At 67.7% G+C, this 57,671-nt stretch carries 43 protein-coding genes, 1 tRNA gene and 1 riboswitch (2 of these 45 cut by a window edge); of the genes, 15 read left to right on the top strand and 29 right to left on the bottom strand.

The features are described from left to right. Positions 1-1,100 carry the 5' portion of an ammonium transporter gene (locus H6A23_RS00535; protein WP_204830253.1) on the bottom strand. Its footprint begins 178 nt before the window's first position, so 1,100 of the gene's 1,278 nt are visible here — the first part of the coding sequence; the start codon lies at positions 1,098-1,100; its stop codon lies beyond the left edge, outside the window. 592 nt (positions 1,101-1,692) lie between these two features. Here H6A23_RS00535 and H6A23_RS00530 point away from each other — a divergent pair. Continuing rightward, positions 1,693-3,459 carry an LPXTG cell wall anchor domain-containing protein gene (locus tag H6A23_RS00530; RefSeq protein WP_204830252.1) on the top strand — a complete coding sequence of 589 codons (1,767 nt, stop codon included), beginning with the start codon at positions 1,693-1,695 and terminating at the stop codon, positions 3,457-3,459. A gap of 216 nt (positions 3,460-3,675) precedes the next feature. Continuing rightward, a tRNA-Met gene (locus H6A23_RS00525) sits at positions 3,676-3,752 on the top strand. A gap of 437 nt (positions 3,753-4,189) precedes the next feature. Here the strand turns inward: H6A23_RS00525 and H6A23_RS00520 are convergent. From H6A23_RS00520 to H6A23_RS00435, 18 genes are all read right to left on the bottom strand, one after another. Further along, positions 4,190-4,903: an SIS domain-containing protein gene (locus H6A23_RS00520; RefSeq protein WP_286165699.1), complete on the bottom strand. Its 714-nt coding sequence runs from the start codon at positions 4,901-4,903 to the stop codon at positions 4,190-4,192. A 137-nt stretch (positions 4,904-5,040) separates the two neighbouring features. Beyond that, positions 5,041-6,207 carry an N-acetylglucosamine-6-phosphate deacetylase gene (nagA, locus tag H6A23_RS00515; protein WP_204830250.1) on the bottom strand — a complete coding sequence of 389 codons (1,167 nt, stop codon included), beginning with the start codon at positions 6,205-6,207 and terminating at the stop codon, positions 5,041-5,043. A 155-nt stretch (positions 6,208-6,362) separates the two neighbouring features. Then, positions 6,363-7,529, bottom strand: coding sequence for an SIS domain-containing protein (gene agaS / locus H6A23_RS00510; RefSeq protein WP_204830249.1), 1,167 nt, complete (start codon positions 7,527-7,529; stop codon positions 6,363-6,365). A gap of 56 nt (positions 7,530-7,585) precedes the next feature. Beyond that, a complete protein-coding gene (locus H6A23_RS00505) occupies positions 7,586-8,317 on the bottom strand; it encodes a GntR family transcriptional regulator (RefSeq protein WP_204830248.1) in 732 nt (243 codons plus the stop codon). A 48-nt stretch (positions 8,318-8,365) separates the two neighbouring features. After that, entirely contained in the window at positions 8,366-8,800 is a 435-nt protein-coding gene (locus tag H6A23_RS00500; protein WP_204830247.1) for a PTS sugar transporter subunit IIA, read from the bottom strand. Positions 8,801-8,898: 98 nt separating this feature from the next. Then, positions 8,899-9,516 carry a hypothetical protein gene (locus H6A23_RS00495; RefSeq protein ID WP_204830246.1) on the bottom strand — a complete coding sequence of 206 codons (618 nt, stop codon included), beginning with the start codon at positions 9,514-9,516 and terminating at the stop codon, positions 8,899-8,901. A gap of 156 nt (positions 9,517-9,672) precedes the next feature. Beyond that, a complete protein-coding gene (locus H6A23_RS00490; protein WP_204830245.1) occupies positions 9,673-10,503 on the bottom strand; it encodes a PTS system mannose/fructose/sorbose family transporter subunit IID in 831 nt (276 codons plus the stop codon). Then, complete coding sequence (locus H6A23_RS00485; protein ID WP_204830244.1) at positions 10,484-11,374, bottom strand: PTS mannose/fructose/sorbose/N-acetylgalactosamine transporter subunit IIC; 891 nt, start codon at positions 11,372-11,374, stop codon at positions 10,484-10,486. Before H6A23_RS00485 ends, H6A23_RS00490 begins: the two co-directional genes overlap by 20 nt. A 97-nt stretch (positions 11,375-11,471) precedes the next feature. Next, a complete protein-coding gene (locus tag H6A23_RS00480; protein ID WP_204830243.1) occupies positions 11,472-11,936 on the bottom strand; it encodes a PTS sugar transporter subunit IIB in 465 nt (154 codons plus the stop codon). Between the two features lies 1 nt (position 11,937). Continuing rightward, positions 11,938-13,743 (bottom strand): glycoside hydrolase family 35 protein, encoded by a 1,806-nt coding sequence (locus H6A23_RS00475; protein ID WP_204830242.1) that lies wholly within the window; start codon positions 13,741-13,743, stop codon positions 11,938-11,940. A 369-nt stretch (positions 13,744-14,112) separates the two neighbouring features. Next, positions 14,113-15,225 (bottom strand): ABC transporter substrate-binding protein, encoded by a 1,113-nt coding sequence (locus tag H6A23_RS00470; RefSeq protein WP_204830241.1) that lies wholly within the window; start codon positions 15,223-15,225, stop codon positions 14,113-14,115. A gap of 3 nt (positions 15,226-15,228) precedes the next feature. Further along, a complete protein-coding gene (locus H6A23_RS00465; RefSeq protein ID WP_204830240.1) occupies positions 15,229-16,023 on the bottom strand; it encodes an HAD family hydrolase in 795 nt (264 codons plus the stop codon). A 45-nt stretch (positions 16,024-16,068) separates the two neighbouring features. Continuing rightward, positions 16,069-16,911, bottom strand: coding sequence for an HAD family hydrolase (locus H6A23_RS00460; RefSeq protein WP_204830239.1), 843 nt, complete (start codon positions 16,909-16,911; stop codon positions 16,069-16,071). Between the two features lie 10 nt (positions 16,912-16,921). Beyond that, positions 16,922-17,458 carry a hypothetical protein gene (locus H6A23_RS00455; RefSeq protein WP_204830238.1) on the bottom strand — a complete coding sequence of 179 codons (537 nt, stop codon included), beginning with the start codon at positions 17,456-17,458 and terminating at the stop codon, positions 16,922-16,924. 4 nt (positions 17,459-17,462) lie between these two features. Beyond that, complete coding sequence (pepT, locus tag H6A23_RS00450; RefSeq protein ID WP_204830237.1) at positions 17,463-18,716, bottom strand: peptidase T; 1,254 nt, start codon at positions 18,714-18,716, stop codon at positions 17,463-17,465. A gap of 275 nt (positions 18,717-18,991) precedes the next feature. Next, entirely contained in the window at positions 18,992-19,813 is an 822-nt protein-coding gene (locus H6A23_RS00445; RefSeq protein WP_204830236.1) for an HAD family hydrolase, read from the bottom strand. Between the two features lie 103 nt (positions 19,814-19,916). Then, on the bottom strand, positions 19,917-24,551 hold the full coding sequence (locus H6A23_RS00440; protein ID WP_204830235.1) for a 2-hydroxyacyl-CoA dehydratase: 4,635 nt from the start codon (positions 24,549-24,551) through the stop codon (positions 19,917-19,919). Next, entirely contained in the window at positions 24,551-25,228 is a 678-nt protein-coding gene (locus H6A23_RS00435) for a TetR/AcrR family transcriptional regulator (RefSeq protein WP_204830234.1), read from the bottom strand. Before H6A23_RS00435 ends, H6A23_RS00440 begins: the two co-directional genes overlap by 1 nt. A gap of 533 nt (positions 25,229-25,761) precedes the next feature. On the opposite strand from H6A23_RS00435, the gene H6A23_RS00430 reads away from it, so the two are divergent. Beyond that, on the top strand, positions 25,762-26,781 hold the full coding sequence (locus H6A23_RS00430) for a serine hydrolase (protein ID WP_204830233.1): 1,020 nt from the start codon (positions 25,762-25,764) through the stop codon (positions 26,779-26,781). Between the two features lie 377 nt (positions 26,782-27,158). Here the strand turns inward: H6A23_RS00430 and H6A23_RS00425 are convergent, their stop codons facing one another. After that, entirely contained in the window at positions 27,159-27,959 is an 801-nt protein-coding gene (locus H6A23_RS00425) for a type III pantothenate kinase (RefSeq protein ID WP_204830232.1), read from the bottom strand. Between the two features lie 306 nt (positions 27,960-28,265). On the opposite strand from H6A23_RS00425, the gene H6A23_RS00420 reads away from it, so the two are divergent. After that, complete coding sequence (locus tag H6A23_RS00420) at positions 28,266-29,933, top strand: OPT/YSL family transporter (protein WP_204830231.1); 1,668 nt, start codon at positions 28,266-28,268, stop codon at positions 29,931-29,933. 272 nt (positions 29,934-30,205) lie between these two features. On the opposite strand, the gene H6A23_RS00415 is transcribed toward H6A23_RS00420, so the two are convergent. From H6A23_RS00415 to H6A23_RS00400, 4 genes are all read right to left on the bottom strand, one after another. After that, the gene (locus H6A23_RS00415) at positions 30,206-31,645 is read right to left on the bottom strand and encodes a family 43 glycosylhydrolase (RefSeq protein ID WP_204830230.1); all 1,440 of its coding nucleotides are present in this window, start codon (positions 31,643-31,645) and stop codon (positions 30,206-30,208) included. 437 nt (positions 31,646-32,082) lie between these two features. Next, complete coding sequence (locus H6A23_RS00410; protein ID WP_204830229.1) at positions 32,083-35,031, bottom strand: glycoside hydrolase family 3 protein; 2,949 nt, start codon at positions 35,029-35,031, stop codon at positions 32,083-32,085. A 233-nt stretch (positions 35,032-35,264) separates the two neighbouring features. Next, complete coding sequence (locus tag H6A23_RS00405; RefSeq protein WP_204830228.1) at positions 35,265-37,703, bottom strand: glycoside hydrolase family 3 N-terminal domain-containing protein; 2,439 nt, start codon at positions 37,701-37,703, stop codon at positions 35,265-35,267. An 86-nt stretch (positions 37,704-37,789) separates the two neighbouring features. After that, a complete protein-coding gene (locus H6A23_RS00400; protein ID WP_204830227.1) occupies positions 37,790-38,251 on the bottom strand; it encodes a hypothetical protein in 462 nt (153 codons plus the stop codon). Positions 38,252-38,526: 275 nt separating this feature from the next. Here H6A23_RS00400 and H6A23_RS00395 point away from each other — a divergent pair, with 275 nt between their 5' ends. From H6A23_RS00395 to H6A23_RS00385, 3 genes are all read left to right on the top strand, one after another. Continuing rightward, positions 38,527-39,237 carry a LytR/AlgR family response regulator transcription factor gene (locus H6A23_RS00395; RefSeq protein ID WP_075279360.1) on the top strand — a complete coding sequence of 237 codons (711 nt, stop codon included), beginning with the start codon at positions 38,527-38,529 and terminating at the stop codon, positions 39,235-39,237. Continuing rightward, positions 39,234-40,553, top strand: coding sequence for a GHKL domain-containing protein (locus tag H6A23_RS11615; protein WP_204830226.1), 1,320 nt, complete (start codon positions 39,234-39,236; stop codon positions 40,551-40,553). The genes H6A23_RS00395 and H6A23_RS11615 overlap by 4 nt, the downstream gene beginning before the upstream one ends. Before the next feature lie 213 nt (positions 40,554-40,766). Then, entirely contained in the window at positions 40,767-42,131 is a 1,365-nt protein-coding gene (locus tag H6A23_RS00385; RefSeq protein WP_204830225.1) for a PFL family protein, read from the top strand. 143 nt (positions 42,132-42,274) lie between these two features. Here H6A23_RS00385 and H6A23_RS00380 read toward each other — a convergent pair whose 3' ends face one another. Further along, the gene (locus H6A23_RS00380) at positions 42,275-43,381 is read right to left on the bottom strand and encodes a hypothetical protein (RefSeq protein WP_204830224.1); all 1,107 of its coding nucleotides are present in this window, start codon (positions 43,379-43,381) and stop codon (positions 42,275-42,277) included. Between the two features lie 128 nt (positions 43,382-43,509). Then, complete coding sequence (gene murB / locus H6A23_RS00375; RefSeq protein WP_204830223.1) at positions 43,510-44,424, bottom strand: UDP-N-acetylmuramate dehydrogenase; 915 nt, start codon at positions 44,422-44,424, stop codon at positions 43,510-43,512. A gap of 95 nt (positions 44,425-44,519) precedes the next feature. After that, positions 44,520-44,663, top strand: a riboswitch (FMN riboswitch). 5 nt (positions 44,664-44,668) lie between these two features. Here murB and H6A23_RS00370 point away from each other — a divergent pair. The 6 genes from H6A23_RS00370 (at position 44,669) to H6A23_RS00345 (ending at position 54,206) form a co-directional block, all read left to right on the top strand. Continuing rightward, the gene (locus tag H6A23_RS00370; protein ID WP_204830222.1) at positions 44,669-45,244 is read left to right on the top strand and encodes an ECF transporter S component; all 576 of its coding nucleotides are present in this window, start codon (positions 44,669-44,671) and stop codon (positions 45,242-45,244) included. Positions 45,245-45,259: 15 nt separating this feature from the next. Then, positions 45,260-47,026, top strand: a complete 1,767-nt coding sequence (locus H6A23_RS11610) for an ABC transporter ATP-binding protein (protein ID WP_204830221.1) — start codon at positions 45,260-45,262, stop codon at positions 47,024-47,026. Then, positions 47,020-47,811, top strand: coding sequence for an energy-coupling factor transporter transmembrane component T family protein (locus H6A23_RS00360; protein ID WP_204830220.1), 792 nt, complete (start codon positions 47,020-47,022; stop codon positions 47,809-47,811). The genes H6A23_RS11610 and H6A23_RS00360 overlap by 7 nt, the downstream gene beginning before the upstream one ends. A gap of 105 nt (positions 47,812-47,916) precedes the next feature. Next, positions 47,917-51,666, top strand: a complete 3,750-nt coding sequence (locus H6A23_RS00355) for a phosphoribosylformylglycinamidine synthase (protein ID WP_204830219.1) — start codon at positions 47,917-47,919, stop codon at positions 51,664-51,666. A 353-nt stretch (positions 51,667-52,019) separates the two neighbouring features. Beyond that, complete coding sequence (locus H6A23_RS00350) at positions 52,020-52,991, top strand: DMT family transporter (protein WP_204830218.1); 972 nt, start codon at positions 52,020-52,022, stop codon at positions 52,989-52,991. Between the two features lie 249 nt (positions 52,992-53,240). Next, a complete protein-coding gene (locus H6A23_RS00345; protein ID WP_204830217.1) occupies positions 53,241-54,206 on the top strand; it encodes a 3-hydroxyacyl-CoA dehydrogenase family protein in 966 nt (321 codons plus the stop codon). Between the two features lie 31 nt (positions 54,207-54,237). On the opposite strand, the gene H6A23_RS00340 is transcribed toward H6A23_RS00345, so the two are convergent. Continuing rightward, positions 54,238-54,414, bottom strand: a complete 177-nt coding sequence (locus H6A23_RS00340; protein WP_204830216.1) for a hypothetical protein — start codon at positions 54,412-54,414, stop codon at positions 54,238-54,240. A 75-nt stretch (positions 54,415-54,489) separates the two neighbouring features. Here H6A23_RS00340 and H6A23_RS00335 point away from each other — a divergent pair, with 75 nt between their 5' ends. Beyond that, entirely contained in the window at positions 54,490-55,041 is a 552-nt protein-coding gene (locus H6A23_RS00335; RefSeq protein ID WP_204830215.1) for an RNA polymerase sigma factor, read from the top strand. Further along, a complete protein-coding gene (locus H6A23_RS00330) occupies positions 55,022-56,050 on the top strand; it encodes a hypothetical protein (protein ID WP_204830214.1) in 1,029 nt (342 codons plus the stop codon). The genes H6A23_RS00335 and H6A23_RS00330 overlap by 20 nt, the downstream gene beginning before the upstream one ends. Before the next feature lie 102 nt (positions 56,051-56,152). Here the strand turns inward: H6A23_RS00330 and H6A23_RS00325 are convergent, their stop codons facing one another. Further along, positions 56,153-57,331 (bottom strand): NAD(P)-dependent malic enzyme, encoded by a 1,179-nt coding sequence (locus H6A23_RS00325; RefSeq protein WP_204830213.1) that lies wholly within the window; start codon positions 57,329-57,331, stop codon positions 56,153-56,155. A 58-nt stretch (positions 57,332-57,389) separates the two neighbouring features. After that, positions 57,390-57,671, bottom strand: partial view of a hypothetical protein gene (locus H6A23_RS00320; RefSeq protein ID WP_204830212.1) — the 3' portion only. The gene runs 264 nt beyond the window's last position; only the last 282 of its 546 coding nucleotides appear in the window; its start codon lies off the right edge, out of view — the gene reads right to left on this strand; the stop codon is at positions 57,390-57,392.

Genomic DNA, 57,671 nt, shown 5'->3' with positions numbered 1-57,671 from the left:
ACCTGGCTCACCAGCAGCGACGCGTCACCGGTGTAAAGCAGGCCGCCCGCCTCGGTCCAGGAGAGCTCCGGCACGCAGAAGAGGCCCGTGAGCACGCCGCCAAGGATGCCGCCCACGCCGTGGCAGCCAAAGGCGTCGAGCGCGTCGTCATAGCCAAAGTGCGCCTTGAGCCTGGAGATGGCCAGGTAGCAGACAGGAGAGACGAGAAGTCCCATCACGACCGCGGCCCACGGCTCCACAAAGCCCGCCCCCGGCGTCACCACCACGAGACCGGCCACCAGGCCCGTGCAGGCGCCCACGAGCGTGGGCTTGCCGGTTGCCACGCGCTCGGTCACGAGCCAGGAGACGAGGCCCGCCGCGCTGGAGACCACGGTGTTGAGAATCGCCAGGGCCGCCACCTCGTCCGCCGCGAACTCGGAGCCGCCGTTGAAGCCAAACCACCCGAGCCAGAGCAGGCCCGCGCCAAGCGCGACGAACGGCACGTTGTGCGGCCGGTAGCTCTTGAGGCCAAAGCCCTTGCGCCCGCCGAGGAACAGGCACAGGATGAGGCCCGTCACGCCGGAGCTGATGTGGACCACGTCGCCGCCGGCAAAGTCCAGCGCCCCGATGACGTCCCCGATGAGCGAGCCCTCGCCGCCCCAGACCATGTGGGCGAGCGGCGCGTACACCACGAGCGACCACGCGGCGATGAAGGCAATGATCGCGCCAAACCTCATGCGCCCGGCCACCGAGCCCGTGACGATGGCGGCCGTGATCATGGCAAAGGCCATCTGGAAGCACACGTCCACGAGCGCGGGATAGACCGCGCCGTCCGGGACGGCGGCCGCCTCGGCGAGCATGCCGGAGACGAGCCCGGCAAGCCCCAGCTGGTCAAACCCGCCAAACCACGAAAGCGAGCCGTCGCCCCCGTAGGCGAAGGACCAGCCGGCCAGAACCCAGGCGATGCCCACGACGCCAATCACGGCAAAGCACATGAGCATCGTGTTGACCACGTTCTTGCGGCGCGCCAGGCCACCATAGAAGAACGCGAGCCCCGGGGTCATAAACAGGACGAGCATGGTGCAGACGAGCATGAAGGCGGTAGATCCCGTGTCATACATGACGACCTCCCCTGTCGTGCGGACACTACGCGGCAGATACTGCCATCCCGCACCGCGCCCGCCGAGAAGGACGCGCCGCCGTTAACGGCATCGCGCCGAGCCGGAAACGTTGGTAGCCGGCGCGAAACCCGCGTTTGCGCCCCAGAAACGTCGCGGAAACCCCGCGGCCCGACGGTTCTTCTCGCCCCTCAGGCCGCGGGGCCGCAAAACTTTTCTCTTTTGTCCTTGACGGGAACGCTGCGTCACGGGGTACCGTGGGTCCCGTCGGACGTGGCCAGATGGGGCTTGCCCCATACGCCCGACATGGCAGAGGCACCTCCGACTCTCCATCGGACACGCGGCAACTCCCCGGCCGTCACGCGTCTCCTCACCCCCACGGGTAGCGCGACGGCAGCCGCCTTGTCCTGGCGCCCCAGCCCATCCGAGTAGCTCCCTCGGAAAAGGGCGCCCCAGCCGCCCCCGCATCGCTCACGTGCGGGGGCGGCGCCTTTTTGCCCGCAGCGCCCCCTTCCGCGCAGGCGGCGCTTGCCGGAGACGCTGCGTCATCCCCTACGCTGTGAGAACTCGTCCTCACACCGTGGAAGGAACACAGATGAAGCGTCTACCGCAGCGCCTTGGGGCCCTTGCCCTGGCCCTCCTGCTCGCATTTGCGGCAGGGGCGTTCGCCCTGCCCACCAACACCCTCGCCGAGACAGCTGAAGAGGAGGAGCCCCTGGAAGAAGAGGAAGAGGAGCCCTCGCTCTCCTGCGAAAACATCGTGGAGCTGCCGCCTGACGACTCCGCGCAGTCGCGCGTAGCCTCGAGCGTCTTTCCCACGGACGCCGACGCGGACCACGTCCTGCGCATCAACCCCAACGACTCCCCCGACGGGAGCCTTGACACGCCGGGCAACACCTACCCGCGTCCCGGGGAGTACGGAGAGGTCGTGATTGTCAAGGGGCAGTCGGTCTCGGACTCAGCCAACCCGCTGCTCACGCACTTCACCAAGCAGAACTATGGCGGCCTGGGCGGCGAGGCGCTGACCAAGACCTACCAGATCACCACCATCTCCATGTCCCCCTACGGGCAGTCCGTGGGGTCGACGTACTACCCGGCGGGGGGCTACCCGGGCTCCGGCTACCTCTTCACCTCCGCGGGCAGCCCCAACTCCCGGGGAATGGCCTCATTCGAGTTTGAGGGCGTAAAGGCGACGCCCGCGGACACGCCGGTCTACGCCTACTTCAAGATCACCATCTCGGGCAGGGCGGACGACGGCGACACCGCCACGACCGTCCTCAACGTGGGCTACAAGGTCACCGTGGTTGACCCGCCGACGCCGCGCTATGAGGCCACGATGCGCTACAACGCCACGGGCGGCACCATCGATGGCCAGCCTAACACCAAGGTGAGCAAGGTGATCGGGCCCGCACATGTCTGGGCCACGGGGACCGTGGACCCTCCCTCCTCCGCCACCTTTGACGTCACCGACACCATCCCCGTCCGCGAGGGCTACGTCTTCCTCTTCTGGAGGGATGCCGAGTTCCTCAACGGGTACCCGCCGCGCAGGATGTATCGCGGTGCGGCGAGCACGCCCTCGGCGGACGAGTCCCCGCTGGGCATGTTTGGCTACTACGAGGACACCTTCGAGGTCTCACAGGCGGATACGGCGACGGGCACCTGCCCTGACAACACGCTCTACGCGGTCTGGGACAAGACCTGCTCGCTCGCCTACGACGCGGCCGGCGGGGACGTCACGCCCGAGACCGAGCGCTCGACCTTTGGCATCAGCTGGCGCACCGGGGCGTCCAACCCCGAGAAGAGCTTCGTGGCCGCCGCGGCGCCCGCGCGCGAGGGCCATGCCTTCAAGGGCTGGAAGGCCTCTGACGGCACCGTCTACCAGCCCGGAGACACGGTAACGCTCACCCCGGCCGCCCCTGACGAGACGCTCGTCGCCCTCTGGGAGGCCGAGTCGAGCACGCACGAGCCCGGCGACGGCGGGACGGGCGAGCCGACGGACCCGAGCGAGCCGGGAGACCCGGACGACCACGGCGGCTCGGACAACCCCGGAGCACCGGACGACCACGGCGGCTCGGGCAGCCCGGATGACCCGGGAACTCACTCCGGGACCCCCGGCACCAACCCTGGAACCCCCAGCGGCTCAGACGGCTCCGGGAACCAGGGCTCCGGCCGCGATTCCGGGTCGGGCGCATCCCCCTCATCGGGCAGCGCGACAAAGAAGGGCGCGCAGGCCTCCGGCAGACGCGCCAAGAAGGCCGCCCTGCCGGCAACCGGCGACGCATCGCTGCTCGCCCCCGCCGTGCTGGGCGGGTCCGGCATCGTCGCCGCAGCCGCGGCCGCGGTGATAAGGCGCCGTCACTAGCCTCCCATCTCTCGAACGCCGGGCGCCCCGCAGCCTCCTTCCGCTGCGGGGCGCCTTCTCGCCGCCAGACATCGGTGCAGACGCGGGCGAGAAGAACGTGCGACCGCGCCCCTCACTGCTTCAAATATGGAGAAGCGTTCACAATTCGAACCCATCCTTGCGCAACAGATGTCCGGTCGATATAGTTGTTTCTTGCACGCACGCAGTGCACCCAATTGCGGGGTGGAGCAGTCTGGTAGCTCGTCGGGCTCATAACCCGAAGGTCGTAGGTTCAAATCCTGCCCCCGCGACCATACACAGTCAGCCCGGAGGTCATGCGACCTTCGGGCTTTTTCGTGCGCACGACCACCCCCGAGTTGCCGCGCACTCACGCACGTCCTTCTCGCGTTTTCCCGGTTGGGGGGGTTCGTCGAGGCCACGCGGGTACGCTCTGCCGCCGCTCTCGACCCGCGGCGGTTGTCCCGCTTCTGAAAATGGGGTTATGGCAGCCAGAGGCTCCTCGGCGTTGCGGCGGTGGGGGTTATGGCAGAAAACCCTCTGCCATAACCCCCAATTCGACAACACGCGCCAGAGAAACGCCAGATGGCGAGAAGGACCTCCTGCCACAACCCCATCTTCGGCAACGCCGCCTGCCGCCAAGCTGCCACGACCCCGTTTTTGAGAACAACGGGCGACGGCCCGGAGCACCCGGAGCCGCCGCCCGCACGCCGCACGTTCTTCTCGCCCGACGCTAGTACTCTGCCAGGCGCTCCTTGAACTGGTCGAGGAGGCGCTGGTTGAACTCGGGGCCTCCGTCCACGTTGGCGCTCATGAAGAGCGGCGGCTGGACGCCACGCTCAAGCAGGATGTCAATCGACTCCATGACCGCACAGTCCAGAAGCAGGCAGCCCGTGTAGAGCGAGGTGCCGCCCACGCGCGTGGAGAGGCCCTCCACCTCCAGCGCCGCGTCGCCGAAGGAGGACTTGTTGTCCAGCACCACGTCGGCGCACTCGAAGAGGCGCTTGCCGGACTTGGCGCGCGAGGTGCCGGCGCGAGAGACCTCAACCGCGGTCACGGCGATAACGGGCACCCCGGCCTCCCGCGCATGCGTCGCCAGCTCCACCGGCAGCGGGTTGCGGCCGGAGTTGGAGATTACCACGAGGCAGTCCTCGGGGCGCAGGTCCAGCTTGAGCCAGAACTGGTCCCCCACGCCGTCGATCATCTCGTAGATGCCCCAGGCGGGCTCGCGCACCACCTTGGTCTGGATGTAGCCGCCGGCGCGCCCGCAGATCTCGAGCGCGTTGGCGTGGCTGTGGCCGGAGCCAAAGGCGCGGATGATGCCGCCGCGCTCGACGGTGTCGGCAAAGATGACCGCAGCCCTATGCAGGGCGTCCTCCTGGCCGTCGAGGACCTCATCCAGGCGGCGCAGGACCTCCGCCTTGAAGCGCGCTGCCGTGTTGCCCATGCTCTCTCCTTTCCCCAGGACCGGCATCGCCGGCATTGCCGTTGAAAAGAGTGCGCCCCCTGCGCGCCCCCGACAACAAAACCGCTGTTGGCGAGAAGAACGTGACGCAGGGGGGCGCACTGTCAGCCGTGACGCCGCTACTTGACCTCGACGCCCCCCACGAAGGTGGTCGCGAGGGTCATGTCGGCGTTGAAGACCGTGAGGTCGGCGTCGCGGCCGGGCAGGATGAGGCCAAAGCGGTCGTCGATGCGCGCGGAGCGGGCGGCGACCTCGGTGGCCATGCGGATGGCCTGCTCGGCGGTCACGATCTGCCAGTCCACCATGTTCTTGACGCCCTCGGCGAGCGTGAGCACGGAGCCGGCGATCGACCCGGTGGTGCCGTCCCCGTTTCTCAGGTAGCAGAGGCCGCCCTTCATGACCACGGGCAGGCCGCCGGACATGTAGTCGCCCTCCGGCATGCCGCCACAGCCCAGGCAGTCCGTGATGAGGACCGTGTGCTCCCAGCCCTTGGCGTCCACGAGCGCCTTGATGGCGGCCGGCACGACGTGGCGGCCGTCGCAGATGATCTCGGCGTAGGTGTTCTTGGTGGTCATGGCGGCGCCCGTCACGCCCGGGTCGCGGTGATGCAGGCCGCGCTGGCCGTTGTAGGTGTGCACGAAGCAGCTCGCGCCCGCGTTCACGGCGGCGAGGGTCTCGTCATAGGTGGCGTCGGAGTGGCCGATGGAGGTCACCACGCCCATGGCGGCAAGCGCGGCGCAGTACGGGCACGCGCCCGCGCGCTCGGCCGCGAGGGCGCTCTTGACGATGCGCCCGCCGGCGACCTCCTGCCAGCGCTCGAAGACCTCGACCGAGGGGTCAATGAGGTAGGCGGGGTTCTGGGCGCCCACGTGGGCCTCCGTGAAGAACGGCCCCTCAAGGTAGATGCCGCCGATGCGCGCACCCACGAAGCCCTCCTCGCGTCCCTCGTCCGCCTGGGCGATGGCGGCGCAGGAGCCCTCGATCTGCTCGACGGACTCGGTGAAGGTGGTGGGCAGCCAGCAGGTGGTGCCGCGGCGAGCGAGCTCGACGCTCGAGGCGTTGATGCCCTCGGCCTCGCGGTCGGTGGTCGCGTGGTTGAAGAAGCCGTGGATGTGCGTGTCAACGAGGCCCGGGCCCACGACGCAGCCCGTGAGGTCGCGGACCTCGCAGTCCGGGGCGTCGGCGGACCACATGCCGAACTTCCCGTCCTCGACGGTGAGGTAGCCGCCCTGCATGGTGGCGCCGGGGAGTACGAAGCGGTCGGCCTTGATAGCAAACGTGCTCATTGATGCAACCTCCTTGATGGCTCGAATGCAACGACTACGAAGACGGCCTTTCCAGGTGCTCGAGATTCTCGCGAAGGCGGAGGCCATAGACCTTAGGGTCATGGCCGAACGCCCGAGCGAGAAGATCGGGTGCCTGGGAAGGCCGGACGGGTTAGTTACCCTGCGAACGGGTGGATGGTGACGCCCTTGACCACGCGGTTGACGGTGCCCGTCGGCGACGGGGTGTCGGGCGTGTTGCCCACGCGCACGGAGTTGAGCAGCGACACCGTCTGCGCGACCATGATGAACGGCAGCGCGAGGTAGCCCTCGGGCAGCGCGTCATAGCCGGCGAAGGTGAAGGACTCGCCCTCGAAGACCGGGCCGCAGTCCTGCTGGACGGCGATGGTCTTCTGCGCGATCTTGTCGCCGCCGATCTCGTTCAGGATATCGAGGTCATACTGGCGGGTGTACTCGTCGTTGTTCATGTAGACGAAGACGAGGGTCTTGTCGTCGACAAAGGACTTGGGCCCGTGGCGATAGCCCATGGAGCTGTCCCAGGAGGTGGCCACGAGGCCGTGCGCGAGCTCGAGGATCTTGAGCTGGCTCTCCTGGGCAAGGCCCACGAAGGAGCCCGATCCGAGGTAGGTCACGCGGTTGAAGTCGCCGGCCAGGAACGCGGCGACCTCGTCCTCGCGGGACACGACCTCCTCGCCCATCTTGGCAATCTGCTCGACCCAGGCGGCCTTCTCGTCGATCGACGCGGTATCGAAGATGAGCGTGGAGAGCAGCGTCATGCAGCTGTAGGAGCCGGTCATGGCAAAGCCCTTGTCGTTGGCGCGCGGGATGAGCAGCGTGAGCGCGCGCGGGTCGTCCGCGGACTCGACGGCGAGCTTGCCCTCGGGGGCGCAGGTGATGTTGAGGAAGCGGACGTTCTTCACGAACTTCCCGGCGATCTCGACGGCCGCCAGGGACTCGGGGCTGTTGCCGGAGCGCGCAAACGAGACGAGCAGCGTGGGCTCGTCGGGGTTCAGGAAGTCGCGCGGAGCGGAGACGATGTCCGTGGTAGCCACGGGCTTGAAGTCGTAGAGCGAGGCGTCGCCCGCATGGCGCAGGTAGGGGGCCGCCGTGTCGCCCACGTAGTCGGAGGTGCCGGCGCCGGTGAAGACGACGGAGAGACGGCCCTCGCCCATAGCGCGCGCCTCCGCGAGGAAGGCCTCGATGGCATCCAGGTTGGTCTTGTAGATGTTGAGGGTGTCCCTCCAGAGCTCGGGCTGCTGCGCGATCTCGGCGGTGGTGATGTCAGCGCCAAGGGAGGCGAGCTCCTCCTTGCTCTTCTCAAACATTGCGTGCTCCTTTCGAATCGACGGGACCGTGCAAAAGCGACTGTCGCTTTTGCACGCTAGGGAAGACGCTGGTGGTAGACCTTGTACTTGAACTGGTCTGCGCGGGCGACGGAGAGCGTGTACTCGATGACCTCGTTACTCGTGTTGTAGGTCGTGCGCACGAGATCGAGCACGGGCGCGCCCTCGGAGATGTCGAGCAGGTGGGCATCGGCGGGACGCGCCACGCTTGCGAAGAATTCCTCCTCGGCCACGCGGATCTTCTCGTGATAGACGTTCTCGATGATCTCGTAGAGCGGCATGCTGTCGAGAAGGGCGCGCTTGAGCGTCATGAACTTGCGCAGCGGCAGGTACGAGAGCTCGACCATCATGGGCGTGGCGTCCGCGGAGCGCAGGCGCTTGAGCTTGAACAGGCGCTCCCCCAGGCGGACGCCCATGCGCTCCGCGAGGTTCTTGTCGGCGTCGGTCTCGGAGAACTCGAGGATCGTGGTCTCGGGGACGCGCCCCAGCGAGCGCATGTGCTCGGTGAAGCTGTAGGACTGCATGAGGTTGGTGGCCTGCGTTGAGCGGTCGGCCACGAAGGTCCCCCTGCCGTGCTGGCGCACCACGAGCCCGAGTCGCTCGAGCTCGCTCAGGGCGAGACGGACCGTGGTGCGCGAGAGGCCGTAGCGCTCCGAGAGCACGCGCTCGGAGGGGAGAAGGTCGCCGGGCCTGAACTCCTGATCGATCTTCTCGGTCAGGATGTCGACCAGCTGGTCGTAGAGCGGCTGCTTCTTTGGCCTTGACACCATCTCTCCCCCTTTCGCATCGTGCGGCTCGGACGCGCCGTGGGCGCGGGCCTAGATCCCCTCGCCGTCCTCATCCTCGTCGTCGGAGCCGGCGGTGAGCGCCATGTGGCAGACGCCCTCCTTGCCCACCTCGACGGCCTCGGAGACCAGATCCTCGATCGTGGAGTCCTCGGTGCGCGACATCACGATGTCGATGAGCATCGGCAGGTTGGTGCCGGCCACGACGGAGATGTTGTCCTGCTCGGCCGTGATCATCATCGACTGGTTGAACGGGGTGCCGCCCATGAGGTCGCAGAAGACGAGGACGCCGTCGGTCTGGGCGCGCATGGCCTTGACGGCCTCGCGGAGCTTGTCGCCGTACTCGCCGGCGCCCGACTCCTCAAAGGGAACGATCTCGAAGGCCTGCTGCGGGCCCGCAATCATGTCGAGCGCGCTCTTGAGGCCGTTGGAGAACTGGCCGTGGCCCGTAAGGATGAATCCGATCATGGTAGCTCCCTTTCTTCCTCTCCCCGGCCCCGCCGAGGACTCGATGTAAACTGGTTTATAACCAGCGTTCCGCTAGTGTATCGTGACCGGCGCGCGTTTTACGACGAACGCCGGGTCGTGGTCAAATTCGTAAGTTCTTCAAACTGTCGCTTGTAGCGCTTGGCGTGGGTCTTGTCGCCCTTGTTGGCGTACTGCTTCCACAGGAGGAAGCAGAGCTTGCCCTTGAGCTCCGGAGAGGCGCTCTCGAGCATCCCCTCCATCTGCTGGATGTAGTCGTAGCGCTTGGAGAAGACGACGTCGTAGGTGAGCTGGCAGTCGGTGACGACGGCCGCCTCGGCGCCCTTGCAGGCCTTGAGTTGGGCGAGCGTCTCCTTGGCGCGGTCCTTGTTGCCGATCTGGGTGAAGTAGTTGAAGGCGATGGCGAGCGTCTGCGCCTGCCGCTTGGCGGAGCTGCGCATGCGGACGAGAAGCTCGATCATGCGCGTTGCCATCTCTTCGTTGCCCTGTGCCTGATAGCACATGAAGCGAAGGGAGTACTGGCGGTACGTCGTCATGGTCACGCGGGCGAGGACCTTGTCGAGCGAGGCGAGCGCCTGATCGTAGTGCCCGGTGTTGAAGAAGCCCTCGAACCTGGCCTCGTAGTAGCGCCTCCCCCCCTCTGTCACGACGAAGTAGGCGATGACGAGGACGAGAAACGCGATGACGTAGGGTTGCACGACGCAGCTGCCTTTCTAGAGAAAACGGGCGCGCATCTCGGGAGATAGGGCGGGAACCCTCCGGTCCCGGGCCGTGAGATGCGCGCCCGCTCAGCTTGTTGTCCAAAGGACGGGCGCAGTGCCCGGACGAGCCGGGCACCGCAGGGAGCTCTGGGGCTAGCCCTTGGCGACCCAGCCGAGGGCGCCGAGGACGATGCCGAGGATCAGGACGATGAAGATCGCCTTGGTCGAGGTCATGCCCTTCTTGCCGAGCAGCCAGTACACGAAGCCAACGAGCGCCGCCGGGACGAGCTTGGGGCAGATGACGTTGGCGATGTGCTGGAGGTCGACGGTGACGCCGCCGAGGTCGATCGGCGCGGTGATGACGATGCCCACGTTGGTGGACACGAGCGCGCCGACCATGAAGACGCCCATGACGGTTGCGGCGTCGGTGATGGCGTTGAGCTGGTCGGACATGGTGGTGACGAGCTTCATGCCCTGGTCGTAGGCGATGTAGGTCTGCTTGCAGCGGAACCAGTCGACCACGATGTTCACGGCAATCCAGATGAAGATGCCGAGCGGGTTGCCCTCCATGGCCATGTTGGCAGCGAGGGCGCCGAAGATCGTCGGGAGCAGCGAGCCGAAGATCGAGTCGCCGATGGAGGCGAGCGGGCCCATGAGGCCGGTCTTGAGGGAGGCGACGGTCTCCATGCCCTCCAGGCCCTCGGTCTCCTCGATGGCGAGGTCGATGCCCGTGATGATGGTGTTGAGGAAGTTCGAGGTGTTGAAGAACGGCGAGCACTGGGTGCGGCAGGCGGTCTTCAGGGCCTCGGTGTTGTCCCCATAGATCTTGCGAAGCTGCGGGAGGATGATCCACAGATAGCCGGAGTGCTGCATGCGCTCGTAGTTCCAGCCAGCCTGGAAGCCGACGAGGTTGCGGCGGTTGATCTGCTGGAAGTCAGCCTTTGTGAGCTTGTAGCCGGTGGTCTTAGAGCTCATCGTCGTCATCTCCCTCCATGCCAGCGGCAACGGCGGGCGCGGACGCCTGAGCCTGGTGCTGCTGGTAGTAGATGTAGGCCAGGGCGAAGCCGATGAGGGCGATCGTCAGCATGGACAGGCTGTTGTAGTCGCCACCGGCAACCTCGGCGCCAGCCGCGCCGGCAACCGTGGCCACGTCGCCAGCAACGCCGGCGATGTTGGTGAAGACGGTGCCGAGAAGGGCAGCAATGACGAAGCCGAGGATGAGGTACGCCACGTGCTTCTTGACGGGCAGGTAGCGGAGCAGGATGGCGAAGCCGACGGCCGGCAGCATGCCACCGGCGACGGTGAGGCCGGTGCCGAGCCAGGCGAGGTCGCCGTTGAGGGCGGCGGTGATGGCGTCAACCAGACCCTGGCCGAAGGCGAGGGCGAGGAAGACGGGGATCATGCGGGAGAGGCACCAGGAGACGGCACCCATCCAGTAGTGGAAGTTATAGGCGTTCCAGTCCATCTTCTCGACGTCGGCGTCGCAGGCGTGACCCCAGAAGGTGTTGGCCATACGACCGAGGATGTCGGTGTAGACGAGGATGGCGGCCACGGGCACGCCGAGGGCAGCAAGCGCCTGCTCCGGGTCCATCCCGGAGCTCACGGCGAAGGCCGTGGCGATCAGGGTGCCGGAGTTGGCGTCGATGCGGGAGGCACCGCCGAAGGTGCCGACGCCGAGGATGGTGAGCTGCATGCTACCACCGATGAAAAGACCCGTTGCCAGGTCGCCCATGATGAGGCCCGTAATGAAGCCGGAGAACACGGCGGAGCCGGCGCTGGAGTACCAGTGCAGCTCGTCCATGATCTGGAAGCCCGCATAGAGCGTAAGCAGAAGAATCTGCCACCACTGAATCATGGTTCTTTTCCTCCTTCTTGCAGTCTCGAACGATACGTACCACACGCTATGTCTTCGCGGTGCATCTCCCCTCACCGCTTAGCGCCAAGCTGGGTCCCTAGAGCTTGAAGGGCTCCGGGTTGTTCTGCGGGGTCAGCTGGATGACCATCGGGATGCCCATCGAGCTCAGCTCGGTGAGGGCGTCGACGTCATCCTGGCCGCAGTTGAGGTTGCGGTTGTAGCTCTTGGCGATGTTCATCGAGGTGATGTTGCCGAGGATGATCTCATCGAACTTCACGCCGGCCTTGGCAAGCTTGACGTAGACCTCGGGCTTCTTGACGACGATGAACAGACGCTGTGCGTCGTACTTGCCTGCGAGAATGTTGGCCGCGGCCTTCTCGACGGGCAGGACGGAGAGCTTGCAGGTGGCCGGGGTGGCCATGCGCAGGACCTGCTTCTGAACGGCATCCTCGGACACCTGATCGTCGACGACCATGAAGCGGCTGACCTGGCGGGCGTTCGCCCAGAGGTTGCCAACCTGGCCGTGAATCAGGCGGAAGTCGACACGTGCTCCAACGATCATGCTACTCAACTCCTTCTTTCTCGAGGTGGCTGATGAGGGGTGTGGAGCGCAGGGAGATGGAGTCGCTCACCGTCCCCTCGGTCTCAAACAGCACGAGCTCGTTGACGCCGGCGCGCGTCATGCCATGGGGCACGTAGAGCGTGGCAATGGGTCCGATCTCCCAGTACCTTCCCACGTTCGTCCCGTTGACAAAAGCGACGCCCTTGCCAAAGCCCGTAGTGTCTATATAGGTGTCGGCCGGCTCGTCGAGCGTGAACTCGAAGCGCGAGAAGGACGGCGTCCCCTCGGCCCAGCCGGCAGAGTAGTCGATCCCGGAGACGTCCTCGAGGGGCAGGCGATACTGCTCCCAGCCCAGGACGAAGTGCAGGTCCACGCAGACGCCGGTGCGGATGCCCTTGCGCTGCGTGTCGGCAAGGAACTTGTGGCCGTAGTTCACGCGGCCCATGTTCTCCACGAGGACGTCGAGCTGGTTGTCCTTCTCGGGGAGCGCATGGCGGATGTCCTCGCCGATGTGCTCCTGGTACTGCGTGGCCACGAGCGAGCCGTTCACGTAGACCTGCGCGCGGTCGCGGCCGTCCACCACGCGGATGCGCTCGGGCTCCGAGGTGTCGCGCTCGATCTGCGTGCGGTAGAGGACGTAGCCGTAGGACTGGCCCAGGTCCTCCATCGTCTGCGGGTAGAGCGAACTCACCGGGCTCGCGTCGAGGTTGTCGAGGTTCTCGAAGAGGCCGGCGCGGCCCGTGAGCTCGATTTTCTCGGCCGGAACGTCAACGGCGGCCTTGACCAGCGGATCGGCAGTCCAGTTGTCCGGGAAGAGGTCGCGCACCACGTCGCGCAGCTTGTACCACTTCTCGGTGGGGTTGCCCTCCTCGTTCAGGGGGGCGTCGTAATCATAGGAAGTGACCTGGTGCAGGTCGTGCGTGTGGCGGGCGGAGCAGCCGTTCATGAAGCCAAAGTTGGTGCCGCCGTGGAACATGTAGAGGTTGATCGACCCGCCGAGCTCCAGCAGCTCGCGCACGGAGTCCGCCAGGTCCTGGGCGTCGCGCGTGATGACGTTCTCGCCCCAGCGGTTGAACCAGCCGTCCCAGAACTCCATGCACATGAGGGGCCAGTCCTTGCCGTGCTCCTCGTGGAAGGCCTTGAGCTGGGCGAAGTTCTCGCCGGCGCGAGAGCCAAAGTTACCGGTGGCGAGCACGCCGTCATCGATGAGCGTGCCGGCGCGCAGGCACCCGCGCCACGGTCCGTCCGAGGTGCAGAGGGGCACGTCCACGCCGCGGGAGGTCATGAGGTCGCGGATGGCGCGCAGGTAGGTCTTGTCCTCGCCGTAGGATCCGTACTCGTTCTCCACCTGCATCATGATGATGTTGCCGCCGCGCGTGACCTGGCGCTCGGTGAGGATGGGCATGAGCGCGTCGTAGTAGGAGGCCACGCGCTCGAGGAAGCGCGGGTCGCGCGAGCGCGGGCGCATGGAGCGGTCGGCGAGCAGCCACGCGGGCAGGCCGCCCCACTCCCACTCCGCGCAGATGAACGGGCTCGGGCGCACGATGATCCACAGGCCGAGCTCCGCCGCCTCGTCGAGGAAGCGCGCGAGGTCGCAGATGCCCTCGAAGTCGAACTCCCCGGGGCGCGGCTCGTGGAGGTTCCACGGCACGTAGGTCTCGACGGTGTTGAAGCCCATCGCCTTGAGGTTGTAGAGGGAGTGGCGCCAGTCTGTGGGATGCACCCGGAAGTAGTGAATCGAGCCGGAGAGAATCCTGAACGGCTCTCCGTCGAGTAGGAACTCCTTCTTCACCTCAAAGGTATGCATTCCGCTCCCTCACGCCCGACAATATGAAAGACCGAACTTGTTGCCAACGATTTGGCGGCATGCGGTCACGGTAGCCATGATACACGTTCTCCTCATAGTTATCGCGGAAATGTGGAGAACGCTTTGAGTGGTAGGTTTTTGCCGCTAAACGGTAATCCGGGGTTTACGCAGGTAAATATGTCCGTTACCGCCCAGAAACGCTCGTTTATGGCCTCTAACCTGCTCATAAACTGGTAGTAACAACTCTATCAGTTGCCTGCTGGTCTTAGTTTGATAAGACCACTCTGAAATCGATATCATGTCGTGTAATGTGATTTGCGTGCTGCATCGGGGACCGGAAAACCCGCCCAGGGCGGCGCCGGAAACGGCCTATGATGCGTCCGCACCCGAGGCGCCCTCGCCCTCGGTGCTCGGCGACCACGTCCCGTCAAGGACGCTCGCCCACGTGGCGAGAAGTGCCGCGCGGTCAGGGACGACCGGGTCCCCCACGTCGGGCAGGCCCTCGGGATCTGCCACGTCGGAGCGCGCCGGCCGCGCGAGCGCGTCTGCTGCAAGCCGCTCCTGGCACTCCCTCCCCGTCACAAAGTCAACCCAGGCGCGCGCCTGCCGGAGGTTGGCGCAGCCGGCCACAATGGCCGTGCAGACGCAGGTCACGCACGGCCCCTCCGCAGGATAGACGGGCTCGGGAGCGGGCGGCTCGAGGAGGAGCGCCTGCATGGCGCGCTGCTCGGACGTGAGCGCAACGGCACGTTCTTCTCGCCCCAAGACGTCGAGCGCGTCCTCGCGCACGACGAGCGCGCCGCCCGCGAGCAGACCTCCCACGCACTCCCGCGGCGCGTCCGCGCCGCGTACGGAGAGGCCTGAGACAACGCCCGCCAGGTGCGCGAGCCCCCGCGCGCTCGCGGACGGGTCCTCCATCGCCACGAGGCCGGCCGCGCGCTCGTCGAGCAGCGCCTCGTAGCCCGTGACGTCGAGGTCTCCCGCCGCGCCCTCATCCACCGCGATCACGGCGACGTCGCGCGTCACGGGCGTGATGCGCCCGCCAACGCTCCGGCAGCCCTCCCGCATGACGCCGTTCTCGCCCGAGATGTACTCCTCGAGGCGGCCCTCCGACCCAACGTACCAGCTCGGGTCCGCGCCCCACACCACGTCGGGGGCAGGCTCGAGGGGGTCACCCGTGCCTTCCGCCGAGCCGCTCCCGTACCAGGAGAGCAGCTCGGCGTCCGCGCAGGGCACGATGCGCACCGCCACGCCCGTCTTCTCCATGAAGGCGGGGAGCGCGGCGTTGATGAGCGCCTCCGGGCACGAGGTCCTGAGCACGAGCTTGCCGCCGAGCTTGCCCGCGAGCGGGTTCGTGGCGGCGGGCTCGGAGCTCACGGCCCCGTCGTCGCCGGCGGCGCACCCGGAAAGCCCCGCCGCCGCGCAGGCGGCGCCGAGCGCGGCCGTGCCGAGGAGCGCCCTTCTCGTCAGCGCGTGCGCCACGCCCTACAGCCCCTCCAAGATCTCGCGCATGACGCGCTGGACCGCATGGTCGGAGTTGCGCCCGATGACGCGCTGGCCGATCTGGCGCACGGCGTAGCGCGCGTTCTCCATCACGTAGGGGTGCCCCACGTAGCGCAGCATCGCGTAGTCGTTCATGGAGTCGCCAAAGGCCACCACCTCGTCGGGGCTGATTCCCCAGTAGCGCATGACCTGCTCGAGGCCTGTGGCCTTGTTCACGTGGCGCGGCACCACGTCGATCCAGCGCGAGCCGCTCGGCAGGAAGGTGAACCACTCGGAGAGCTCCCGCTCGAGCACGTAGGCCATGTCCATGAGCTGGTCTGGGTACTCGCAGCACAGCGCCGCCTTGATGATGCTCACGTCCGGCGAGGGCGGGTCGAAGACACGCTCGGCGTTGGGGAGGTCCTTGTCCAGCTCGCGCAGGTAGGCGCTCTGGTCGTTGAGCAGGTAGGTGTGCGTGGCGTCGTAGAGCGCGAGGTGCAGGCAGTCAAAGAGCTGCGTGGTCTCAAAGAGGCGCATCACCGAGAGCGTGGAGAAGACCTCGCGGTCGAGCAGCCGACCGTCCGCATAGACCTGCGTGCCGAGCGAGGCCACGTAGTCCATCCGGTCCGCAACGGGCTCGAAGAGCCACCGCAGCGTGTCGTAGCGGCGGCCGGAGCTCGCCACAAAGCGCACGCCCTTGTCCGCGAGCGCGGAGACGAGCTCGTAGGTCTCCTCGGGGACCTTCGAGTCGTCATCGAGCAGGGTGCCGTCCATGTCTGACGCGATGAGCTTGATCATGTGACCCCTTCCTGAAAAACCTGACAAACGCCCCGGGCACCTTTGTCATGAGAGAAACGCGGGCATCTCTCCGGCGCGGGCGGCGCGGGCAACCTCAAAGAGCGCGTCGGCCACGCCCTCGTCGGCGCTCGCCCCCACGCGATAGTTGGCGCAGCGCAGCACCTCCTCGGTGGCGTTTGCCACGGCGACGGAGTGGCGCACCTTGCCCAGGATGGCAAGGTCGTTCTCGGCGTCGCCAAAGACGGCCACCTCGTCGGGCGTGATGTGCAGCGCGTCAAGAAGAACCTCGAGGCCGTCGGCCTTGGAGACGCCCTTGGGCAGCACGTCAAACCACTGCGGGATGGGCGAGACGATGTCGACCTCCGGCACCGCCTCGGTGATGAGCGCGCGGCAGCGCTCCATGCGCTCGGGCGCGCCCTTGCAGGCGATGGTGGCCGCGATGAAGGGCTCGTCGGGGACCTCGTCCACCACGCCGCCGTTGAAGCTCGTCAGCCCCTCGAAGAAGGCAAGCTCCTCGGAGGTGGTGCCCACCCCGTAGGCGGGGTTCAGGAGGTTGGTCTCGGCGGGGTAGCAGATGAGGAACATGCCCTGTTCGGGGCGCAGGACCTCGTCGATGCGCACGAGCACGTCGTGGTCGAAGGTCACGGTGCGGACGTACTCCCCGTCCACGCGGACGCGCTTGCCGTTGGAGAAGATGCCGGACATGAAGCAGGTCTCGTCCATGTTGAAGAAGCGCATCAGCTCCACGTAGTCGCGCCCGGTGGCCGGGCCAAAGCGCACGCCGGCGTCGAGCACCTCGTGGATGGCCTCGACGGTGCGCGGGCTCGCGGTGCGGGCACCAAGGGGGACGAGGGTGTTGTCCATGTCGGAGAGGACGAGCTTGATCACGCGATACCTCCTAGGAAGCGCTCGGGAGCGCGTCGAAGCGGTCGATGCTCATGAGAATCTGCTCGAGGTCCACAAGCGCGCTCAGGCGCACCACACGCATGCCGCCGGCCCACACGTCGAGGTCGCGGTAGCCGGACGCCTTGCGGAAGCCCACCCACTCCATGCGCTCGATCTCGTCGTAGCGCACCTCGACGTCATGCCCCGCGAAGGGGGTGACGACCATATGGCCCTCGAAGGTCGAGACCTTGTAGCGGGAGAGCACGAGCCAGATCAGAAACGCGGTCACGATGAACGCGTCGAAGAACGCAAGGACCTCGGGCGGGTCGGCCACAAACACGCTCGAGGTGCAGAGCCAGCCCAGGAAGAGCCCCATCACGCCCATGAAGGCCATCATGAGCACGAGCGACCTCGTGAACGCCACGGGGATGACGTAGGTGTCATGTCGGCTGTGATGGCGCTCCGTGATGCGCACGCTGCCAAGCCGCATGAGCGCGATCGAGGCAAGCGGCACCGCCACGGCCACCATCACGAGAAGGGCGATCCACATCCCGCTACTCCCCCGCCCCGGCGGGCGCGGCGAACTTGGCAACGAGGCGCTCGAGCAGGTCAACCGTCACCTCGAGGCTGCTCACGGGGATGAACTCGCGCACCGAGTGCGCGTTGTAGCCGCCCGTCGCGATGTTGGGGCAGGGCAGCCCCCGGAAGGTGAGCTGCGCGCCGTCGGTGCCGCCGCGCGCGGGCACCACCACGGGCTCGATCCCGACCTCGCGGTTGGCGGCAAGGGCAAAGTCCACGAGGCAGCGGTCCTCGGGGCCGAACTTCTCGGCCATGTTGCGGTACTGCTCGCGGATGCTCACGGTGACGGTGCCCTCGCCGTAGCGGGCGTTGAGGAAGTCCGCCACGTCATGCATGGTCTTCTCGCGCCGCGCGAAGTCCTCGGCGTCGAAGTCGCGCAGGATGTAGGTGAGCGTGACCTCGGAGGCGGTGCCCTCGATGTCCGTGGGGTGGTAGTAGCCCTCGCGCCCCTCCGTGTGCTCGGGGCGCTCCGCCGCCGGGATCATCCGCTGATACTCGGCCGCCACGGTGATGGCGTTCACCATGACGTTCTTGGCGCTGCCCGGATGGACCATCACGCCGCGCACGCGGACCGTGGCCTCGCTCGCCGAGAAGCACTCGAAGTTGAGCTCGCCGAGGGTCTCGCCGTCGACGGTGTAGCCCCAGCGGGCACCGAGCGCCTCGAGGTCGAGCAGCGCGGCACCGTGGCCGATTTCCTCGTCCGGCACGAAGGCCGCCTTGATGGCGGGGTGCGGGAGCTCGGGGTGGGCCGCCAGGCGGGCGAGAAGGGCCATGATCTCGGCCACGCCCGCCTTGTCGTCCGCCGAGAGCAGCGTGGTGCCGTCCGAGCAGACGATGTCCTGGCCCTTGAGGTGCGCGAGGTCGGGCACCTGCTCGGGCGTGGTCTGGACCGGCTCGCCGTCGACGACGCCCGCGACGAGCGGGCCGCCCTCGTAGCGCACGACGTGCGGCTTGACGCCCGCGGCCGGCGCGTCCGGCGAGGAGTCCACGTGCGCGCAGAGCATGAGGGCGGGCGCCGCCTCGGCGCCGGCGGAGGCGGGCAGGGTGCCCGTGACGTAGGCGTACTCGTCGGCCGTCACGTCCACGCAGCCAATCGCCCTGAGGTCGTCCGCCAGGACGCGCGCCATGTCGTGCTGGCGCGGCGTGGATGGGGTGACGTCCATGTTGGCCGGATCGGACTGGGAGTCCACCTGAACGTAGCGCAAGAACCGCTCGAGCACGTCTGACACGGGGCACCTCCGAGGTCGCGTTTTTCTCGCCTGCTAGTCTAGCGCACGCGTCCCGACAATGGCGACCGTCCTGACAAAGGTGACCGGGTCGTTTGTCATGATTTTCATGACAAACGACCCGGTCACCTTTGTCAGGACGGATACGTACACGCCTCCTCCGGATACGTACACGCATCGGCCTCCAAAGACGTTGCCCCTCAGAAAGAATCAGCAGGTAGAGGCAGCAACGAGAAGAACATCAATTCATGAATTTGGTACGCACCCGGAGGGCATCCCTACCCCCAGAGCCGCTCCAGGTAGCGCGCCACGCCGGACTCGGCGCAGGACGACGTCACGTGGTCAGCCGCCGCGAGGCACTCCGGGCAGGCGTTGGCCATGGCCACGCCATCACCGGCGGCCAGCAGCATGGGGACGTCGTTGGTGGAGTCGCCAAAGGCCACCGTGTCCTCGGGCGAGATGCCCAGGCGCTCGCAGAGCCAGAGAAGCGCCGTCCCCTTGGTGGCGTCGGCGCGCGTGACCTCGACGTTGCAGGGAAGCGACGAGGAGCGGCAGAGCGCCGGCCGCGCGTCGACGGCGTCCCACACAGCCTGACGGTCCTTCTCGGTGAGGTAGAAGATGTTGACGCGCCCGACGCTCCCGGCGCCCGCAACGAGCTCCTCGACCGTCCCGTCATAGGGGACACGCACGGCCTTCACCTGCTGACGGGTAGGCTCGCTGACGGCAATGCGGTCGAGCAGGGGCCAGCGGTCGCAGGTAGTGCGCGGGACACCGTCGGCGAGCACGTCAAAGGTGACGGGCAGGTCGCGCACCGCGGCATAGAGGTCGAGCACCAGGTCCTTCTCGATGGGAAGCTCGTGCAGGACCTCGTCCGCGCGCAGGTCATAGATGAGCGCGCCGCCCCCGCAGACGGCATAGCGCACGCTTGGGTGGGAGGCGAGCTCTGCCGGGATTCCGTCGGCGCTCCTCCCCGTGCAGGGCACGATGCCCGCGCCGCGCTCAAGTGCGAGGTCGAGGGAGCGCAGGTTGTCCGCCGTGATAGTCTTGTCCGGCGAGACAAACGTGTCGTCAAGATCTATGAACACCAGCCGGGCCGCCATCGCATCTCCCCTCCCCCGAACACATCCATTGTGACACGGGGACGGAGGGGTTGTCACCGCTCCGTCCCCGTGTCACGTCAGTCAACGCTAGTCTTAGTCAACGCTAGTCGACGCTGGCACGGGCCTTGATGTCGGCCAGGCGGGCGCGCTGCTCGGCGGTGAGCGGAATCCCGTAGTCCTCGCCGATCGTGGGGTCGGCGGGGTTCTCCAGCTTGAAGCCGCCGCCGCGGTTGTTGCGGAAGTTCTCCTTGGCCACGGAGATCATGAGCTTGATGCGGTTGAGCTGGTTCACCTCGGAGGCACCGGGGTCGTAGTCGACGGCCACGATGTTGCTCTCGGGGTGCATCTGGCGCAGGCGCTTGATGACGGACTTGCCCACCACGTGGTTGGGCAGGCACGCAAACGGCGAGCAGCACACGATGTTGGGCGTGCCGGTCTCGATCAGGTCGCACATCTCGGCCGTGAGCAGCCAGCCCTCGCCCATCGTGTTGCACAGGGAGAGCACCTGCTCGGCCTTGGCGGCGAGCTCGAAGATATCCGGGTAGGGCTGGAAGCGCGTAGTCTTTCTGAGCATCTTGTTGATGGGCTCACGGAGGCCCTCGATGAGCTTGATGCCCGCCATATGCGTGAGGCGGCTCGTTGCCTTGGTGCCGAGCTCGGCGTTGGTGTTGATGGCGTTGGTCATGCCAAAGAGGAAGAAGTCCACGAGCCCCGGCACGTTGGCCTCGCAGCCCTCCTGCTCGATGACCTTGACCACCTGGTTGTTGGCCGTGGGGTGGAACTTGACCAGGATCTCGCCGACCACGCCCACGCGCGGCTTGGAGCGGTCATTCACGAGCGGCAGCGCCTCGAAGGCGTCCACCGTGCGCTGGCAGAGGTCATAGAAGCGCTTGGAGCCGCCCGCCACGATGACGCCCTTGGCCTCGGCCATCATGCGGTCGTAGAGCGCGTCTGCGGAGCCGGGCTCGGCCTCGTAGGGGCGCACGCGGTAGAGCAGCTGCATGATGAGGTCGCCATAGAGCAGGGCGTTCACGGCCTTCATGAGCAGGCCGGGCTTCTTGAGGACGTCGAAGCCGGGGTTGTTCTCGTCCAGGCCGGAGGCGGCGGTGAGGCTGATCACCGGAATCTCGGGGTGGCCGGAGTCCTTGAGGGCCTTGCGGATGAGCGCGATGTAGTTGGTGGCGCGGCAGCCGCCGCCCGTCTGCGTGATGATCACGGCCAGGCGCGAGAGGTCGTACTTGCCGGAGAGCACCGCCTCCATGATCTGGCCCGTGACCAGAATCGAGGGATAGCAGATGTCGTTGTTGACGTACTTGAGGCCCGCCTCCACGGCACCCTGGTCAACCGAGGGCAGCAGCACCACGTTGTAGCCCGAGCTCTTGAAGAGCTCCTCGATCAGGTCAAAGTGGATCGGCGCCATCTGCGGGACGAGGATGGTGTAGCCGGCCTTCTGCATGTCCTCGGTGTAACGGACCTTCTCGAACGCAGCGCTCGCGGCCTCGCGGTAGACCGGCACGCGACCCTCCTGCGTCTTGCGGGCGCGCTCGAGCGAGCCGTCGGCGCGGCGGACGCCCACGGGCTCCACCTCGCGGACCTTGCCCTGGCTGGCAGCGCGGCGCAGCTCCTCGCGCTGCTCGGTGAGGGCGGCCATGAGGGAGCGGATGCGGATGCGGGCGGCGCCCAGGTTGGAGACCTGGTCGATCTTGAGGACGGTGTAGATCTTGCCGGAGGCCTCGAGGATCTCCTGGACCTGGTCGGTGGTGAGGGCGTCGAGGCCGCAGCCAAACGAGAAGAGCTGAATGAGGTCGAGGTCGTTGCGGGACGCCACGAAGCGCGCCGCACGGTAGAGGCGGCTGTGGAACATCCACTGGTCGATCACGCGGATGGGGCGCTCGGGCTTCATCTTGTGGGCGACGGAGTCCTCGGTGAGCACGGCAAAGCCGAAGGAGTGCACGAGCTCGGGGATGGCGTGGTTGATCTCGGGGTCGTTGTGGTAGGGGCGGCCGGCGAGCACGATGCCGTGCGCGTCGTGCTCCTCGATCCAGCGCAGGGCCTCGTCGCCGGCGCGGTGCATGGCGTCCTTGAACTCGAGGTCAGCCTCCCACGCGTAGTTCACGGCCTCGTCGATCTCGGCGCGCGTGATGTGCTCGCCGCGCACGCGGCCGCGGCCCTCCGCCGCGTCCTTCTCGCGCTGCTCGGAGACGAGCTCGTAGAGGCGGCGCTTGAGCTCCTTCTTCTTGTCATACGGGATGAACGGCGAGAGGTACTCGATCTTGGAGCCCTGGCCGAGCTCGTCGACGTTCAGGCCCAGCGCCTGGGGGTAGCTCATGACGATCGGGCAGTTGTAGTGGTTAGTGGCGCCGTCGTCCTCCTGGCGCTCCCAGCGGATGCAGGGCATCCAGATGAAGTCCGGGTCCTTCTCGATGAGGTTCATGATGTGGCCGTGGGAGAGCTTGGCCGGGTAGCACACGGACTCGGAGGGCATGGACTCGATGCCCGCGTCATAGGTCTTGGCCGAGGTCTGGTCGGAGAGCACCACCGAGAAGCCGAGCTTGGTGAAGAACGCGTGCCAGAACGGGTAGTTCTCGTACATGTTGAGCGCTCGCGGGATGCCCACCGTGCCGCGCGGGGCCTCCTCGGGATCCAGCACCGGACGGTCGAAGAGCAGCTTGTTCTTGAAGTCGAAGAGGTTGGGGGCGTCGTTCTTCTTGGCCTTGGAGCCGCCCGCGCCCTTCTCGCAGCGGTTGCCCGTGATGAAGCGACGGCCGCCGCCGAAGTCGTTGATCGTGAGCAGGCAGTTGTTGGAGCAGCGGCCGCAGTGGACGTTGGTGTGCTTGACCTTGAGGTTGTCGATGTCCTCGCGCGAGAGGATCGTGGAGGTGCCCATGGCGCCGGCGCGGTCGCGGGCGAGAAGGGCGGCGCCGTAGGCGCCCATGCAGCCCGCGATGTCCGGGCGGATGACGTCACGGCCGGTCAGCTTCTCGAAGGCGCGCAGGGTGGCGTCGGACATGAAGGTGCCGCCCTGGACCACGCACCACTGGCCGATCTCATCGAAGTCGCGCAGCTTGATGACCTTGAAGAGGGCGTTCTTGATGACGGAGTAGGACAGGCCCGCGGCCACGTCGCCGATGGTCGCGCCCTCCTTCTGCGCCTGCTTGACGCGGGAGTTCATGAAGACGGTGCAGCGGCTGCCCAGGTCAACCGGGCTCTTGGCGCGCGTGGCCGCCTGCGCGAACTCCTGCACGGTCATGTTCATGGACACGGCGAAGCTCTCGATGAAGGAGCCGCAGCCCGAGGAGCACGCCTCGTTGAGCATGATGTGCTCGATGACGCCGTCCTTGACCTGCAGGCACTTCATGTCCTGGCCGCCAATGTCCAGGATGAACTGCACGTCCGGGACAAAGGCCTTGGCGCCGCGCAGGTGCGCCACGGTCTCGATCTCGCCGGAGTCGGCGCGCAGGGCCTCGATGAGGATCTGCTCGCCGTAGCCGGTGGTGGTCACGTGGCCGATCGTGCAGCCCGCGGGCAGCAGGTCGTAGATGCCGTCCATGATGTGGCGCGCGGTGCCGAGCACGTCGCCGTTGTTGTTGCCGTACCAGGTGTAGAGGAGCTCCCCGCCCTCGCCCACCACGGCGCACTTCATCGTGGTGGACCCGGCGTCGATGCCGATGAACACACGGCCCTGATAGGTGGCCAGGTCGCCCTTGGGGACCACCTGCTTGTCGTGGCGCTCCTTGAACTCCTCGTAGTCCTTCTCACTCTCGAAGAGCGGCTCGAGGCGCGCGACCTCGGAGCCCTGGGTGTCCTTGAGGTTCTCGAGCAGCCGGATGACCTCGTCGAAGGTCACGTACTTCTCGGACTCGCCGGCAAGGGCCGCGCCCGTGGCCACGAAGAGGTGGGCGTTCTCGGGCACGATGATGTGCTCTTCGTCGAGGTTGAGCGTGAGGTAGAAGCGCTTGCGGAGCTCCGAGAGGTACTGGAGCGGGCCGCCGAGAAACGCCACGTGGCCGCGGATGGGGTGGCCACACGCCAGGCCCGAGACCGTCTGGTTGGCCACGGCCTGGAAGATGGAGGCCGCGATGTCGGCCGGCTTGGCGCCCTCGTTCAGCAGCGGCTGGACGTCGGACTTGGCGAAGACGCCGCAGCGGGACGCGATGGGGTGGATCTGCGTGGCGTCCTTGGCGAGCTCGTTGAGGCCGGAGGCGTCCGTGTGGAGCAGGCTCGCCATCTGGTCGATGAAGGCGCCCGTGCCGCCGGCGCAGGTGCCGTTCATGCGCTGCTCGATGCCGTTGTCAAAGTAGATGATCTTGGCGTCCTCGCCGCCCAGCTCGATGGCGCAGTCGGTCTGGGGGATGAGCGTCTCCACGGCGCGCTTGGAGGCGATGACCTCCTGGACAAACTCCAGGCCCAGCCAGTTGGCGAGCAGCATGCCGCCGGAGCCCGTGATGGAGACGCGCATGGGCGCCGCACCGATCACCTTGCGCGCGCGGGCGAAGAGCTCCTTTGCCGTGGCGCGGATGTCCGTGTGGTGGCGCTCGTAGTTGGCGTAGACCAGGTTGTCGTTGTCATCGATGACGGCAAGCTTCACCGTGGTGGAGCCCACGTCGATGCCCAGGCGCAGGTGCGCGTGAGAGAAGTCGGCGGGATTGGCCGGCGAGAGCTCGGCGCCGTCCTGCTTGAGGGCGAGCGGGCGGCGGGCGGCCTTCTCGGCCTGGATGGAAGAGGCGGTCTTACTCATTAGTTGTCCTCCTTGGAGCACATGACGGCCAGGGCGAAGCTCGGGATGTCGAGGTCGATGGGGTTGTCATAGAGGTCGCCGGGGCGCACGAACATGAGCGCGGTCATGAGGCGGGCCATCGTGGGCACGCTCTCGCGCATGCCGCCCTCGAGCCAGCGCAGCAGCACGCCGACCTCGGCGGAGATGCAGAACGTGAGGTAGTAGTCAAAGAGCGGGCCGAGCGCGCGCAGGTCGAGCCCATCGCGGGCGCGCGCGCCGACGACCTCGTACGCGAGCGCCTTGATGCGCTCGGCGAAGGCCGGGTCTCCCCCGTTGCCGAGGAGCGGGCGCAGGTAGTCGCCGCGCTCGCGCACGCAGGCGAGCAGCTCCTCCGCGCCGGGCGCGGGCTCGCCGCGGTCAAGGGCGGCGCGCAGGTCGTTGAGGTGGCAGGCGGCGATGCGCGCGAGCGGCGCGCGGAACTCCGCGAGCGTCTCGTCCTCGATCTGCGTGACGAGGTCAGGGATGTCCCGGAAGTGGGAGTAAAACGTGCGGCGCGTGACGCCGGCGCGCTCGGTCACCGCGGTCACGGTGACGCGGGAGAGGTCGCCCGTGGCGGAGATCTCCTTGGCAAGGGCCTGGCGCAGGGCGCGCCGCGTGCGGACGCTCCTGCGGTCGGTGCTGAGAACGCACTCCTGCATGCGGTCCCTTCGACGTTATTTCACAGCGTGCGTAGTATTGCACAACCTGTGCAGTAACGCTGCGGCACCCGGCGGGCCACAGCATCTCCACGGTGGGCGGGACGCCTCGCCGGCCCTTCTCGCCTTGGCGGGCGCGCGCTTGCGGGTTAGAGAATCGGGGCTGTTGCACGGAGGCGGTAGGAGCGGATTAGAAACGGACGGGCGTTGGAGACCGGCGGTCCGCGCGGGTTAGGAAGTCGGGAGCGTTGCAGGTCAGCGGGGTGTGTGGGCTAGAAACGGGCGGCACCTGAGCGGTCAGACGGCCCAAGATTCACCCCGAAACGCCACGGCCACTGCAACGAGCGCATTTCTCTAAACGGGTCGCGGCCCCGGCCTGCAACGAGCCCGACTTCCTAACAAGCCCGCGCCACACAACTGCAACGATCGAGATTTTCTAAGCATCCCCTCGAGCAAGAACCGCCACTCACGCCCTCCCCTCCCTCACGGCCTGCGATAATGTGTCCCATACGAAAACTCATGACCGGGAGGCAGACATGACGAGCTCGCTCGCCAAAGGGGCCGCGGCGACGCTGCTTGCGCTCGTCCTTCTTGCCGGATGCGCGGGCGGCGAGAAGGACGACGCCGTGGCAGAGGACGTCTCCGAAACGGACGCCGCTGCGGAGGTCGTGCTGGACGAACCCGCCCCCGAGCCAGAACCCGAGCCGGAGCCGGAACCAGAGCCGGAGCCCGAACCCGAGCCGGAGCCCGAGCCAACGCACTCCCTCGACCTTTCCGCGCCCGTGGTCACCACAACCTCGGAGTCCGGCATCACCGCTACCGCACCCGACGGCTTTCTCGCCACACCGGCGTTCCAGCGCGTGGAGGAGGAGGTCTTCAACCTGCGCAACCAGGGCCTGACCGTGGCGTTTGCCCTCGTGGACCTCACCACCGGCAACGGCATCTGGTGCAACGCGGACGAGCGGCTCTATCCCGCAAGCAGCATCAAGGCCGCGTACTGCGCGATGGTCTGCGAGAACAACGGCGGGTCGGCGGGCATGGCGGCAACGATGGAGGACTGCCTCACCAACTCCTCCAACGACGCCTACCATGCGCTGCTCGACGCGTTTGGCCTGCGGGCCTTTGGCGACTGGCTCGCCGCGCACGGCGCCCCCGGGGCAAGCGGGGACGGCTACTACTATTACTATCCCGACATCTCCGCCCACGAGCTCTGCTCCGTCTGGCAGGAGATCTACCGCTTTGGCACCTCCGGGGAGGCGGGCGGCGCCGAGCTTGCCGGATATCTTGCGCGGACCAACTACACGCCGATGGGCAACCTCCTGCGCGAGGGCGCGGGCTTTGAGGTGTGGAGCAAGCCCGGCTGGTATCCCGATGACGAGAACGACATCGCCGCCACCAACGACGCCGGCATCGTCTTCTCTGACTGCGGGCCGTACGTAATGGTGGTCATGACCGACATGAGCGCCTACCTCGACGGGCTCTACCCGCTCGTCGACGCGCTCAACATGGCCCACGGCACCATGTGCGGCGGTTCCGAGGCGTCGCTGCTCCCGTAGCCTCGGGCAGGCGCGAGCACCGTCCACTCGTTGGCGTCGGCAGCCATCTGCGCGGCGCCTACGACATCGTCCGCAGCTCCCGGCGCCGGGTTTCCGCGCAATCAGGCCGTTGGTGCGAAAGGCGCGCCGCATCATGCGCAATCAGCGCCTTGGTGCGAAGCCTTTTCTCGCCCCTCCCCCTCTTTTGGACGCCGAATTACGCCCATGAGCAGCAAAATGCCTGTTGGCGTTGAGCCGCCTACTCAGAAGAAGCCAGAAAGGCTTCGCACCAAGGCGCTGATTGCGCAGAGGGCTTCGAGATTTTCGCACCAACGGCCCGATTGCGCAAGATCGCCCGCGCCCCGACCGCGCCGGCCCTAGGGGTCGCCTAGGAAGCGCTATCTTCTGGGCCGGTTGGCAAGCCAGATGTGGTGGAGGCCACGCAGGGTGAGTGTGTCGTCGACCGTGACCTCGTGACGCAGGAGGGCCGCCATCGCCTCCGCACCATCGCCGGTCATGATGACGGGGGCATCCACGCCAAGCTCGCGCATCACGGCATCGAGCAGGCCGTCGATGCGCGCGACCTCGCCGAGCACCACGCCGGACTGCATCGCGGAGCGCGTGTTGCGCCCGATGACGGACGTTGGGGCGCGCAGCTCGATCATGGGCAGGCGCGCCGCCGCCTCAGAGAGCGAGCGGGCGCCTAGGGCCAGACCCGGAGCGATGATGCCGCCCGCAAACGCCCCGTCCGCGTCCAGGACCTCGAAGTTCGTCGTGGTGCCCAGGTCAACGACCACCGCAGGCGCACCGTAGTCCGCCCGCGCCGCCACGACGTCGGCCACGCGGTCGGCGCCCACCTCGGAGGGATCGTCGTAGCGCATCTTGAGGCCCGTCTTGAGCCCGGGCCCCACCACATATGTACGGCCGGGACAGCTCGCGGCGAGCGCGCGACGCCAGACGTCGGTCAGCATGGGCACCACACAGGCGAGGATGGCGTCATCGGGAAGCCGCTCCCCCATCAGGGCGAGCACCTGCGCAAGCTGCATGCGCGCCTCGTCCGCCGTGAGCCGCTCATGCGTGGTGAGCTCCCACGTCCCCACGAGCTCGCTGCCCGAGAAGAGTCCGAGCCGCGTGCGGGTGTTGCCCACATCAACCGCCAGCAGGTTTTTCTCGCCTGCACTCTTCTCGTTCTGCGCCATGCGTCCTCCAAAAGAAGCCCCCAGCACCGCGGAAGGGGTCGAAATGGGCATACTGTGGATGACGAGGCCCGCTTGGGTAGGCTGGGTCGCGCCGGATATGAGTGAAGCGGGTCGCTCGTCCGCTAGGCTAGCGACCCAACTCATGTTCGTCGTTAGACCTGCTCGCTTTGGACAGAGCGGCAACCGTCAACCACCTTCGATTTTACGTCATCCCCATCCGCCGCCGCATGCCAGCTTCTGCCATACTGGTGCGGTCTCAGAAACCCGACTCCCCATGAGGGGGAGCGGATATTCGAAGGAGAACACATGAGCCAGAGCAGCTCGCGCGCCTCGTGGCGCGGGCAGCTGAGCCCCGTGGGCATTGCCATCGGGTGTCTTGGCTGCGTCATCATCACGGCGTCCTCGGTCTACACCGCCCTCAAGATGGGCGCGCTGCCGTGGCCGACCATCTTCACCTCCATCGTTGCGCTGTTCCTGCTGCGGGCCTTTGGGCACCGGAGCCTCAACGAGGCCAACGTCACGCAGATCGTGATGTCGGCCGGCTCCATGGTGGCCGGAGGCCTGGCCTTCACCATCCCCGGCATCTGGATGCTCGGCCTTGCCGACGAGGTCAGCTGGGCCGAGATGCTCGTCGTGGCGCTGGCCGGCACGCTGCTGGGCCTCGTGTGCACGGCCGCGATCCGCCGACGCTTCGTCGATGAGTCCGACCTCGAGTACCCCATCGGCACCGCCGCGGCCGAGACCCTCATGGCCACCAAGACGGGCGGCGTCACGGGCAAGCGGCTCTTTGGCTCCATGGGCCTCGCGGGTCTCTGGTGCATCGCGCGCGACGCCCTGGGCTGGATGCCCTCGCTCGTGGCGCAGCTACCCATCCCCGGCGTGAGCTTTGCCATCTACAACTCCCCGCAGATGCTCTCCGTGGGCTTTCTCGTGGGCGGCTTTGCCGTGGCGTTCTGGTTCCTCGGCGCGCTCGTGGGCAACTTCGGCATCATCGTGGGTGGGAGCGCCGCGGGCCTCTGGGACGTGGCGACGGCCCAGGGCATCGTCTCCAGCCTGGGCATGGGCCTCATGATGGGCTCCGGCGTGGGCGTGGTGCTGAAGGACATCCTCCCGCACGCAGCGAGGCTGCTGCGCGGGCGCGACGCGTTCGCCAGCGGCGCGGGCAGCGAGAAGGACGGCGCGGAGGGCCGCCGCACCGGGCTCGACTTCGGCGTGCTTGCCCTCATGGTGGCCGCCGCCGCGCTGCTCGTGTGCATCGGCCTTGGGCTGGGGCCGCTCGTGGCCGTGTCCGTGGTTCTTCTCGCCTTTGTGACCACGATCATGAGCGCGCAGTCCGTGGGCCAGACCGGCATCGACCCGATGGAAATCTTCGGCCTCATCGTGCTTCTGGCCGTGGCGGCGTTCTCTGACGCGAGCCAGGTTCAGCTCTTCTACGTGGCCGGCGTGGTGGCCGTGGCGTGCGGCCTTGCCGGCGACGTCATGAGCGACTTCAAGACCGGCGCCATCATCGGCACGAGCCCGCGCGCCATGTGGGGGGGCCAGGCCATCGGCGCGCTGCTGGGCACCGTGGTTGCCGTGGCGGTGCTCTGCACGCTGTTCGCCGCCTACGGGCCGGGCGCGTTTGGCTCCGGGCAGATGTTCGTCTCCGCGCAGGCGAGCGTGGTGGCGACGATGGTCTCGGGCATCCCGAGCGTCCCGGGGTTTGTGATCGGCCTTCTCGGCGGCGTGGCGCTCTACTGGGCGGGGCTTCCTGCCATGATGTTTGGCCTCGGCGTGTACCTGCCGTTCTATATGTCCCTCACCGCGGCGCTCGGCGCGGGCGTCAGGTGGGTCTACGAGCGCGTCTGCGCGGCGCGCGGCATAGCGGACAGCGAGGAGAAGGGCGTGGTCGTGGCCTCCGGCGTGCTGGGCGGCGAGTCCATCGTGGGCGTGGTGATTGCACTCCTCTCGGTGGTAGGGGGCCTCACGGGCTAGCAGGCCCCGCATCCACGCCGCGCTTAGACATTTGGGGTCGTTGCGGGATTTCTCCCCTCACATGTTAGAGATGGGCGGTCGTTGCAGGCGGGCTGGCCGAGAAGAACCTCGGCACGCACAAGCCGCCTGCAACGACCGCCGTTTTCTAACCGATGTCGACGCGGGACCCGCAACGACCGCCCGTCTCTAACGCGCTCCCCAGGAAATCCCGCAACGACTCCCGTTTGCTAAGCAGTCGCAGGCGGCAGGCCGCGCCCAGCGCGCGCCGGGCCCTACGCAAGCGCAATCTCCAGCAGGTCAACCCGCAGGTCGCCCTCCACCGTGAGGAAGAGTGCCTCTCGTGACCCGCGCGGCGCGACCACCCCGGAGAAGCTTTCCCACGCACGGCCAACGCCCCGCAGGTCAACGTACCCAATGACGTCCGCGCCGGCCTCGTCCGTCGCCGCGACGAGGCGCCCCTCCCCGCGGCCGCGCGCCACCACGGAGAGTCTCGTGGTCTTTGCAAGGTCAAAGTACTTGAAGCCCACGACCGCCCCCGCTCGCAGGTTGGCCACATACTGCCGCGCCGCACGCCCCGAGCCCTCCTGCGTGAAGTACGGGTGCCGCGCCAGGCGCCGGCGCGCCCCGCGGCCGTCCACGCGCCCGGCACCAGAGGCGGACCAGAGGTTGCACGCAATTCTCGCCGGATAGGCCCCTCGCCCCGCAAGCGGCCCTCCGTTGAGGCCGCAGCTCGTCACCTCGGCCTGGGCAAAGCCGTCCCGCGGGTTGCCGCGCAGTCGCTCGGCGCAGGCCTGGCGCGCATAGGAGCTGCGGTTGGTCTGGCGGTGATAGAAGACGTAGTAGGCGTCCCCCAGGCGTAGGAGCCCGCCGTGGGTGTTGCCCAGGTAGTTGACGGCATGTGCCTCGTCCGGACGCCCGGGCAGGCCCACGTCTCCCAGAGAGACGAGCGTGCCGCCAAAGACAAATCCACCGTCCGGCCGGTCGCTCACCGCATAGCAGAGCTCGTGGTTGTGCACCGAGCTGTACACAAAGACGTAGCGGCCGTCGTACTTGCGGATGGAGCTCGCCTCAAAGAAGCCGTGGCCGGCAAAGGAGCCCGGGCCCTCCGTCGGAAACACCAGCCGCTGCTCGCCGCGCACCGTCAGCATGTCGGGCTCCAGCCCCACCAGATAGCCACCCTCGCTGCGCGTGCGCACGCCGCCCGTCACAGCCGCCGGGACATGGGTGCGAAAGCCCGAGTACAGCCACACGCACCCGTCATCGTCCACGAGCACGCCCGGGTCAAAGGCCATCCCGTCCCCCGCACGCCGCCCGTACGGCGTGCCGTCCGGCCAGCTCACGTGACCATAGAACTCGTAGCGCCCCGCCGGCTCGTCGCAGACGGCCACACCGATCACGCTCATGAAGTCGAAGGCGTAGAAGAGGTAGTAGCGCCCGTCCGGCCCGCGGGCCACGTCGGGCGCAAAGAGCAGTCGCAGCCCCAGGCGATTTCGCGGGTCCTGCGATCGACGATAGATCACGCCCTCGCAGCGCCAGTCAGAGAGGTCGTCCACGGGCGCGGACCAGCAGACGTAGTCCTCCACGCAAAACATCGGCGCACCAAAGCGGTCGTGCGACCCGTACACGTAGACGCGGCCGTCAAAGACATGCGGCTCGCCGTCCGGCACGTACTCCCACTCGGGAAGATACGGGTTGAGCGCCTGGCCTCTCATGGATCCCCCCCCCTTCGCCCGCAGCCCATGATAGCGAGAAGAACCCGCACGTGCCGCCGCACCACGCCCATCCAGAGCGTCGCGGCACCCCCGCAGAGTCAGCAAGCGGGTGGTTTGCGACACTCTCACGCGCCAAAGTGTCGCCAGACCCCCACGGGCGGCTCGCACGGAGGCGCGACGACACTCCGCCTGCCCGCATCCAAAGCGTCGCCAGACCCCCGCAGATAATCTGTGCGGGGCCGTGGCGACATTCCCCACTGAGGAAGTGTCGCAAACCGCCCGCTCGGATCCTCTGCGGGGCCGTGGCGACATTTCCGCCCGCACGCCCGCGCGCCCGCACGCGCCCGCGCCCCCGACCCCACAGGATGACGGGGCCGGCCCGGGGAAGGGCCGGCCCCGTCGGGGAGGGAAGGGCTCAGGTCAGACGATCGCGCGGGCTACTTCTTGCCCGCCTTCTCGGCGGCCTCCTCGGCCTCGATCTCCTTGTTGCGCTTGGCGCCGAGGTAGCAGCGCACGCCGAGCGCGGCCGCGCCGGCGAGCAGCACCGCCGAGCCGCCCCAGACGCCGTACTGCCACGGCGAGGGCGAGGTGGTGATGGTGGAGCCGGGGGCCATGCCCTGCATGGCGTTGGAGTTCACCACGGTGTAGAGCACGCGGTGGGACGCCTCGCGCAGGCGCGCCACGACGGAGGCCTCGCCGGTGCCCTGGAACGCGGGCGTCATGGCGGCGTAGGTCAGGTGCAGGTCGGTGCCACCGTCGAGGCCCCAGTTCTTGTCCATGTAGCCGTAGAGGTTGAAGTCCGTGATGATGCAGCCCGTGAAGCCCCACTCGCCGCGCGGGATCTCGGTGCAGAGGGCGTGAGAGCCGCCGGCCCACTGGGTGCCCACGTAGTTGAAGGAGCTCATCATGGCCGTGCAGCCCGGCATCTCGACGGTCTCGACGGTGCCCTGGTCGTCGGCGATGTACTTCATCTCGGCCTTGGACTCCTTGATGGTGAGCTCGAACGGGCGCAGGTAGATCTCGCGCGCGGTCTGCTCCGTGGCCCACGTGCAGAGGTGCTGGACGCGGTAGGACTCCTGGTCGTTGAGGGCGTAGTGCTTGATCATGGCGTAGACGCCGTTGCTCGCGGCGCCAGAGACCACCGCGGCGCCCATCTTGCCGGCGAGCAGCGGATCCTCGGAGTAGTACTCGAAGTTGCGGCCGGCAAAGGGCGACCGGTGCGTGTTCATGGCCGGCGCATACCAGCCGTTGTAGCCGGACGCCAGGGCCTCCTGGCCAATCATCTGGCCGGTGCGGTACATGAGCTCGGTGTTCCAGGTCTGAGCCATGATGAACTCGGAGCAGTACGCGCAGTTACCGGTGGAGCCGGTGAGCGAGGTGAAGCCGGCCGGGCCGTCGGGCTCGGAGGTGGCGGGCTTGCCGATGTGCGCGATGGCGGGCGTGTTGTAGGCGCAGTCGTTGAGCATCGTGGTCATGTCGTCCACGGTGAGCTGGTCGAGCAGCTGGTCCCACATCTCGTCGTCATACGCCTTGCCGCGCAGGTCGATGAGGGAGACGCCGTTGTTGGCGCCGGTGGTGGGCATCGCCTCGTCGCCAAGGTGCTGCGTGTAGTCGTACTCCTCGAGCGTGATGCCGCACTCGGCAGCGGTCTTGTCGGCCGCGGCCTCGGGCCAGGTGCCGGCAAAGTCCGCGCGGGACATGGTGCCGCCGCAGTTGTCGTTCATGTACGTCGTCATGTCGTCGAAGCGGTTGGCAAGCTCGTTGCCCGTGGCGTCATCGGTCTTGTAGGTCTCGGCCTCGAGGGTGACGCCCTGCTCGGCGATGACGGTGTGGGAGTCGGAGCGCAGAGAAATCACGTAATCGCCCGCGTCGAGGACGTAACCACCCTCGTCGGAGCTCCAGGACGCCATCTGGCGCACCGGGAACGTGAGGTCGACGGTCTCGGACGCGCCGGGGTCGAGCAGCGCGGTCTTGCCGAAGGCGCCGAGCACGACGGCGCTCTTCTCGATGCCGCCCGCGGTGTACGGGGCGCTGTAGTAGATCTCGACGACGCTCTTGCCCGCCACGGAGCCCGTGTTGGTCACAGTGACGGAGACCTCGACGTTGTCGCCGTTCACGGCGCAGGAGTCAAGCGTCTGCTCGAAGGTGGTGTAGGAGAGGCCGTAGCCAAACGGGAACACGACGGCGGAATCGTAGTCGAAGTCGTAGTTGCCCGCCTCGGCCTCTGCGGCGGCCGTCTCGTAGAAGCGGTAGCCGTAGTAGATGCCCTCCTTGTACTCCACGAAGTACGCGGTACCGTTGGAGACGGTGCCGGTGTAGTTGGTGGTGTAGTAGTTGGAGACGTCGGTGTACTGCTTGCCGCCGAAGTTGCCGAAGGTGGGGTCGGCGGTGAAGTCCGCGGCCCAGATGTCGGTGGTCTTGCCGGACGGGTTCACCGCGCCGGTGAGGACCTGGCCCACGGCCGCCGCGCCGGAGGCGCCGAGCGAGCCGATGGAGACGATCGCGTCGACCGCGAGGTCGCCCTCCATGAGCGGGCCGAGCTCCATCGGCGTGGAGCCGTTGTAGAGCACGATGACCTTGTCGCAGGACTCCTTGACCGCCGTCAGGAGGTCGATCTCCTCCTTGGAGAGCTCGAGCTCGTGCTGGCCCTCCACATAGTTGGCGGTCTCGTCGTTGGGGGTGAAGTTCTCGGAGACGCCGGAGTTCACGTCGCCGATGAGGTCGCGCGAGAGGTCGCCGCCCTCGCCGCCGCCACGGCCGATGACCACGACGGCCGTGGTGCCGGCGATGGAGCTCTTGGCCTCGTCGCTGTAGGCGGACCAGGGAATCTCGCCGATGTAGTAGCTCGCGGTGGACGGGTTGTCCATCGTGATGTTGGCCTTGGGGTAGTTGGCGAAGTTCTCGGCGATCCAGTTGTAGGCGGTGTCGTTGACCGCAAGGCCCGAGTTGACGATGCCGTCATAGAGCGTAACGCAGTCGTTGGGGTCGACGGTTCCCGAGCCCGCCCCGCCGTAGACGGGGTCGGCGGCGTAGCGGCCGATGAGCGAGACGGACTCGCCGGAGGCCAGCGGCAGCGCGTTGTTGTCATTCTTGAGAAGGACGATGCCCTCGCCCTCGATCTCGATGACGATGTTCTTGGCCTCCTCCGTGGCACGGCCACGGCCGCGGTACTGCTGGTCGTAGTACGCGGTGTCCCAGTCCTCGGAGCCGGGGGCGTTGGTGATGGTGGTCTCGCCGCCGCCGATGTAGTGGTCGATGGCGGACTTGAACATGTTGGTGCCCACGTTGGCAGCAACCGTAACGCCAACAAGGCCGGCGGCCGTGGCGCCGCTCGCGATGAACCCGCGGCGGGTCATCTTCTTCCTGGGCTTCTTGGCATCAGCCATGGGTACTCCCCTTCCCTTCTGTTGCAGATACCTTCATTCAACGGGTTTGGGCGAGCCGTATTTCGCCTTTCCCGCAACCTGTCGTTTTGGCGGCGCAAACCGCACGTCGCGCTTTCGAGCGGCAGGCGAGAAGAACGCCGGAAAACGTATCGAGAAGAACCTCGATAGAGGAAGGGCGCGCCGCGCCAGGGAGGATGGCAGCGGCGCGCCCCTTTGGGTCCTTCAGCGCGTGTTTACGCCTCGGGCGCGGTCAGCGGCTCGACGCAGTACTTCTCGGTGCGCTCGTCGCTGATGGGGCCGGAGTAGTTGAGGCCGAAGCCGAAGTCGTACTTGTTGCCGTCGGCGTCGGTGTAGCACTCCATGTCCCTCGGGACGTCCTCGAGCTGCTTCTCGACGTCGAGCATGTCCTTGGGCATCTGCATGGGCAGCAGGCCGGAGGGCTCGTCCTGGCCGGCGATGATGCGGCAGGCAGCCTCGGTGGAGCCGGACATGGAGACGAGGATGGCGTCGACCTCGGACTCGAACTCGTGGACGCACATCGGCTGCGTGATGTCGAGGATCACGATGCACGGCTTGCCGGCCTCGTGCGCCACGGACGCGGCCTGGAGGATCTGGTCGAGCTGGGCCTCGTTGGTGACCATCGAGGTCTTGCCGTAGTAGGAGCGGTTCTCCTTGGTGCCGTCCTCGAGGATGTCGCCGGCAATGGAGGTCTGACGCACGTACTCGTTGTCGGCGGTGTAGGGACGGTACTGGACGGACAGCGGGATGAAGGAGCCATCCTCGCCCTGGCCACGGCGGGAGGAGGCGTTGACGGGGGCCACGGCGCAGACGACGACGTAGTCGCAGTCGGCGATGTCGGCCGCGGTGAGGCGCGTGATGTCGGCCTCGGCGGGCGTGGCGTTGCCGTCCTCGTCGGCCGGGCCGGTCAGGGTCTCGGCGAGCGTGTCGGTAACGACCTCGAAGTAGTTCTCGAGCGTGCCCTGCGGGAGCGGGAGCTCGGCGGTGGCGGCAGACTCGGACCAGGTGACGGCACCCATGCCGGAGCAGGACTTCGCCGCGGCGGTGTAGCGCATCGGGACGTAGACCTTGGGCTTGGCGTCGCCCTCGGCGGCCTTGATCACGCCCTCGTGGTTCTTGAGCATGACGATGCCCTTGACCTGGGCGTCGAGCGCGGCGGCGGTGACATCGTCGGGAGCGCGGTCGACCTCGGAGCGAGCGACGTCCGGATCGACGTAGGGGTCGTCAAAGAGGCCGGTGTCAAAGTAGCCGAGCAGCAGACGCTTGGCGGAGGCGCGGAAGTTAGCCTCGGCCTGCTCCTCGCCGAGGTTGGACTTCATGTCCTCGTAGGCGGTCATGAGCTCGGACGGGTCGTTCCAACCGCCCATCTGGTCGACGCCGACCTCGACGGCCTTGGAGGCGCGCTTTGCGGCATCCCACTCCGCGCCCTCGAGGCCCCAGCAGGTCCAAGGGTTGCCATCGGGGTCGTCGGGGCTGTAGAGGACCGCCCAGTCGGTGCACGCGGAGCCCTGGAAGCCGTACTTGTCGCGCAGGAGCTCCTGGACCTTGTACTTGGAGAAGCCGGAGCCCACGAGCTCGCCGTACTTCTCGTCCTCGTCGTAGGCGATGGTGTAGGACGTCATGATGGCGCCGGCGCTACCGGTCTTGCCGTCGAGCTTGAAGGCGCCGTCGACGAAGGGGATCATGAGCGCGTCGAAGTTGTCGCCCGGGTAGACGGCGAACTTGCCGCCGTCGGTGTGGCCCTCGCGGCCGCCCTCGCCGGCGCCCTCGGCCGGCCAGTGCTTGACCATGGCGACGAGCGAGCCGGTGCCCCAGCCCTGGTCCTCGCCGTTCTCGTCGACCGTGGACTGCAGGCCGTCGATGAAGGCGCGGCAGATGTCGCGGGAGAGGGCCGGGTCCTCGCCGAAGGTGCCGTTGAAGCGCGCCCAGCGCGGGTCGGAAGCGATGTCGGTCTGCGGACCGAGGAACATGGTGACGCCCATCTTGCGCAGGTCTGAGGCGATGCCGGCGCCGGCCTGCTTGGCGATCTCGGGGTCGAACGTCGCGCCGAGGGCGAGGTTGCCGGGCCAGTCGGCGCAGTTCTTGCCATTGCGCGGGTCGGACGAGAAGTTGATGGGGATCTTGTTCTCGGAGCCCTCGACGTAGGCCTGCATGGCGTTGGACCACTCGGCCTGGCGGAACGCGGGGTAGCCGGACATGGCGTTCAGGACGGCGCGGACGTTGCCGTCCAGGAACTCCTTCTGCTCGTCGGTGACGGAGTTGTCGTCCTCGAGCATGCGCTGGTGCATCGAGAAGCACATGAGGCCGCAGATCTGGTCGATGGTGACGCGGGATGCGAGGTCCTCGGCGCGCTCGTCGGACGAGAGTCGCCAGTCCTCGTAGGGGACCAGCTCGCCCGTGCCCTCGAAGTCCTTGAACGCGAAGCCGTCCTGCTCGATGAGCTTGAGGCCGGAGTCCTTGGAGTAGGACAGGCGCTTGCCACCCTCCTGCTCGACAATCGTGTAGCCGAACTCGGTCTCCGTCTCGGTGTAGCCTCCGCCGGAGGTGGGCTGCTCCTCGGTAGTCTGGGACGTGCCCTCGCAGGCGGTCAGGCCGAGCAGGCCAGCCGTCACTGCGGTACCGGCGAAGAACCCTCTACGCGAAATGCTCTTCATGCTTGTCTCCCTTTGTCGGAGCCATCTCTTCCCTCGGCGGGGCCGGGCCGTCCCGGCCCCGCCGCCCTAAAGCAATGCGTTACGGATTAGCCGTAGAAGTCGAACAGGATGGTGTCGAAGTCGGCGATGTCGAAGTCGGCGGCGTTGGCCTCGGCGTTCTCCTCGCTCGTGACCGTCATCACGATGTCGCCCGAGCTCAGGTGCAGAGTAATCTCGCCCTCGGTGGCCTCCCAGGTACCCTCGTCGGTCAGCAGGTCGGAGTGGGCCTCGGTGGGCTCCACGGAGCAGGAGCCGTCCTGCTCCAGATAGACATCCAGCATGGGCTCGACGCCGCCGGCGGTGCCGTAGACGGACTCGCCCGTGGTCTCAACGTAGCCATGCCACTGGCCGTAGTACGCCTCGACGGCGTCGAAGTCGCCGCCGGACTGGGACTGGGCGGCGTCGTCGCCGGTGTTGGCGGTGCCGCCGCCACCGTTGCCGCCGCAGCCGACGAGCGGCATCGAGATCGCGAGCGCGCACGCCGCGGCAAGAACAAGCTGCTTCTTCATGGGTTCCTCCTCTTTCCCTTCCCCGCGCCGGACTCCTCAGGCCTCGCAGGGTCCTTCCGTTGCGTTGGCTCCATTCAAACGCCGCGCTGCTCGCGAGCGTCAGTTTTGGCCTGAGGTGCATTTTTCGTGGCACATCCGTCACGCAAATCCGCCAAACGGTGACACGGTCAGGCATTTAACGCCGGTAAGCGGTTCCGTTCCGCCGGTAAACGTCATGTTGTACCCTTTTACCGGGGATGGGTTTGGCTCCGACCAGGCCCAGGGAGGGAAAACAGATGTATCGCGCACTCGTTGTGGAAGACGAGCCGAGCGAGGCTCAGCGCCTGTCTGACTATCTGCGGCGCTATGGGGACGCCCATGGCGAGGCCTTTCATATCACGTGGATCAAGTCGGCCATGGAGATGCTCTCTGACAAGGGCCGCTACGACCTCATTCTCCTGGACATTGATCTTCCGGGCATCAGCGGCATGGAGGCGGCGCAGCTCATGCGCGTCTACGACGAGACCACGCCCATCATCTTTGTCACCAACCTCGCCAAGTACGCCGTGAAGGGCTACGAGGTCGGCGCCATGGGCTTCATCGTGAAGCCCGTCACCTGGGGCAACCTCTCCATGAACCTGGACCGTGCCCTGCGCGTCATCAAGCAGAACTCCGGGCGCTCCGTCATGGTACCCACCGAGGAGGGCGTGCGCGTGGTGCCCTTCTCGTCAATCGTCTACATAGAGGTCAACGGCCACAAGCTCACCTACCACCTGGAGAGCGGCGAGCAGCTTGAGACGCGCGGAACGCTCGGGCAGGTCGAGGAGGACCTCTCGGGCGCGCCGGTGATCCGCGTGGCAAAGAGCTGCCTCGCCAACATGGACAAGATCTCGTTCATCCGCCCTTCGGCACTCCAGATGGTCACCGGCGAGCAGCTGCACGTCTCGCGCACGCGCAAGCGCGAGGTCATGGACGCGGTGACGGACTACCTGGGCGGCCACCGGTGAGGGAGTTCCTCGACACCTGGTGGTCCCTCGAGCCCCTCGTCCAGCTGCTCGTTCCCGTGACGCTGCTGTGCTGCCGGCTCCCCCGCCGCCCGCACCACGTGCTCAGGGGCGCCCTCGTGCTCGCCGTTCTTCTCGCCATTGCGGTCGTGCCGCTGGCGACGGGGGCCGTGACCGGGCTCGACACGTCCCAGGCGTTCACGGTCTTCAGCGTTGCGCTCGCCGTCTTTGTGCTGCTCATCCTCTTTGTCTTTGACGTGCGACCATGGACCGCGCTGTTCTGCGCCACGGCGGGCTACACGCTGCAGAACATTGCGAGCGGCCTGCAGATCTTGATCCAGATGCTCGTCACGCACCACGCCAACGCTTCCTTGGAGGGGCTCCCCGACGTCCTGGTCACGCTTGGCGTGCCCGCCGTGGTCTACGCCGCGGGCTACTACCTCCTGGTCAGGAGGGTCAACGTCAAGGGGCTCATCGAGGTGGAGAACCGGATGATGCTCTCGATGCTCGCGGTGGTGGTCATCGTGGTCATTGGCTTTGACGTCATCATCAAGGCGCTCGCGCTCAAGGGCGCGCTCTTCAGCCTTCTTGTGATGCTGCGCTTTGTGCATCCCATGGTCTGCGTCTTCGTGCTCGTGGCGGAGTACGAGCTGCTCTACGCCAAGCACGCGGACATCGAGCGGGCCGAGACCGAAAGGCTGCTCGCCGAGCGCGAGCGCCAGTACCGCCTCAGCCGCGAGAACATCGAGGCCATCAACATCAAGTGCCACGACATCAAGCATCAGATCCGCCATCTCGCGGACAGCGGCGCCGTGGTGGACGGCGCCGTGCTCGCCGACATTGCCCGCGAGGTCGACGTCTATGACTCGGTGGTGGAAACGGGCAACGAGGCCCTGGACACCATCCTCACGGAGAAGAGCCTCGCGTGCTCCAGCCGCGGGATCGTGCTCACCGTGATGGCGGAGGGCGCCGCGCTCGACTTCATGGCGCCGGCGGACATCTACTCCCTCTTTGGCAACGCGCTCGACAACTCCATCGAGGCGGTACGCGACCTCCCCGACCCCGAGCGGCGCGCCATCACGCTCTCCGTCCAGCGCCGCGGCGCCATGGTGGGCGTGAGCGTGGAGAACTACTGCCCCGAGTCGCCCCGCTTCTCGACGGACGGGCTGCCGCTCACCACCAAGGCCGACGGCATGAACCACGGCTTTGGCGTGCGCTCCATGCGCCAGATCGCCGAACGCTACGACGGCGCCCTCCACGCCGGCATCCAGGATGGCGTCTTCTACCTCAACGTTCTTCTCGCCCGCCCGCAGACCTGACAAAGGTGTCCGGGCAGTTTGTCATGAAAAACCTGACAAACTGCCCGGACACCTTTGTCAGGTCTGCTGAGCGACGCGTTTTGGACGGACGGGGGCCCAAAACAGCCGCTGTCCGTTTGAAACCTGTCACTCGCCAGGGGGCGCCAGCAGCGTCGAACCCCCGCGCTCACGTATAATCGAACGTTGCAGAAACCCGCACGAGAAAGGCCCGCCGTGGACATCACCCCGCAGGAAGTAGCCGAGACCCTCTCGATGGTCTCCGAGCAGAACCTCGACCTCCGTACCATCACGATGGGCATCTCGCTCGCCGGCTGCGCCGACGAGGACATGGGCCGCATGTGCGACAAGGTCTACGACCGCATCACGCGCACGGCCGAGCACCTCGTGGAGACCGCCGACGACCTGGAGGCCGAGTACGGCATCCCCATCGCCAACAAGCGCGTCTCCGTGACGCCGATCGCGCAGATCGCGGCCGGCTGCGCCGACGAGGACCTCTCCCCGCTCGCGCACGCCATGGACCGCGCGGCCGAGACGCTCGGGATCGACTTCATGGGCGGCTTCTCCGCGCTCGTGCAGAAGGGCATGGGCAACGCCGACCGCCGCCTCATCGCGAGCGTCCCCGAGGCGCTGGCCACCACCGAGCGCGTCTGCTCCTCCCTCAACATCGCCTCCACGCGCGCCGGCATCAACATGGACGCCGTGCTGCTCTCGGCCGAGACCATCCTCGAGTGCGCGCGCCGCACGCAGGACATCGACTGCTACGGCGCCGCCAAGTTCGTCGTGTTTGCCAACATGGTGGAGGACTCGCCGTTCATGGCGGGCGCCGTCCATGGCTCCGGCGAGGCGGACGCCGTCATCAACGTGGGCGTCTCCGGCCCGGGCGTCATGGCCGCCGCGCTGGCGCAGCTGCCCGCGTCCGCAAGCCTCATGGACGTGGCCGAGAAGATCAAGCAGACCGCATTCAAGATCACGCGCGCCGGCGAGCTCATGAGCCGCGAGGCCAGCCGCCGCCTGGGCGTGGAGAAGGGCATTGTGGACCTGTCGCTCGCGCCGACGCCGGCGGCCGGCGACTCCGTGGCCAAGATTCTGGAGATCATCGGCGTGGGCGAGTGCGGCGGCCCCGGCACCACCTGCGCGCTCGCGCTCTTGAACGACGCCGTCAAGAAGGGCGGCGTCATGGCCTCCTCCAGCGTGGGCGGCCTCTCGGGCGCCTTCATCCCCGTCTCCGAGGACGCGGGCATGATCCGCGCGGCCGTCGACGGCGCGCTCAGCCTGGAGAAGCTCGAGGCCATGACCTGCGTGTGCTCCGTGGGCCTGGACATGATCGCCGTCCCCGGCGACACCTCCGTGGAGGCCATCGCCGGCATCATCGCCGACGAGATGGCCATTGGCGTCATCAACACCAAGACCACGGCGGTGCGCCTCATCCCGGCCATCGGACAGGCGGAGGGCGACATGCTCGAGTTTGGCGGCCTCTTCGGCTCCGCGCCGGTCATGCCGGTCAACCAGTTCGCGGGGTCGGTCTTCGCGCACCGCGGCGGCCGCTTCCCCGCCCCGCTCAACTCGCTCAAGAACTAACGTCTGGGGCCGCGCGGTTCTTCTCGCCCAGAACTTCGCACCTAGTCTCTCTTTTGATTCTATTTCATGATGAAACTAAAGTAATACTTTGTATAAGAGACACTAGGTGCGAGGTTCCTGGCGAGAAGAACCTCGGGACGGCGCTACGCCCGAGCCCGAGGCATCAGTTCCAGATAGAGCTTTCTTCTCCGGAGATCCTGCAGCGGAGTTGTCGGCTCAAGCTCAACGCCCAGCGCATGGGCAACCTGGCGGGCGAGAAGCGCCACGCTCTCGGGCGCCCTCACCACCCGCGAGGTCACGCGGAACACCCGATATCCCAGCGCCGTCAGGATGTTTGCCCTGGCGGCGTCTCGTGCGGACTGACCCGCACCGCGCGCCGCATGGAACTCGTCGCTGTCGTACTCGATGGCAACGTGCCTTTCCGGCCAGAGAAAGTCCGGCGTCACCACATCGCGGTCCGCCAGCTCCCCACGGCACGAGGACACGTCAAGAGGGCGGTTGAGCTGCGGCATCTCAATCCCAAAGCCACCGTACTCCACCGGAAGCGTGAGCATGAGGCCAAGGACGGTCTCCATGGGGGAGGCGGAGCCCTCAAGCATGAGGCCGCAGACGCGCGTCGCGCGGCGCGTGCCCGGCGTCTCCCCCACCTCGGCTATTGCTGACTCTAGGCTTACCGCGCTCATGAGGCGCGGAGCCCGATAGCTGACGTTCTTCTCGCCTGCGGGGAGCCGATATGTGCCCGCGAACTCGCAAGCAATCACCGTTGCGGCAATGAGCCGACGGATGTGCTCCCACTTGAAGGGGTGGTCAATGGCGGGCCGCTCCTCAAGACCCAGCTCCGCCGCAAGCTCCACCTCGGCACGAACGGCGCTCGCGTGGGCATCCAGCAGCGCGTCGAGCTTGCCCTGGGCAGAGCAGAGCTGGATTACAACGAGCTCCGGGCCACTGACCAACAGGCCGTCGCCCAGACCAAGCATCGAACGCGACGGAACAGCCCCGTTCCACGCGTGGGCGCGGACAAGGCTTCCGCTGCTGCGCGAGCCCTTGGCGGGGACGATAAGGTCAACGGGAGGCGCGGACAGCCCGAGCGAGCTCAGACGCTCGCCGAGGCGGCACTTCTTGAAGTCCCGCTGGCCCGATACGCAGTCCTTGGCCGACGGCAGCGGACGGGCCGATGCCGGCCAGCGGGGAGCGTCGCCGACCAGGCGCAGGACGTCGCACGCGGACTCATGGCTCACGAAGGCGTACATGGCGCCCCCCTTGCAATCTCGCACCTAGTCACTTATTTGTCCCTATAACACTGTAATAGCAAACTATTACTTTGTACAAGAGAAACTAGGTGCGAGATTTCTGCCGAGAAGAACGCGCAAGCGGCGCACTACCCCAGGAAGCGAACCTCCGGCTCCAGGCGCACGCCAAACTGGCGCTCGACCTCATCCTGCACGTGCTCGATCACCGCATGGACGTCCGCCGCCGTGGCGCCGCCGGTGTTCACCACGAAGCCCGCGTGCTTGCGGGAGACCTCGGCCCCGCCCACGCGGTAGCCCTGCAGCCCGGCGTCCATGATGAGCTTTCCCGCGAAGTGGCCCTCCGGGCGCTTGAACGTGCTTCCCGCGCTCGCCATCTCCAGCGGCTGCTTCTCCTCGCGGCAGCGCATGAGGTCGTCCATCGTGGCGCGGATCTTCTCCGGGTCGCCCTTCTCGAGGGCAAACGTGGCCGAGAGCACCACGAGCCCGTCCGAGGCAACGCGGCTGCGCCGGTAGCCCAGATCCAGGTCGTCCACGCCGATCGTCTCCTGCGAGCCATCCGGCAGGAGGACGCGCACGCTCTTGAGCACGTCGGCCACGCACCCGCCGTAGGCGCCCGCGTTCATGAAGCAGGCGCCGCCGATCGATCCCGGGATCCCGCAGGCAAACTCAAGGCCGGAGAGCCCCAGCTCGCAGGCCATCTCGGAGGCCTCGCGCAGGTCCACGCCCGCCTGGCAGGTCATCTCGGCGCCGTCCACGGAGACGCCCACGAGGCCCTCCGCCAGAGAGACGATCACGCCGCGATAGCCCTCGTCGGAGACCAGGAGGTCGGAGCCGCGCCCCATGACAAAGCGCGGGACCCCTGCCTCGTCGCAGGCGAGAAGCACCTCGCGCACCTCGTCGGGATCCTCCGGCGTGACGAAGAGGTCGGCCGGGCCGCCGACCTTGAACGTGGCGTGCTCGCTCATGGGCTCGTCGGCCAGGACGTTCTCCTCGCCGACGATGGAGCGGAGCTTCCACGCGAGGGGCTGATCGCTCTCAGACATGCTCTGCCACACGCTTCCCTTCAGTGGAGACGGCAGGATGGGCAACTTCTTGAGTATAGCAGCGCGCGGCGGGCCGATAAGTGCTACACTCGCGCTGACAGTTTCAGGGCGGGGCGAAACTCCCCACTGGCGGTAACGGGCGGCATGGGCCGGCCCGAAGTCCGCGACCCGCGAAAAAGGCGGCTGACCCGGTGAGAGTCCGGGACCAACGGTTACAGTCCGGATGGAAGAAACGGAGGCCATCATGGCTGCTTCCACGCACGTCTCTCACGACACCCACTCCACCACCGCGGGCGGGCCCTGGTCCACCCGGCGCATCGCCACGACGGCGCTCTTCTGCGCGCTGGCGTTTGTCCTCACCTTCGTGGAGGTGCCCATCTTCCCGCCCGCGCCGTGGCTCATGTACGACCCCTCGGGCATCGTGGCGTTTGTCGCCGCGCTCGCCTTTGGGCCGAGCACCGGCGCCATCGTCGTCATCCTGCCGTGGGTGCTCAAGACCCTCTTCTCGTTCAACGTGTGGGGCCACCTCATGGCGATCGTCGCCGGCGTGGCGCTCTGCGTGCCCGCCGCCCTCATCGCCCGGCGCGTGGGCGGCGCGCGCGGGCTCGTCGCCGGCATGGTCGTGGGCGCCATCGTGTCCCTCGCGGCCTGCATCGTGGGCAACATCATCGTGACGCCGCTCTACACGGCGGTCTCCACGGCCGACGTCATCGCGATGATCGTGCCCATCCTGCTGCCCTTCAACGGCCTCAAGATCGTCATCAACTGCGCGGTGACGGCGCTCATCCAGAAGCCCGTCGCGCAGATCGTCTCGCGCTAGGCTGGCGAGAAGGACGTGACGCCCGCCGCCCAGCCGCCCGTGAGGCTCTCTCACGTGACCCTCATCTACGACGGGGGCGTGCGCGCGCTCGACGACGTCTCCCTCGAGGTGGCGCGCGGCGAGCGGGTCTGCGTGCTCGGCGCCAACGGCTCGGGCAAGTCGACGCTCGCCTCGGTGATCTGCGGGCTGCTCGCCCCCGACGAGGGCGTGGTCGAGCTCGCGGGCGAGCGCGTGTACGCGGACGGCGCGCCGGACCTCAAGGCGTACCGGCGCGCCCGGCGCTCGCTCGGCCTGGTGTTCCAGAACCCGGACGACCAGATCGTCACGAGCGTGGTTGAGGACGACGTGGCCTTCGGGCCCGAGAACCTCGGCCTGCCGCGCGAGGAGATCGCCGCGCGCGTGGCCCGCGAGCTGCGCCGCGTTGCGATGGAGGGCTATGCCGGGGCCGACCCGGCGCGCCTCTCGGGCGGCCAGCGGCAGCGCGTGTGCATCGCCGGCGCCCTTGCGATGGAGCCCGCCGTGCTCGTGCTTGACGAGCCCGGGTCGCTCCTCGACGTGCGCGGGCGCGCGGCGATCCTGCGCGTGATGGGCCGGCTCGCCGCGGCGGGCACCACGCTCGTGCACGTGACGCACTTCATGGAGGAGGCGCTCGAGGCCGACCGCGTGCTCGTCATGGACCGTGGCCGCATCGTGCTTGAGGGTGCGCCCGAGGAGGTCTTCGCCCACGGGCCCAAGCTTGCCGAGCTGGGCCTTGAGGTGCCCTTCGCCGCCCGCCTCTCCCAGCGCCTCGCCCTCCCCTGGACCTGCGACGAGCAGCGTCTCCTCCGTGAGTTGGGGACAGTCCCCGATTCTCACAATACTTTGATATCGGCGAGACCGGGCATCAAAAAAGTATGCGAATTGGGGACTGTCCCCATTTTGCAGGTCGAGCACGCGTCCTTCTCGTATGGGCGCGGCGCGCGGGCGCTCGAGGACGTCTCGTTTGAGGTTCCCGCGGGGTCCTCGACGGCAATTATCGGGCAGACCGGCTCGGGCAAGTCCACGCTGCTCAGACTGCTCTGCGGCCTGGAGACGCCAGACGAGGGGCACGTCGTCATCGCGGGGTCCAGCACGTCCTCCCGGCGCGGCCGCAAGGCGGCCAAGCGCGCCGTCGGCTACGTGATGCAGCACCCCGAGCGCCAGCTCTTCGCTGAGACGGTCGAGAAGGACGTGGCGTTTGGGCCCAGAAACCTCAAGCTCCCCGCGGACGAGATCGAGCGGCGCGTCTCCCGCGCGCTCGAGACCGTGGGCCTCGCCGCCCGCCGCGCGGACTCCCCCTTCACGCTCTCCGGCGGGCAGCGGCGGCTCTGCGCGCTCGCCGGCATCCTCGCCATGGAGCCGCAGATCCTCGTGCTCGACGAGCCCACGGCGGGGCTCGACCCGCGCGGCCGCGCCATGCTGCGCCGCGTGCTCTCCCGCCTGCTCGAGCGCGGCATCACCCTCGTGCAGGTCACGCACTCGATGGAGGACGCCGCGCGCTCCGACCGCGTGATCGCGCTCGACCAGTCGCGCCTCGTTGCCATCGGCGCCCCCCGCGAGGTCTTCTCGCGCTCGAACGAGCAGCAACTCAGCGCAGGCGGCCTCGGTATCCCGCGCTCCCTGCGCGTGGCGCGCGCGCTTGAGGACCGCGGCTGGCCCCCGCTCGGCGACCCCCTCACCACCGACGAGCTCGTCGCCGCGATTCGCTCCTGCGCGGAGCGTGCAAAAGCGCCCGTCCCCGTTGCACGGGAGGGGAGATGCTGAGAATAACGGTCGGGCAGTACTACGCGGCCCCCTCCCCCATCCACCGGCTCGACGCGCGGGTCAAGCTCGTCTGCGCGCTCGCGGCGCTCGTGGGCATCTTCTGCGTGTTGAACGCCGCCCAGCTCTGCGCCGCCGTCGTCTTTGTCGCCGCCGTGCTCGCGCTGGCGCGCGTCCCGGCGGGGCGCGTCCTCGCGTCGGTCCGGCCCCTCGTGGTGTTTCTCGCCGTGCTCTCGCTCTTCAACCTGCTCTTCGTGCGCACGGGAGACGTCGTCGCCGCGCTCGGTCCCGTCTCCGTCACCTCGGGCGGCGTGGCCGCGGCGGCGCTCTACACCGCGCGCTTTGCGCTCGCGCTCGTGACGGGCTCGCTCATCATGCTCACGACCACGCCCACGCAGCTCGCGGACGCCTTCGACCGCATGCTCTCCCCGCTCTCGCGCCTCGGCCTGCCCGGACACGAGATCGCCATGGTCTTCTCGCTCATGATGCGCTTCATCCCCACGCTCGCCGACGAGGCCTCCGCCATCATCGACGCCCAGTCGCTGCGCGGCGGCGCCTTCGACGAGGGCGGGCCCGTCCAGCGGGTGCGCTCCATCGTGCCCGTGGTGGTGGCCCTGCTCGCGAGCGGCCTTCGCCACGCCGACGGCCTCTCCCGCGCGCTCGACGCACGCTGCTACGAGGGCGGAGAGGGCCGCACGCACCTCCACGAGCAGCGCCTCGGCGGCAGGGAGCTCGTGGCCGCGCTCGTCACCGTCGCCCTTCTCGCCGCGCTCGTCCTTCTCGCCTAGCGCCTCGCCACCGCGCGCACCCGCGCGCCAGCCCCGCCGCCGCGCCGCTTTGCCGTAGAATGGGACGTTAGGGAACGGGCCCTCGACAGCAGGAGGTAGCAGCGCATGGTCTCTCGCATCTACGTGGAGAAGAAGCCGGGGTTTGACGGGGAGGCCAGGGCGCTCGAGCGCGAGCTCAAGACGCTCCTTGGCATCGAGTCGCTCACCGGCCTCAGGCTCATCAACCGCTACGACGTCGAGGGCATCACGCCCGAGCTCTTTGCGTCCTGCGTGCCCACGGTCTTCTCGGAGCCGCAGACCGACGTCGCCACCGAGGAGATGCCCGAGGTGGCGGCAGGCGCCGCGGTCTTTGCCGTGGAGTTTCTCCCCGGCCAGTTTGACCAGCGCGCCGACTCCGCGAGCGAGTGCGTCCAGCTCATCAGCCAGGGCGAGCGGCCGCTCGTGCGCTCCGCGACCGTCTACGTGCTCGAGGGCGCGCTCTCCGAGGCGGACGTGGACGCCGTGAAGCACTACGTGGTGAACCCCGTCGAGGCGCGCCTGGCCTCCCTCGAGAAGCCCGCCACCCTTGCGACGGAAATCCCCGACCCTGCGCCCGTGGAGGTGCTCGAGGGCTTCCGCGAGCTCGACGAGGCCGGCCTTGCCGCCTTCATCGCCGAGCGGGGCCTCGCCATGGACGCGGCCGACATCGCCTTCTGCCAGGAGTACTTCCGCGGCGAGGGCCGCGACCCCTCCATCACGGAGATCCGCGTCATCGACACCTACTGGTCCGACCACTGCCGCCACACCACCTTCGGCACCGTGCTCACCGACGTCCAGATCGACGACGCCACGGTGCAGGAGGCCTTTGACCGCTACCTGGCGATGCGCCACGAGCTCGGCCGCGACGAGCGCCCCGTGACCCTCATGGACATGGGCACGATCGGCGCCAAGTGGCTCACGCACACGGGCCAGCTCACCGGCCTCGACGAGTCCGAGGAAATCAACGCCTGCACCGTCAAGGTCACCGTGGACGTGGACGGTGAGGACCAGGACTGGCTCTTCCTCTTCAAGAACGAGACCCACAACCACCCCACCGAGATCGAGCCCTTCGGCGGCGCGGCCACCTGCATCGGCGGCGCCATCCGCGACCCGCTCTCCGGCCGCAGCTATGTCTACCAGGCCATGCGCGTGACCGGAGCGGCCGACCCCACCGTGCCCGTGTCGCAGACCATGGCGGGCAAGCTCCCGCAGCGCAAGCTCGTCACCACCGCCGCGGCCGGCTACTCCTCCTACGGCAACCAGATCGGCCTGGCCACGGGGCAGGTCAGCGAGCTCTACCACCCGGGATATGTGGCCAAGCGCATGGAGGTCGGCGCCGTGGTGGGCGCCACCCCCGCCTCCCACGTGCGCCGCGAGGAGCCGCAGCCCGGCGACAAGATCATCCTCCTGGGCGGGCGCACCGGCCGCGACGGCATCGGCGGCGCCACCGGCAGCTCCAAGGCCCACAACGTGGAGTCCATCGAGAAGGACGGCGCCGAGGTCCAGAAGGGCAACGCGCCCATGGAGCGCAAGCTCCAGCGCCTCTTCCGCCGCGGCGACGCGTGCCGCCTCATTAAGCGCTGCAACGACTTCGGCGCGGGCGGCGTGAGCGTGGCCGTGGGCGAGCTGGCCGACGGCCTCTACATCGACCTCGACCAGGTCACCAAGAAGTACGAGGGCCTCGACGGCACCGAGCTCGCGATCTCCGAGTCCCAGGAGCGCATGGCCGTGGCCGTGGCCGAGGACGACGTGGACGAGTTCATGGACTACGCCCGCGAGGAGAACCTCGAGGCCACTGTCATCGCCGAGGTCACGCACGAGAAGCGCGTGCGCATGGCCTGGATGGGCGACGTCATCGTCGACCTCTCCCGCGAGTTCCTCGCCAGCAACGGCGCGCCCAAGCACCAGACGGCGCACGTCGAGGCGCCGAGCGTCTGGCAGCCCAGCTGGGGCGGCGCCAACCTCGAGGAGCGCCTGCGCGCGCTTGTGACCGACCTCAACGTCTGCTCCAACAAGGGCCTCTCCGAGCGCTTCGACTCCACCATCGGCGCCGGCACCGTGCTCATGCCCTTCGGCGGCAGGACGCAGCTCACGCCGTCGAAGGCCATGGTCGCCAAGTTCCCCGTGCGCGGCGAGACCACCACGGTCTCCGGCATGGCCTGGGGCTTCAACCCCTACCTCATGAGCGCGGACCAGTTCGCGGGCGCCTACCTCTCCGTCGTGGAGAGCGTCTCGCGCCTCGTGGCCACCGGCTTTGCGCACGAGCGCGCCTACCTCAGCTTCCAGGAGTACTTCGAGCGCCTGCGCGACGTCCCGGAGCGCTGGGGCAAGCCGCTCGCCGCGGTGCTGGGGGCGCTTATGGCCCAGGCCGACCTCGGCATCGGCGCCATCGGCGGCAAGGACTCCATGTCGGGCTCCTTCGAGGACCTCGACGTGCCGCCCACGCTCGTCTCCTTCGCCGTTGCCACGGGCTCGGTCGACCGCGTGACCTCGCCCGAGTTCAAGGCCGCCGGCCACCGCGTGGTGCGCATCGCGCCCGCCGCCTACGGCGACGACCACCGCCCCGCGCTCGACCCGCTCATGCACGCCCTCGAGCTCGTCGAGGCGCTCACCGCCGCGGGCGCCGCGCTCGCATGCGACACGCCCGGCTACGGCGGCACCGCCGAGGCCCTCTTCAAGATGTGCGTGGGCAACCAGATCGGCCTCGAGCTCGCGGACGACGTCGACGTGGACTCCCTCTTCGAGCCGATGTACGGCAGCTTTGTGGTGGAGCTCTCCGAGGAGGCCGACGCCGTCCTCGCGCAGGCGGCCGACGACGTGGTGGTGGAGCCGCTCGGCACCACCGTCGAGGGCTACGTCCTGGAGACGGCCGACGAGCAGATCGACCTCTCCGCGCTCCAGGAGGCCTGGGAGGGCGGCATCGAGTCCGTCTTCCCCTATCGCACGCCCGCCGAGGAGGCCGCGACCCTGCCCGTCGTGGAGCCCGTGTCCTTCTCCTGCGCCGCCCCGCACGTCTACGCAGGCGAGAAGATCGCGCGCCCGCGCGTGGTCATCCCCGTCTTCCCGGGCACCAACTGCGAGTACGACACCGCCCGCGCCTTCGAGCGCGCCGGCGCCGTGGCCGACGTCTTCGTGGTCAACAACCTCACGCCCGAGGCCGTGGCCGAGAGCAGCCGCGAGCTCGCGCGCCGCATCCGCGAGTCGCAGATCGTCATGATCCCCGGCGGCTTCTCCGGCGGCGACGAGCCCGACGGCTCCGCCAAGTTCATCACGGCGTTCTTCCGCGCGCCCGAGGTCACTGACGCCGTGCGCGAGCTCCTGCAGTCCCGTGATGGCCTCATGCTCGGCATCTGCAACGGCTTCCAGGCGCTCGTGAAGCTGGGCCTCGTGCCCTACGGCGACATCCGCCCGATGAACGACACCTGCCCCACCCTCACGTTCAACACCATCGGCCGCCACCAGAGCCGCCTCGTGCGCACCCGCGTGGCATCCACGCTCAGCCCCTGGCTCTCCAAGTGCGCGGTCGGCGACGTCCACAACATCGCAATCTCCCACGGCGAGGGCCGCTTCGTGGCCTCGCACGAGATGGTCGAGCAGCTCGTTGCCGCCGGCCAGGTGGCCACCCAGTACGTGGACGAGGCCGGCGTTCCGGGCATGGCGCTCAATGTGAACCCCAACGGCTCCATCCTTGCCATCGAGGGCATCACCTCGCCGGACGGCCGCGTCCTCGGCAAGATGGGCCACACCGAGCGATCCGGCGCCGGGCTCTACAAGAACGTGCCGGGCAACGCGTACCAGCCGCTCATCGAGGGCGGCGTGGCGTACTTCACGGAGTAGCCCGCCTCGATCGGCCGCCCTTCTCGCTTGCGAGGGGGCGGCCTTTTGCTGGCGCGGCATCCGTGCCGCGCTCCGTCGCGCCCCGCGCGCTGCGGAAATGGGAGTCGTGGCAGCGCCGGCTTCCGAGGCGTTGCCGAATCTGGGGTTGTGGCAGAAATCCCGCTGCCACAACCCCTTTTTCTATAACGGGCAGGAAGAGACCCCCTGTTGGCGATCGAGCCTCGTTGCCATAACCCCCGCTCCCGCAACATCCGCGGGCAGCGCGCGACAGGGGCGGCTCGTTCTTCTCGCCCCGCGCTCGACGTTACTGCTAGGATGTCGTGCGGTACAAGCGCGGAGGAAGCGAGAAGAACGTGAGCGAAGCAGCGGCCAATCCCCAGAAGACCCCCTTCATAGCCACCCTGCCCGGCGTGGTGCTGGCCTGCCTGGCGGCGTGCTTTCTGTGGGGCTCCGCCTTTCCCTGCGTGAAGATCGGCTACGGGCTGTTTGGGATCGATGCCGCGGACGTGCCCTCAATTCTGGCCTTTGCAGGGACGCGCTTTGTCATCGCGGGCCTCATGGTGGTCGCCGGCGTGAGCCTGGCGACCCGCCGCGCCTTCGTCCCCGAGCGGCGCGACCTCCCCGCGATCGGCGCGCTCTCGCTCTTCCAGACCGTGCTGCAGTACGTCCTCTTCTACGTGGGCCTCGCCAACTGCGCGGGCGTGACGAGCTCCATCCTGGAGGCGAGCAACTCCTTTCTCTGCGTGCTGCTTGCCGCGCTCGTCTTTCGCTTTGAGCGGCTCACGGGCCGCAAGGTACTCGGCTGCCTCATTGGCTTTGCCGGCGTGGTGCTGGTGAACGTCACCGGCGAGTCCGGCGGCCTCAGCTTCACGCTCTCCGGCGAGGGCATGGTGCTGCTCTCCACCGTCGCCGCCGCCACGTCAAGCAACCTCGCCAAGCGCTTCTCGCGCGAACACGACCCGGTGCTGCTCTCCGGCTGGCAGTTCGTGCTCGGCGGGGCGGTCATGCTCGTCGTGGGCCTGGCCGCCGGAGGTCACGTGACCCCGGCAGACGCCGCAAACCCGCTGCCCGCGCTGGCGCTTCTCGCTTATCTGGGCTTCATCTCCGCCGCGGCATACTCGCTCTGGTCGCTCGCGCTCGCCGCGAACCCCGTCTCGCGCGTGGCCGTCTTCGGCTTCATGAACCCGGTCTTTGGCGTGCTGCTTTCCGCGGTCCTTCTCGGCGAGACCAGCGCGGTGAGCCCGGCGGTCGCCGTGGCGGCACTCGTGCTCGTAAGCGCGGGGATCGTCATCGTGAACCGGCCAGAAAAGGGGCATGACGCATAGCCTGGCCGATTGTCGGGGCTTTTTAAGAGAGGTCTCTGGCATCCCCCTTCTGAGGGCCAGCAAACTCTCAGGTAGAAAATTGCCATCTCAAAGGTAGTACTTACCCCACCCGCCAAAACCACCGACAACCGTCATCCCCCGCACTCCTCAAGCGCCGCTCGCCGGTCATACGGCGCCCTGGGCGCCATGGCGCACACCGCGTGATAGAACGGTAGTGGCATCTTTTTTTCTTGCGGTCAAGGAGGCACGATGAGGGCGGAGGACATCAAGGTCGCCGCGTCGATCGGCGCGGGAGTCATCGGGTGCAGCTGGGCGCTCAAGTTTGCCATGGCGGGGCTCGACGTGTGGGCGCAGAACCGCACCGAGGAGTCCGGCAACCTGGCGCGCGAGCGCGTGCGGGACTCGCTCGCCTCGCTCGTGAAGAACGGCGTCTACGACGAGGCCCAGGCGGCCGCAATCGCCGGCCGCATCCACTACACCACCTCCATCGAGGAGGCGGTGCGAAACGCCCAGTTCATCCAGGAGTCCTCCGCCGAGCACTACGAGGTGAAGTGGGAGCTCGTGCGCGCGATCGAGGCTGCCGCCGCGCCCGACGCCATTGTCGCCAGCTCCACCTCCGGCCTGCTCGTGAGCGAGATCGCCAAGGACGCCGCCCACCCCGAGCGCTTCTGCGGCGGCCATCCGTACAACCCGCCCCACCTCATCCCGCTCGTGGAGATCACCAAGGGCGAGCGCACCTCCGACGACGTCGTGTCGTGCGCCAAGGAGTTCTACGCGCGGGTGGGCATGGAGCCCGTCGTGCTGCAGAAGGAGGCGCTCGGCTTCATCTGCAACCGCCTGCAGATGGCCCTCTATCGCGAGGTCGCCAACCTCGTGCTCTCCGGCGTCTGCACCATCGAGGACGCCGACAAGGCCGTGACCTTCGGCCCCGGCATCCGCTGGGGCATCATGGGGCCGTCGCTCGTCTTCGAGCTGGGAGGCGGCAAGGGCGGCGTCTCGGGCCTCATGAGCCACCTCAACGACTCGATCAGCCTCTGGCTTGCCGACATGGCCGACTGGAAGCGCTTCCCGCCCGAGTTCGCGCAGGTCGCGCAGGAGGGCGTGAACGCGGAGCTCGCCGCTCGCCCGGCCGAGATCGGCAACACGCCCGAGGGCCTGGCGGAGTATCGCGACCACATGATCATCGAGATCCTCAGGCTCCACGGCAAGCTCTAGGGCCCCTCTTCGCACGCGGGCCAGCGACGTGCTATCGCGGCCGGTGGTGCGTGAGGTGCCAGCCGCCGCAGTAGGGGCACTCATAGACGAAGATCTTCGGCGCGTCCTTGCGGCGCGAGCTCCTTTCGGCCGCCTTGCGCGCGTCGATGCGCGTCTCGTAGCGCTTCTTGCGCCCGCACGCCCGGTATTCCTGGCTCTGCTCGTCCATCTCTCCCCTCCCGCGCCGCCGGCACGGGAACATTATGCGACGCTGGCGCATGTACTGGGCAAGGAGGTGACGAGCGTGGACAAAACCAAGACACGCAGCGAGAAGTTCATGAGGGACGCGATGGCCGCGCATGGAAGCTCGGTCTATCTCGTGGCGCTCGCGCAGACGCGCTCGGAGCATGACGCCCAGGACGTGGCGCAGGACGTCTTCTGCCGGCTGCTCACGGACGGCACCGCGTTCACGAGCGACGAGCACCTGCGCGCGTGGCTTCTGCGCGTGACCGTCAACCGATGCCGCGAGCTCTACCGCATGCCCTGGCGACGTCGCGTGGAGAGCGCCGAGAACGCCGGGGGCGAGTTGGCGTCGCCCGATGCGGGCACGGAGGACGCGGCCCTCGCGGAGCTGCGCGCCGACCCGGTATGGCAGGCGCTCCAGACCCTGCCCGAGAAGCTCCGCGTGGTGGCGCTGCTCCACTACGTGGAGGAGTACACGACCGATGAGATTGCCCGCGTGGTGGAATGCGCCCCCTCGACGGTGCGCACCCGCCTGCATCGGGCGCGCAAGAGGATGCGACAGATGCTTGACCCCACCTCGGAGGGAGAGTGCCATGAGCAACCAGCAGTTTGAGAGGTTTCGCATGCGGGCGCGCCGCGTGACGCTGCCCGAGGATGTGCGCGAGTCCGTGATTGACGAGATGCGGGTCGAGAGGGGCGAGCGGGCCCGCGGCCCGCGGCGGCCGCGTCGCGAGCGGCGGGGCGTCACGAGGAGGACCTTCGTACGCATGGGCACCGTGGCGGCCGGCGGCGTCGCGGCGTTTCTCAGCGCGAGCGCCCTCATGAACCGCCTGGCGGACAAGGAGGGCAACTGGTTCGCGCTCACCGCCTACGCCGAGGGCACGAGGACGCCTGACGGATCCCGCCTGGCGCTCGGCGAGAAGTTCGGCGGTTACATCAACTGGTCCGGCGGCGTAGACCCAGCGACCAGCGCGAGCGAGCTCTTGATGGTGAGCACCGAATTCAACCTCGCGTGCACGGGCGACAACGTGGACACCCTCACGTACCGGCTCGAGGGCGACAACATCCTCGCCGGCGCCGACATCTACACCCGCCCCGGCCTCTGGATGTTCCAGTCCGACGCGGAGGGCGCCGGCACGGTGGAGGGCTTCACAATCGAATACGGCAGCCAGGACACCATGGGGCTCCTAGACGGCATCTCGGGGAACGCAACCTACTATGCCATCTACGCCAACGTGCCCTTCGAGAAGGGAAGCGAGATCTGGGAGCTCATCGCCAAGCTGCTGAACGTCGACCCGGAGACCGGAGAGCATGTCACGCCAGGGGTGACCGGATATTACGAGGAAACGCGCTACCGGAACGAACTCACGAACCAAGTAGCGCTCTATGCCGCCGAGCTCTTTGCCGCAGAGCTCGCCAAGGCCACGCTCGTGATGACTGCGACCTTCGACGACGGCAGCGAGCAGACCAAGCGCTACTCGTTTGCCCCGCGCGAGGGCTACACGCAAATCTACGCCGACTACCTGGAAGAGGGCTGGGAGGCCTACCTCGCCGGCGACGACGCCCGCCGCACCGAGCTCACGCAAAACCCGCCGAGCCTCTACCTCATCACCGAAAGGTAAAGGGGGACGGGTTATTTCTCTCAGGAAAAGTGGGACAGGCCTGCACTGAGGCCTGTCCCACTTTTCCTGAGAGAAATAACCCGTCCCCAAATTCTTTTGCGCCTAGAGCCGGGCTACCCCGCTCTTGCGGGCGGCCTCGGCCACGGCGGCGGCCACGGCGGGGGCCACGCGCTCGTCGAAGGCGCCGGGGATGATGTAGTCGGCGGCGCGGTGCTCGTCGTCCACGAGGCCGGCGATCGCGTAGGCCGCGGCCTCCATCATGTCGTCGTTGATGTCGGACGCGCGCACGTCGAGGGCGCCGCGGAAGATGCCCGGGAATGCGAGCACGTTGTTAATCTGGTTGGGGAAGTCGGAGCGGCCCGTGGCGGCCACGGCGGCCCCTGCCGCCAGCGCCTCGTCCGGCATGATCTCCGGCACGGGGTTCGCACAGGCAAAGATAATCGGGTCGGCGGCCATCGTGCGGACCATGTCCTGGGTGAGCACGCCCGGCGCGGACACGCCCACGAAGACGTCGGCGCCGCGCACGGCGTCGGCGAGGCTGCCGGCCACGCCCTCGCGGTTGGTCCAGGTGGCAATCTCGGCCTTCTCGGGGTTCAGGCCCTCGCGGCCCTCGTAGATGGCGCCCGTGCGGTCGCAGATGATGACGTCCTTCACGCCCATGCGCTGCATGAGCTTGGCGATGGAGATGCCCGCGGCGCCGGCGCCGGAGAAGACCACGCGCACGTCGGCGAGCTCGCGCCCGGTGAGGCGGCACGCGTTGATGAGCGCGGCGCAGGTCACGACCGCGGTGCCGTGCTGGTCGTCGTGGAAGACAGGGATGTCGCAGGACTCCTTGAGGCGGCGCTCGATCTCAAAGCAGCGCGGGGCGGAGATGTCCTCGAGGTTGATGCCGCCAAAGCTGCCGGCGATGAGCTCCACGGTGCGCACGATCTCGTCCACGTCCTTGGAGCGGACGCACAGCGGGAACGCGTCCACGTCCGCGAAGGTCTTGAACAGGGCGCACTTGCCCTCCATGACCGGCATGCCCGCCTCGGGGCCGATGTCGCCGAGGCCCAGCACCGCGGTGCCGTCCGTGACCACGGCCACCAGGTTGCCGCGGCGGGTGTAGGTGTAGGAGTCCTCCACGTTCTCGGAGATCTTGAGGCAGGGCTCCGCGACGCCCGGCGTGTAGGCAACGGCCAGCTCCTCCGGCGTGGTGATCGGGGCGCGGGTGATCACCTCAATCTTGCCCTGCCACTCCTTGTGCTTGTCGAGCGCGTACTGCTTGGCGTCCTCGGCCATGGAAGCTCCTATCTCACGGGGCCGGCCCCCGCCGGCCAGTTTCACACCAGTTGCAAGTCTAGTCCTTTTGCGGCCCCGCGTCCGCCAGCGCCATCGCGCCAATCCAGCCCCATCGAGGCTCGCTCGCCACGCCGTATGCGGAGAGCCACAGCGAAAGCGGCACCGAGCGCACGCGCCCGCCAGCGCAATCCATCACCGTGCCATCCCCCACATAGAGACCCACGTGGCCGTGGTCCCAGCCGCCCGCCCCGTAGGGATGGCGGCCCACGGCCACAATCATCCCAACGAGCAGGCCATCCGTATCCGTGATGTGACAGAACCCCTCGTAGAGCTCTCGCGC

The sequence above is a fragment of the Olsenella uli genome, assembly GCF_016900775.1.
Taxonomy (GTDB): domain Bacteria; phylum Actinomycetota; class Coriobacteriia; order Coriobacteriales; family Atopobiaceae; genus Thermophilibacter; species Thermophilibacter uli_A.
The sequence above is the reverse complement of the archived record's forward strand: the minus strand, read 5'-3'. Positions and strand labels throughout refer to the sequence as shown.

Excerpts from the sequence above, each read along its gene's own strand:
- H6A23_RS00485 (WP_204830244.1), bottom strand. The coding sequence starts at position 11,374 with ATGATTCAGTGGTGGCAGATTCTTCTGCTTACGCTCTATGCGGGCTTC.
- H6A23_RS00425 (WP_204830232.1), bottom strand. The coding sequence starts at position 27,959 with ATGGCGCAGAACGAGAAGAGTGCAGGCGAGAAAAACCTGCTGGCGGTT.
- H6A23_RS00345 (WP_204830217.1), top strand. The coding sequence starts at position 53,241 with ATGAGGGCGGAGGACATCAAGGTCGCCGCGTCGATCGGCGCGGGAGTC.
- H6A23_RS00430 (WP_204830233.1), top strand. The coding sequence starts at position 25,762 with ATGACGAGCTCGCTCGCCAAAGGGGCCGCGGCGACGCTGCTTGCGCTC.
- murB (WP_204830223.1), bottom strand. The coding sequence starts at position 44,424 with ATGTCTGAGAGCGATCAGCCCCTCGCGTGGAAGCTCCGCTCCATCGTC.
- H6A23_RS00500 (WP_204830247.1), bottom strand. The coding sequence starts at position 8,800 with ATGATCGGATTCATCCTTACGGGCCACGGCCAGTTCTCCAACGGCCTC.
- H6A23_RS00410 (WP_204830229.1), bottom strand. The coding sequence starts at position 35,031 with ATGGCTGATGCCAAGAAGCCCAGGAAGAAGATGACCCGCCGCGGGTTC.
- H6A23_RS00360 (WP_204830220.1), top strand. The coding sequence starts at position 47,020 with ATGCTGAGAATAACGGTCGGGCAGTACTACGCGGCCCCCTCCCCCATC.
- H6A23_RS00325 (WP_204830213.1), bottom strand. The coding sequence starts at position 57,331 with ATGGCCGAGGACGCCAAGCAGTACGCGCTCGACAAGCACAAGGAGTGG.
- H6A23_RS00415 (WP_204830230.1), bottom strand. The coding sequence starts at position 31,645 with ATGAGAGGCCAGGCGCTCAACCCGTATCTTCCCGAGTGGGAGTACGTG.
- H6A23_RS00475 (WP_204830242.1), bottom strand. The coding sequence starts at position 13,743 with ATGCATACCTTTGAGGTGAAGAAGGAGTTCCTACTCGACGGAGAGCCG.
- H6A23_RS00380 (WP_204830224.1), bottom strand. The coding sequence starts at position 43,381 with ATGTACGCCTTCGTGAGCCATGAGTCCGCGTGCGACGTCCTGCGCCTG.
- agaS (WP_204830249.1), bottom strand. The coding sequence starts at position 7,529 with ATGTTTGAGAAGAGCAAGGAGGAGCTCGCCTCCCTTGGCGCTGACATC.
- H6A23_RS00435 (WP_204830234.1), bottom strand. The coding sequence starts at position 25,228 with ATGCAGGAGTGCGTTCTCAGCACCGACCGCAGGAGCGTCCGCACGCGG.
- H6A23_RS00505 (WP_204830248.1), bottom strand. The coding sequence starts at position 8,317 with ATGGTGTCAAGGCCAAAGAAGCAGCCGCTCTACGACCAGCTGGTCGAC.
- H6A23_RS00405 (WP_204830228.1), bottom strand. The coding sequence starts at position 37,703 with ATGAAGAGCATTTCGCGTAGAGGGTTCTTCGCCGGTACCGCAGTGACG.
- H6A23_RS00480 (WP_204830243.1), bottom strand. The coding sequence starts at position 11,936 with ATGATCGTTGGAGCACGTGTCGACTTCCGCCTGATTCACGGCCAGGTT.
- H6A23_RS00395 (WP_075279360.1), top strand. The coding sequence starts at position 38,527 with ATGTATCGCGCACTCGTTGTGGAAGACGAGCCGAGCGAGGCTCAGCGC.
- H6A23_RS00330 (WP_204830214.1), top strand. The coding sequence starts at position 55,022 with ATGAGCAACCAGCAGTTTGAGAGGTTTCGCATGCGGGCGCGCCGCGTG.
- H6A23_RS00445 (WP_204830236.1), bottom strand. The coding sequence starts at position 19,813 with ATGGCGGCCCGGCTGGTGTTCATAGATCTTGACGACACGTTTGTCTCG.
- H6A23_RS00465 (WP_204830240.1), bottom strand. The coding sequence starts at position 16,023 with ATGATCAAGCTCATCGCGTCAGACATGGACGGCACCCTGCTCGATGAC.
- H6A23_RS00340 (WP_204830216.1), bottom strand. The coding sequence starts at position 54,414 with ATGGACGAGCAGAGCCAGGAATACCGGGCGTGCGGGCGCAAGAAGCGC.
- H6A23_RS00520 (WP_286165699.1), bottom strand. The coding sequence starts at position 4,903 with ATGGGCAACACGGCAGCGCGCTTCAAGGCGGAGGTCCTGCGCCGCCTG.
- H6A23_RS00530 (WP_204830252.1), top strand. The coding sequence starts at position 1,693 with ATGAAGCGTCTACCGCAGCGCCTTGGGGCCCTTGCCCTGGCCCTCCTG.
- nagA (WP_204830250.1), bottom strand. The coding sequence starts at position 6,207 with ATGAGCACGTTTGCTATCAAGGCCGACCGCTTCGTACTCCCCGGCGCC.
- H6A23_RS00370 (WP_204830222.1), top strand. The coding sequence starts at position 44,669 with ATGGCTGCTTCCACGCACGTCTCTCACGACACCCACTCCACCACCGCG.
- H6A23_RS00400 (WP_204830227.1), bottom strand. The coding sequence starts at position 38,251 with ATGAAGAAGCAGCTTGTTCTTGCCGCGGCGTGCGCGCTCGCGATCTCG.
- H6A23_RS00440 (WP_204830235.1), bottom strand. The coding sequence starts at position 24,551 with ATGAGTAAGACCGCCTCTTCCATCCAGGCCGAGAAGGCCGCCCGCCGC.
- H6A23_RS00355 (WP_204830219.1), top strand. The coding sequence starts at position 47,917 with ATGGTCTCTCGCATCTACGTGGAGAAGAAGCCGGGGTTTGACGGGGAG.
- H6A23_RS00420 (WP_204830231.1), top strand. The coding sequence starts at position 28,266 with ATGAGCCAGAGCAGCTCGCGCGCCTCGTGGCGCGGGCAGCTGAGCCCC.
- H6A23_RS00455 (WP_204830238.1), bottom strand. The coding sequence starts at position 17,458 with ATGTGGATCGCCCTTCTCGTGATGGTGGCCGTGGCGGTGCCGCTTGCC.
- H6A23_RS00490 (WP_204830245.1), bottom strand. The coding sequence starts at position 10,503 with ATGACGACGATGAGCTCTAAGACCACCGGCTACAAGCTCACAAAGGCT.